Below are 57,186 nucleotides of genomic sequence, written 5' to 3' on the forward strand. Positions count from 1 at the left end.
GATCACCTACACACCGATCGCATACGGCTTTCTCCCGCCCGAGTTCACCCTCGCCGAGCTGCGCGCGGTGCACGAGGCTGTGCTTCGTACGTCTCTCGATCCTGCCAACTTCCGCCGGCAGGTGCTCGCGAGCAACACGCTGGTGCCGACCGGCAACTGCCTCCAAGGCACCAGCCACCGACCCCCGGCGCTGTTCCGGTTCGCCGCCAGCGCACCCTCAACCGAGGAGAGCAGATGACCTCCGTCCACGACATCATCACCGCCGACCCCGCAGCGAGCTGCGACGTCGAGCTGGCCAAGGGCCCGTGGGAGTTCGACACGATCCCGGGCTACGGTCCGGGCAGCTCCGAGGACGACGTCATCCCGGACCCAGTCGTACGACCGGGTCAGCTGCCCGCGGTCTATCAGAAGATGAGCGATGACGAGCTCCATGCACGCATCCGCGCCGCCAAGGAGGCCCTCGGCAGCAAGCTCGTGATCCTCGGGCACTTCTACCAACGCGACGAGGTCATCCAGCACGCCGACTTCGTGGGCGACTCGTTCCAGCTCGCCAACGCCGCGCTGACGATGCCGGACGCCGAGGCCATCGTGTTCTGCGGTGTGCACTTCATGGCAGAGACGGCCGACATCCTGGCTCGTCCCGAGCAGCACGTCATCCTGCCCAATCTCGCGGCCGGTTGCTCGATGGCCGACATGGCCGACGAGGACACCGTCGAGGCGTGCTGGGAGGAGCTGATGGAGCTGTACGGCTCCGAGCCCGACGCCGACGGCAAGCAGCCGGTCATCCCGGTGACCTACATGAACTCCTCGGCGGCGCTCAAGGCGTTCTGCGGACGCAACGGCGGCATCGTCTGCACCTCGTCCAACGCCTCGACCGTCCTGGAGTGGGCGTTCGAACGGGGCCAGCGCGTGCTGTTCTTCCCCGACCAGCACCTCGGCCGCAACACCGCCAAGGCGATGGGCATCACGATGGACCAGATGCCGATGTGGAACCCGCGCAAGCCGCTCGGCGGACACAGCGAGCAGGTGCTGCTGGACGCCAAGGTGCTGCTGTGGCACGGCTTCTGCTCGGTGCACAAGCGCTTCACGGTCGGCCAGATCAACAAGGCCCGCGAGGAGTTCCCCGGCGTCAAGGTCATCGTCCACCCCGAGGCGCCGATGCCGGTCGTCGATGCGGCCGACGCCTCGGGCTCGACCGATGCGATCCGCAAGTTCGTCCAGGCGTCACAGCCCGGAGACACCATCGCGATCGGCACCGAGGTCAACATGGTCAACCGTCTCGCGGCGGAGTTCCCCGACCGTACGATCTTCTGCCTCGACCCCGTCGTGTGCCCGTGCTCGACGATGTATCGCATCCACCCCGGCTATCTCGCCTGGACCCTTGACGGCCTGGTCGAGGGGGACTACCGCAACGAGATCATCGTCGACGGTGACACCGCGACCCACGCCAAGGTGGCGCTCGAGCGGATGCTCGCTGCACTGCCCCAAGCTGCTCCCGTGATCGGAGACTGACATGCCCAGCATCATCGTCGTCGGCAGCGGGGTCGCTGGAATGACGGCTGCGCTCGAGGCCGTCGGCTCGTACGACGTCACGCTGCTGACCAAGGCGACGCTCGCACAGAGCAACACCAGGTTTGCGCAGGGCGGCGTGGCCGTGGTGATCGACAACATGGCGGATCCCGGCGCACCCAAGCTCGGCGACACGGTCGAGTCGCATGTCGACAACACGCTCGTGGCCGGTGCCGGCCTGTCCGACGAGGACACGGTCCGCATCCTGTGCGCCGAGGGGCCCGCCGCGATGGATGAGCTGATCGAGCGTGGCGTGAAGTTCGACCGCCACGACGGCCAGCTCTCGCACGGTCTCGAGGCGGCTCACGACTACCCCCGGATCCTGCACGCGGGCGGTGATGCCACGGGCGCCGGCATCGCGTACGCACTGATCGATCGGGTGCGTGAGAGCGACATCGACGTACAGACCCAGACGACCGTGGTCGACCTGGCCATCGAGGACGGCCGCTGCGTCGGTGTGACCCTGCTCGACGGCAAGGAGCTGCGCGCCGACCACGTGATCCTGGCGACCGGGGGAGCGGGACAGCTGTTCCCCTATACGACCAATCCCGCCGTCGCGACGGCCGACGGCCTGGGCATGGCGCTGCGAGCCGGTGTCGTCGCCGCCGACCTGGAGTTCTACCAGTTCCACCCGACGTCACTCGATGCTCCCGGCAACTTCCTGGTGTCCGAAGCCGTACGTGGCGAGGGCGCGACCCTGATCGACGCCGACGGCAAGCGATTCATGCTCGACGTGCACCCTGACGGTGAGCTCGCACCCCGCGATGTCGTCGCCCGTGGCATCGCGATGCAGATGGCGAAGCAGCCGGGAGTGCCCGTACGACTCGACGCGACGGCGCTTGGCGCGGAGTTCCTCGCCAAGCGCTTCCCCAACATCGATGCGGCCTGCCGTGCGCAGGGCTTCGACTGGGGCGAGGTGCCGATCCCGGTGACCCCGGCGGCGCACTACTACATGGGCGGCATCCGCACCGACGAGTGGGGACGTACCTCGCTCCCCGGGCTGTACGCCGTCGGCGAGGCCGCCTGCAACGGGCTGCACGGCGCAAACCGGCTGGCCTCCAACTCGTTGCTCGAGGGCGCGGTCTACGGCACACGGGTGATCGAGGGGATCGAGGGGATCGCCGACCCGCAGCCTGTCGCGGCCGCAGGTGACGACTGGCCCGCGCCGATCGCGGTCGACCTGCTCGACGACCCGTCGGCCGACGACGTCAACCGCACCGACCTGCAGCGCCTCATGTGGGACGCGGCAGGCCTCGCCCGCAACGGTGCTGACCTCACGGCGGCGATCACCAAGCTCAAGGGCTTCAAGGCCCCGACGGTCAACGACGCGAAGTCGGCCGAGGACGCCAACCTGCTGGTCGTCGCCCGTGCCGTGATGACGAGCGCGCTGGCCCGCGAGGAGTCGCGCGGCGGCCACTACCGCACCGACTTCCCGGAGACCGATCCCGCACAGGCACACCACTCGTCGGTGGTCGCAGATGCTTGAACGTCGCCACATCCAACGCATTGTCGACATGGCTCTCGACGAGGACGCGCCGTTCGGCGACCTGACGGGCCAGACCCTCGTACCCGCCACCGCGACGGCGACCGCCGACCTCGTGGCACGGGAGCCGGGCGTCTTCGCCGGCGCAGAGGTGTTCGAGGTCGCCATGACGACGCTCGATCCCGCCGTCACGGTGACGATGAAGGCCGCGGACGGCGACCGGTTCGGCCGGGGCACGGTGCTGGCCACGGTCAGCGGCCCCGCCCGGGCGGTGCTCCAGGCCGAACGGGTCGCCCTCAACCTCGTGCAACGCATGACCGGCATCGCGACGCTCACGGCGACGTACGTCGAGGCGGTTGCGGGTACGAACGCCCGCGTCGTCGACACCCGCAAGACCACGCCGGGCCTGCGCGCGCTGGAGCGTCACGCCGTACGTTGCGGCGGCGGGCACAACCACCGCTACTCGCTGTCGGATGCCGTGATGGCCAAGGACAACCACCTCGCCGTCATCGACGACCTGACGACGGCGCTCAAACAGGCGAAGGCCGACCTGCCGCACACGACGCACATCGAGGTCGAGGTCGACCGGCTCGACCAGATCGACGCCGTGCTCGCCTCCGGGGCGGCCGACACGATCATGCTCGACAACTTCTCGCTCGAGGACCTGCGTGCGGGCGTCGCCCAGATCGGCGACCAGGCGCTGGTCGAGGCCAGCGGCGGCATCACCCTCGACACGATCGCGGACGTCGCCGCGACCGGAGTCGACATCATCTCGGTTGGCGCGTTGACCCACAGCGTGCGCGCCCTCGACCTCGGGCTGGACATCACGGTGTCCTGAATGATCTATCTGGACGAGGCCGCCACGACTCCCTTGTCACGGGAAGTTCTTGAAGCGATGTGGCCCTACCTGAGCACCGAGTACGGCAATCCGTCGAGCCACCACGAGGTCGGCGACGCCGCCCGCCAGGCGCTTGAGCGGGCTCGCGCCGATGTCGCGGAAGTGCTGGGTGCCAAGGCCTCCGAGATCACGTTCACGTCCGGCGGCACCGAGTCCGACAACGCCGCGATCAAGGGCATCGCGCTCGCGGCTCCCCGGGGCAAGCACGTCATCGTGTCCGCCGTCGAGCATCCCGCGGTCCTCGAGTCGGCCGAGTGGCTGGGCCGGCTGGGCTACGAGATCACGGTGCTCGACGTCGACCACGAGGGGATCGTGGCGCCCGAGGCGCTGGAGACCGCGATCCGCGCGGACACGACGCTGGTGAGCATCCAGTACGCCAACAACGAGGTCGGCACGATCCAGCCGATCGCCGAGCTCGCCGCGATCGCCGGCGACACCCCGTTCCACACCGACGCCGTGCAGGCCGCGGGTTGGCTCGACCTCGACGTCGGCAGGCTCGGCATCCAGGCGATGAGCATCTCCGGGCACAAGCTCGGCGGTCCCAAGGGCATCGGTGTCCTGTACGTCCAGCGCCGCACCCGGTGGGAGCCGTTGATCCACGGCGGTGGCCAGGAGTCCGGGCGGCGATCCGGTACCGAGAACGTCGCATCGGCAGTCGGTATGTCCACCGCTCTGCGTTCTGCCGGTGGCTCACCCACCGCCACGATCGCCAAGCGCGACGACTTCATCCGTGAGGTGCTTGAGACGGTTCCCGGCGCCCGGCTCACCGGCCACCCGACACAACGGCTGCCCGGCAGCGCGTCGTTCGTGTTCCCCGGCACCAGCGGTGAGGCGATCCTCGTCGAGCTGGAGTCCCGAGGCATCGTCGTGTCCAGCGGATCCGCCTGTGCCGCCGGCAGTGACGAGCCGTCGCACGTCCTCACGGCAATGGGCTACGACCCCGAGACCGCGCAGACCGCCGTACGTTTCACGTTCGGCCGGGCCACCCGCCCCGCCGACCTCTCCACCGCCGCGGCAGACCTCGTACGAGCAGTCGCCGCCGTGACCGGTATTGGCGCCTGAGACGGTCAGGGGTCGGTTCGCCACGCCCCCGGGAGTCACCTAAACTCTGAAACGCGAGTCGCCTTCGGGTGCTCGCGAAACAACCAGCCCCGCAAAGGCTGTTCATGGATTCGTTCTGGGGGCTCATCGCATGACTGAGGAATCAACGCGCAACTCTGCGACCACGGTGCAGGACCGTCAGCGCCAGCGCGCGTCACGCGGCATCGGCACGAAGGCCGGCGCCAACGGGGTGGGCCCGTCGTTGCCCTCGCCGCCGCGTCGCCGTCGCCCGGCCCTGGGTGCGCTGGCCGTGTTGCTCATCGTCGGCGGGGCTGCACTCGCCGGCCTCCTCGCGCTGCGCCTCGACTCGCGCGAGCCCGTGATCGTGCTGAAGCAGGACGTCGCGGTCGGCACCCAGATCACCGCTGACATGCTCTCGACAGCCGAGGTCGCCAGCGAGGGGCTGATGCTGATTCCCGAGGACCAGGCCAACACCGTGATCGGCACCTACGCGCGTACGAGCCTCAGCTCGGGCCAGCTGCTCGACACCTCGATGCTGGTCAAGGGCGCACCCTTCAACACCACCGCAGTGCGTGTCGGCGTACCCCTGACGGAGGGTCAGGTCCCCGGCGACCTGCGATCCGGCGACCAGGTGCGCATCATCCGCATCAGCGACGGCTCCGCCGTCGCACAGCCCTTGGCGGTGGGCCTGTTCCTCACGTCGTCCAGCAAGGACGGCGACCGGTTCGGCGGGAGCGGCTCGAGCGCCAGCGCGACGCTCCTCGTACCCGCCACCGCCGCCGATGCCGTCGTCGACGCAGCCGGCAACGACAAGCTCGGTCTCGCACTCATCAAGCGCGGTGTGTCCGTCGAGGACGCCGGGCTCCTGACCCTGGGCAACTCCTGATGGCGCTCTTCTCATTCGTCTCGGCCAAGGGATCGCCAGGTGTGAGCCTGGCCGTCACCACGCTCGCCTCGATGTGGGCCGAGCCGGCGGTGGCGGCTGACCTCGATCCCATCGGTGGCGACATCGCGCTGCGCCATCGGGCGCCGGGTGGCATGCCGCTCGACGACGACCGCGGCCTCGTCTCGCTCGGAGCCGCCCTGCGTGGGGGCCACGCGGGTGAGCTCGACCAGCACCTACAGCCCACCGACGACGGTCTCCAGGTCCTGACCGGCGTCGCCTCGCCCGGACAGGTGCAGGGGCTCGGCACGTCCTGGCCGCACATCGCGACAGCCCTGCGTACCCATGACGCCGATGTGCTCGCCGACTGCGGCCGTTTCACGCCCGGCACACCGGTGATGCCGGTGATCGAGGCGTCGTCCGCCGTCGTGTTCGTCGCGAGGGGCGACCTCGAAGGCATCTCCCACCTGCGTCACCGCCTCGGCGCGCTGCAGGAGTCGGCCCGCATGGGCACGATCCCCGACCTGCGCGTGGGCTACGCACTCGTCGGCGACCCCGGCGACACCCGGGGAGCCCAGGACACCGAACGGCTGCTGGCGTCGTCGGGTCTCACGGCAGCTCCCTTGGGAGTCATCGCCTATGACCCGCGTACCGTCGCCGGGCTCCACACCGAGTCGCCGCGCAAGCTCCTGCGTTCGCTCTACATCCGGTCGCTGTTCGACGTGGCCGAGCGCGTACGAGCCCTCGCCGCAACCCGCAGCACCACGGGGGTGAGCTAGGACATGCCTCCCTGCTCCGATCCGGGCCGCGCGACCCCGCATCCCGCCCGGCGGCGTTATCGTCGGTCGACGGACAACCTCGGTCCGCCTTCCTCCTCTGCCTTGCCGGATCGGGCGCGGATGCCACGCGACCTGACCGAATCGGAACAAGGAGGCACGCCCTAGTGGACCAGCAGCTGCTGAGGCGACTGCGCGAGCAGGTCGCCGACACGCTTTCCCGCCAGCGTCGCGAGGACGCCGAGGCAGGCATCCCGCTGATGAGCTCCGACGACGAGCGGCAGTTCGCCCGTGCCGTCGTGTCGCGGGTGCTCGAGGCCCACGCGCGCAGCGAGATCGCCGCGGGCCGCACCCCGCCCGACCGCGCAGAGGAGGAAGAGCTCGCCTACGGCATCCACGCCGCGCTCTACGGCGTCGGCCGGCTGCAGCCGCTGCTCGACGACCCCGAGGTCGAGAACATCGACATCAACGGCTGCGACAACGTGTTCGTCGGCTACGCCAACGGCGAGGAACGCCGCCTCCCGCCGGTTGCCGAGTCCGACGACGAGCTGGTCGAGCTCGTCCAGGTGCTGGGTGCCTATTCCGGGCTCACCAGCCGCCCGTTCGACACGTCCAACCCCCAGCTCGACCTCCGACTGCCTGATGGCAGCCGGCTGTCCGCCGTGATGGGCGTGACCCAGCGGCCGTCGCTGTCGATCCGTCGTGCGCGACTGAGCCGGGTGTCGCTCGACATGCTCGTCGAGAGCCGCACCATGACGCCCGAGCTGGCGTCGTTCCTGTCGGCGGCCGTCGGTGCGCGCAAGAACATCATGATCGCCGGGGCCACCAACGCCGGCAAGACGACGCTGCTTCGTGCCCTGGCCAACGAGATCCCGCCGGGGGAGCGGCTCATCACGATCGAGCGTGCCCTCGAGCTGGGCCTCGGCGAGTTCACCGACCTGCACCCCAACGTCGTCGCGTTCGAGGAGCGCCTGCCCAACTCCGAGGGCCAGGGCGCCATCCAGATGGCTGAGCTCGTACGTCGCTCGCTGCGCATGAACCCCAACCGCGTCATCGTCGGCGAGGTGCTCGGTGACGAGATCGTCACGATGCTCAATGCGATGAGCCAGGGCAACGACGGCTCGCTGTCGACGATCCACGCCAACTCCTCGCTCGAGGTGTTCAACCGCATCTGCACCTACGCCATCCAGTCGGCGGAGCGGCTGCCGGCCGACGCGACGATGATGCTGATCGGCGGCGCGATCGACTTCGTGGTGTTCCTGGAGCGCCGCAACGAGTTCGACGAGGGCGGCTCGCTGCGTCGCGTGATCACCTCCGTACGCGAGGTCAACGGTGTCGACGGACGCGTGCTGTCGAGCGAGGTGTTCCGCGAAGGTCCCGGCGGTGAGATCGAGCCGGCCGCTGCCGTGAGCTGCCTCGACGAGCTGATCGCCGCGGGCTACCGGCCCGGGCTGTTCCAGGGCCAGGAGGTCTGAGCGTGTCTCCGACTCTCCTGACGATCGTCCTGCTGGGTGCACTGGTCGGCGCTGCCGGCGTGCTGCTCCTGTGGTCGCTGCGTCCTCGGGAGGCCAAGCGCGTCGTACGCCCGCCGTCGACCCTGCTGCCCGCGTTGAGGGCCTCAGGCTCCCAGGTCCCGCTCGCGGTCGGCGCAGGTCTGCTGATCCTGCTGCTGACCCGGTGGCCCGTGCTCGCCATCGCCACGGGCGTGCTGGTGGTCTTCGGTCCGACCCTGTTCGGCGGCGCCGGCATCGAGAAGCGCGCGATCGCGCGCCTGGAGGGTCTTGCCGCATGGACTGAGTCCCTGCGCGACACGATCGCCGGTGCGGTCGGCCTCGAGCAGGCGATTCCCGCGACCGCGTACGCCGCGTCGCCGGCGATCGCCGGTCACCTGACGACGCTCGCCGACCGCCTCCGCGTACGCACGCCGCTGCCCGTCGCGCTGCAAGGGCTGGCCGACGACCTCGACGACTCGAGCGCCGACCTGATCCTGGCCGCACTGATCCTCAACTCGCGCCTGCGTGGTCCCGGACTGCGGGAGGTCCTCACCTCGTTGGCCGACTCCGCGCGTGAGGAGCTCGAGATGCGCCGCCGCGTCAGCGCCGGCCGATCCAGCACCCGGCGCAGCGTACAGATCGTCGTCGCCATCACGGTGATCTTCGTGCTCGGCCTGGCGATCTTCAACCGTGACTACGTCGAGCCCTACTCTTCGCCGCTCGGCCAGGTCGTGCTCGTGATCGTGCTGGCGTTCTTCGCCGCAGGCTTCGCGTGGATGCGCCGCCTCTCGGTGTTCGAGCTTCCCGCGCGCTTCCTGTTCAATGCCGGCCAGGCGCAGGAGGCCCGCTCGTGACGCTTGTCCTGCTCGCGGGTGCACTCGCCGGTGTCGGCGTCTACGTCGTCGTGCTGATGTTCGACCACGGCACGGGCACCCCGGCCGCCGAGCTGGCCCGTCTCGACTCGGCCCGCATGCGCAACCAGCGGACCGCCACGCTCACCGCCGATCGCCGTCACCAGACCGAGTCGATGCGCGTACGCAAGGTGGGAGCGACGCTTGCGACGTTCCTGGAGGCGCGGGGGCTGCCGGTGCCGGCGGGTATCCGCTCCGATCTCGCCGTGATGGGCCGATCCGTCGAGACCCACCTCGGCATGAGCGTGCTGGCGTCACTCGCAGGTCTGGTGGCGCCGTTCGTGATGCTTGCTCCGGTGGTGGCGTTCTGGGGCACGAGCTTCGTCGTTCCCCTCTGGCTCGCGGTCGTGGGGGCGCTGGGAGGTGGCGCCCTGGCCACGCTGCAGCTGGCGTCCGAGGCGAAGGACCGCCGGCGCGACTTCCGCCACGTCGTGAGCGCCTTCCTCGACCTGGTCTCGATGAACCTCGCCGGCGGCCGCGGTGTGCCCGAGGCACTTGCGTCGGCATCCGAGCTGAGCGACGGATGGGCCATGGTCCGCATCCGCGACACGATGGAGTCTGCGCGGCTCCAGGGCGTGACACCGTGGGCGGCGCTGGGCGACCTGGGCCGCGAGATGGCCGTCGACGAGCTGCGAGACATGGCAGCCGCGCTCGCCCTCGTCGCCGAGGACGGAGCCAAGGTGCGTGCGTCCCTGTCCGCGCGTGCCGCATCCATGCGCCAGCGCGAGCTGGCCGACGCCGAGAGCCGCGCCGGTCAACGCTCGCAGTCCATGCTGATCGCCCAGCTCCTGCTGTGCGTCGGCTTCCTGCTCTTCCTCATCTATCCGGCCATCTCCGAGATCGCCGGATTCTGAAACCAGACCACCACCACGGAGGACACACATGAACAACATCAACCCGGGATCGCCCATCGGCTTCCTGATGGCGCTGCTTCACAGCCGTGTCGACCGTACCCGCGACGAGCGCGGAGCATCCGCGGTCGAATGGGTCATCATCGCCGCGATCGTCGTCGGCATCTGTCTGGCGGTCGCCGTGATCCTGCGGGCGGCGCTGGTCGGCGAGGCCGGCGACATCGGCAACAAGATCCAGAGCCAGTAGGACCCATGTTCACCCGATCGCGACGACGAGGGGAGCGGGGCACCAGCGCGGTCGAGCTGGTGCTCTACATGCCGCTCCTCATGATCGCGATCATCATCACGGTGCAGTTCGCGCTGATCTATCTCGGCAACCAGGCCGCCTCGGCGGCTGCGCGAGAGGCGGCGAGAGTCGCGCGGGTCACCGGCGACGCCGGTCAGGGCGAGGCCAAGGGCCGGAGCTACGCCGGCTACCTCGGCGGCGGTGTGCTCGAGAACGTCTCGGTCGAGGTGCAGCAGGTCGGCGAGGACCAGATGCGCGTCACGGTCTCGGGCTCCGCACCACAGCTCCTGCCGTTCCTCAGGTCGCCGCGGGTGACCGAGGAGGTCCAGGGACCGATCGAGGAGTTCCGCGAGGACGACGGATGACCCGGACGCGCAAGGACGAGCGGGGCTCGATGGCGGTGGAGGTCGTCATCATGATCCCGATCCTGTTCATGTTCACCCTGCTCGTGGTCGCAGGAGGCCGGTACGTCTCGGTGCGTGCCGACATCGAGGCCGCTGCCCGCGACGCAGCGCGCGCCGCGTCGTACGAGCGGAGCTACGACTCCGCAGCCAACGCCGCATCCGACGTCGCGACCTCGGCGCTCGACGGCTATGCCACCTGTCGGGTCGGCGACCTGGGCGGCGACTTCGAGTCCGGTGGCGACGTCGAGGTCACCCTGACCTGCGACGTACCCAACGAAGGACTCGGCCTGATCGGGCTGACCGGCAGCCTCGAGGTTCGTGCCTCGGCCAGCGCCCCGCTCGACACCTACCGGAGGACCGAATGAGGCGAGTCAGGCTGGACGAGCGCGGATCGGCATCGATCTTCGTCCTCGGCATGTCGATCGTCCTGATGGTGTGCGCCGGCCTCGTCGTCGATGGGGGACTCGCGATCAACGCCAGGATGCGTGTCGCCGATGACGCCGAGCAGGCGTCGCGAGTCGGCGCAGACTCGATCAACCTCGACATCCTCCGAGCCGGCGGGGGGATCGTCATTGACCCCGACCTCGCTGCGCGGCGCTCGGCCGACTACCTCAACGGCCGCGGCTACACGCCAGGCCAGTACTCCCTCGACATCGAGGGCGAGACGGTCAGCGTCACGGTCCGCGACACGACCGACACCATGATTCTCGGATTGGTCGGCATCGACACGTACGACGTCGAGGCCGCTGCGAGTGCGACTCCCGAGACCGAACCAGATCCAGCAGGCCCATGATGAGCGCGAACGACCCTGAAGGGACGATCATGAATGACATCGGCACCGAACCCAGGTCTACCGATCCGGCGCGATTTGCCGCCGGGCGGTTCTCCGAGCAGAGCGTGCAGCGAAGCACCGGCGAGACGATCGGTGCCGCGCTGGCGCTGATGGCGCTCGTGATCGGCATCCCGGCCATCCTGTTGGTCCTGTCCGGTCCACCGCCGCTGCCGACCGGCGCTCCATCGATGCGCGACTTCGCCAAGGAGCTGAGCTTCGATGACCTGTTGGCCGTGCTGGTCGGCGTCGTCTGGCTCGCATGGGCCTACTTCGTGATCTGTGTCGTGGTGGAGGCCGCGGCAGCCCGGCGCGGTGGTGTGGCGCGCTCGTTGCCGCTCGCCGGCCCGGTGCAGACCGCAGCCCGGCTGCTCGTCGGAGCCGTGCTCCTGACCGGACTGATCGCCGGTCCCGCGCAGGCCGCCTCCGGTCCGAGCACGTCATCTTCTCCCGTGGCGGCAGCGGCAACCGAGGTGACGCCCGCGCCGGTGACACCCGACGTGTCCGAACCGGTCGCCGTCTCCGACTCGGCGACCAAGGCTGCCGACCAGATGGTTGGCAGCAAGGTCTACGTCGTGAAGGCGCCCAAGGACGGCTACCACGACAACCTGTGGGACATCGCCGAGAACCATCTCGGCGACGGACGTCGCTACACCGAGATCTTCGAGCTCAACAAGGACCGCATCCAGCACGATGGCCAGACGGTCGACCTGGCACGCCTGATCCAGCCCGGCTGGGAGTTCGTGATGCCTGACGACGCCACCGGCGTACCGGTCATCCAGGCCACGCCCGTCGCGCCGGTGACCCCGGCCGCCCCGGTCGACACGCCGACGAGCTCGGCCGACGCGGTCGATCATGCCACCGACGTCGCCGGGGTCGAGTCGACGCCATGGTGGGCTGGCGCAGGCCTGCTCGCCGCCGGGATCGTGGGCTCGCTCGCGCTGCGTCGACGCCGCCGGCTGGGTCGAGACCCCGAGGACGACGCGCTGGACGTCGAGTCCGACCTCCGCATCGCCGCGACGCACGCCCGCTCGGGATGGGTCGATCAGGTCCTCCGTCGCCTGGCCCGCGAGTGCCGCGAGCAGGGCATCGAGCCACCGCCGGCATACGGTGCCACGGTCGACGACGACTCGATCGAGCTGCTGCTGTCGCCCGCCGTGCCGCAGGCCGCCGAGGGCTGGACCGCGATCGACGGCGGCCGCCGTTGGCGTTGTGAGCGTACGGACCACGAGAGCGTCGAGCACGGGACGGTGCCCTATCCGGCCCTGGTCAGCCTTGGGGTCGACACCGAGGGGCGTGACGTCATGCTCGACCTCGAGGCCGCCGGGGGAGTCATCTCCATCTCGGGCGACCCCGCCATGGCGTCGCAGGTCGCCACGTCGATCGCAGTCCAGGCGGCCACGTCGCCGTGGACCGACCAGCTGCGGGTCATCTCCAGCGGCATCCCCGCATCGATCGGTGAGATAGGTGACGCGCGCATCACGGTCGTCGATGACCTGAACGACGACCTCGATCGCATCGAGGAGCAGATCGTCGGGCTCCGCCAGGATGTCCTCACCGGCCGCATGAGCCGGCGCGGATTCGTGCCCTCCACGGTGCTCGTTCTCGGCGAGTCCCCAGAGGCCGAGCTGGCCGTCAGGCTCGGCGCGCTGGCCGGTGCGGCCCGGCAGGCGTTCTCGATCGTCGTCGCCGGCGAGCACCGGGCATCACGGTGGCGCCTGACCGTCGACGAGCACGGCATCCTGTCGGCTCCCAGCCTCGAGCTCACCCTGCACGCCTCCCGCATCGGCCCGGCGCAGCTCGAGGCCGTCGCGGAGCTGTTCACCGCGACGCTCGAGGTCGGTGAGCCCGACACCGGACAGCGGGTCACGATCGCGGCCCCGCAGCGTACGCACGACGACGCGGACTGGAGCACGGCACCCCGCCGGGTCGGCGTGCTCGGGCCGATCGGTGTCGACGGCGCGGGCGACCTGACCCCGGATCGGACCGATGTCGCCACCGAGATGGTCGTCTACCTCGCGATGCACCCCGAAGGGGTGCACCCCAACGTCCTGGGCGGGATCGTCTGGCCCCGCGGCGTCACCCCGGACGTACGCGATGCCGGGATCTCCCGGGCACGAGCCTGGCTCGGCACTGACGCCGAGGGCAACCACAACCTCCGCAGCGACGCCGACGGCCGACTGTCGCTCGCACCGTCGGTCGTGTGCGACTGGGATGTCGCACGCAACCTCCTGCTCGAGTCGAGGCGAGCGAGCTCGGCGGGAGACGAAGCCGACCTGTTGAGGCGTGGGCTCGGCATGGTTCGCGGCGAACCGTTCGCCAAGCTCCCGGAGGGGCGTTTCGGCTGGATCGTCCGCGACGGCCTGCCGCGCGCGATGGTCAACGTCATCGCCGATGCCGCGCTGCGTCTGTGCGCCCTGCTCGGCGACGATCCCGGTGGTGTCGCCTCGGCGGCCGAGGCGGGCCTGCGCATCAACCCCGGCAACCAGGAGCTGTGGCGTGAGCTGATCCGCGCTCGTTCGGCGTCGAGCGGTGTCGCGGGCGTACGGCTGACCCTCGACGAGATGGGCGTGGCGTTGTACGGGATCGCCCTGGACGCCGAGACCGAGGCTCTCGTCGACGAGCTCATGCCCGACACGGGCACGCTCGCGACGAGCGGTTAGCTCTTCGCCGCTGCGTCCGCGCGAGTGACGGCTTGGGCGAGGAGCGCCGTGAGGTCGAGGCTCGTGTCGGCGCCGGCGGTGAACGTCGTGCTGACGGTGACATAGGCCTGCTTGGCGTACGCGAAGCCGACGCGACCCTCCAGCGAGCCGTCCTTGGCGTAGGACTCATAGCCGAACCGTCCCTCGCCGACGGGGATCTCCTTGAGTCGCTCGCCGTCCGGGCCGGGTTCGGTCGACGCTCGGCACCGCTCGAACTCAGCGCGGATGTCGCCGATGCGAGCCTCCGTGAGATTGGTGCCGGGAAGCCGGCTGACCGTGCTGACGATCGTCGCTCCGTCGACATCGCTGTATTCGACGCCGTCGATGTCGAATCCCGGACCGAAGATGCCGGCGTAGTCGAATCCGCAGTACTGAGACAGCTGCGGCGTCACCTTGGCCGATGCGCTCGACTCCGGCGTGGCCGGCAGGTCGCCCGCCTCGAGCACTCCAGTGGTGGTGGGGGTGGGCTTGTCGCTGCCCTCGCACGCGGCCACCGACAACCCCAGGGTCGCCACGAGCACGGCTGTCACGGCACGGGTGCGCATGGTTGTCGCTCTCACGGCAGGCTCCAGGTCACTTGAAGTAGTCGAAGAACTCGGCATTGTAGGCCTGCTGGTAGTCGTCGATGCTGAAGTGATCGCCGACACCGTCCTTGCCCGACATCAGGTTGGACAGCACGGTGGCCTGATCCCCGTCGTTCATGGCCTGGTATTCGTCCCAGCTGGGAACGTCGATGTTGGGGTCGCCGGCCAGGTTGCGCTCGGCCAGCAGGGTCGCGACGAGGTAGCTCTGCTGCTGCAGCGTCGACTCGGCCGCCTCGGTGGAGCTGGCGCGGGCGTCGTCCTCGGCGTGCACGAGCCAGTCGGTGATGGCATCCTTGCCGTCGCCCTTGCCCCGATCGACCGCCGCGCTGATGATGTCCTTGGTCGTGCCCTCGGCCATCTTGTCGAGTCCGGGAACCGGGAGCAGGTCGAAGACGTCGGAGCCGAAGTCGATCCAGCCCTGGGTGCGCTTGTCGGCCTCCTCGCCGTCGTGGATCTTGTCCTCACCGATGGTGTGGACGAAGAAGCCCTCGAGCCTCGCATCGGCCTGCAGACCCGTCGTGAGCCGCGACTGGAAGTCGTCGTCGGGGCTTCCCGCGACCTGGTCGGCCAGCGCGCTCAGCTTGTCGGCGCGGTAGTCGTTGAGACCGTTGCGCAGCTCGGCGAAGCCGTCGTCGCTCGCCATGGCGAACAGCGAAAGCTTCTCGAGCGAGCCGCGGTCGAACAGCGGCACGTTGGGCATGTCGGCGTTGTGGGCGTCGGACGACAGCGTGAAGATGCCGGGATCGACGTCGCCGTTGGCATTGGGCAACAGGGCGTTGTCGACGCCCGCCATGTAGGTCGACAGGATGTGCGCGATGCTCTCGGGTGCGCCGTTGTCGACGAACTCGAACCGCTCGAGGATCGAGTCGAAGTTGTCGCGCTCGGACAGGTAGTCGACCGTGCGTGAAGCCAGCAGGGCCGCCTGTCGCGCGCTGGTCGACTGCGGGTCGGAGATCAGGTCGGGATCGGTCGTGGCGGCATCGAGTACGCCGGTGATGCTCTCGTAGGCGTCCTGGTCCCAGTTGCGGTCGTGGATGTAGTAGTAGGACCTGGTGTGGATGCCCTCGGGGTGGCTGTCATCGCTGAAGAACTCCAGCGCGTACTCCGGGTCGTTCTCCATCGCCGACATCAGTCCCGACATCGGGTCGAGGTTGTCGTAGGTCATGGCGGTGCCGTAGGGCATGAACTGCCCGAAGTCGGCGCCGTTGGTGGGCCGGGTGCCCCAGAGCCCGCGGGCACCGTCCTTCTCGATGCGTTCGTACTGGTCGAGGTCGGTGGCGACGGTCTGCAGGAACGGCCGATCGAACGTGCCGTCGCGAAGCAGGAACGCCAGCGCGCCCGACGGGTTGTAACCGGGTTCGCGGGCGATGTCCTCGACGTCGATCGTGGCCTGCTCGACCAGTCCGTGCCCGAACGAGACGTCGTCGAAGTCATCAGAGGTCGTGGCGGTCTCGAGTCCGTCGCGAAGGTCGTCGAGGAGCTGCTGCTGCACCTCGGGCTTGAGTCCGTAGCCCTGCGGATCCTGGGCTGCGTTGCTCATGAACCGGAGCGTGCCTTCAGGCCCGAGCGTCGTGTAGAACGACGACATCACGGTGGGGTCCTCGGTCCACTTGGCGAACAGGTCGGCGTACTGCTCGTAGCCCTCCTTGTCCCACGTCCGGACCTCGCTGCTCTTGTTGGCCAGCGTCTCTCCGAGCATCGCCCGGATGTCGTCGACGTTGTTGTTGACGTCGAACGTCGCGTGCCCGTTGCCCTCGGTGTCGAGCAGCAGGCCGATCGCGGCGAGACCCTGGAGCTTGGGGAGCTCGTCGCGCATCCACCGGACCTTGGGGCCGAGCGGCGAGGCGCCCAGCGTCGGCAGGCCGATCGGCGTGCCGGACGTCGCGCGGCTCTTTTGACCGTCTATGCGATTGGCGAGCTCTTCGAGCTTGGTTGCTGCGCTGGTGAGCTTGGCGTGGTCGATCGTGACGTGCATCGTGTCTCCTGTCCGATCAACGCATCCGTTGTTCCATGGACCAGGTCCGTGGCCAGTTGTTGCCACGCCAGTCATGGGCCGGGACTCGCTCGGGCTGTGCGCTCGCCTCGCTGCGCACAGCGTCGATCGCGTCGTCGAACGCGTCGAGGATGCCGTTGCAGTGCTCGGTGAGCTCCGTCAGCCACTCGGTGGCCTCGCGGCACTCCCAGCCACCCTCGCCGATCGGGCCGGCGATGGCCTGCGCCGGCGAGCCGGTTCCTTCGTGGACCGTGTCGCGGCAGTCGGGGATCAACGTGTCGCGGCAGCGTTCGAGCGTGCCCTTGTAGAGATTGGGCTCGTCCGGCTTGTCTTCCTCGCCTGTCATCTGACCCCCCGTGGTCTGCCAACAACTAGTCAGTTGGAACTATATGCGTTCACGGCGGCGCCGTTCGCGTCTGGTCCTGCTCAACGTCGCCAGGAACCGCCGATGATGATCCTGCCCGACCCTGCGATCGGCGCGAGACCCGCCTGGGCACCGATCGCCAGGCCGTCCAGCGTGACCTCGTCCGAACCCACGTCGACGCGCTCGGTCTGGTCGTCGGGTGCCGACGCGATCTCGGCCGCCAGCTTGTCTGCGGCGTCGGTGGACACCTTGAGCTGCACGAGGATGTCGCGGTAGTCCGTGACGAGTGCATCGGGCTCGAGCTGGGCCGTACGGATCGCGAAGGTGAAGTGCGCCGCATCGCCTTCACCGAAGCGTTCGAAGGTCACCAGCGTGGCCTCGACCGTGAGCTCTGCGCCCTCGGGGAGGATGAAACGCACCGTGCGGGGCTTCTGGGTTTCGTAGACGCCGGCCGCCTTGTCCTCGGGGATGCCGAACGACGTGGCTGTGGGGGTGCCGGTGAGGTCCCAGACCTCGACCCCGTCGACACTCGTACGAGCCGTCGGGTTGGGCGAGTCCTTGTCGTTCATGTCTTCTCCATTGCAGGCGGCCAGCATGAGCAGTGCGACGAGTGGGATCAGCAGGCGGCGCATCACCACAGCCTCACATCGGTGTCGACCAGGCTGTCGAGTATGTCCGGCCAGCGTTCGGAGAGCCGCATCTCGTCGATCCGCTCCCGCACGTCTTGGTTGAGGATGTCCTCGACCTGGTCGGGGTCGTTCTTGAGCAGGTCGAGGTAGGCCGGCAGGGTGTCGTCCTCGATCAGCCCCCACCGGGTGTCGAAGTCGGCGATGTTGGAGCGCGGGATGTTGACGCTGACCTCGCCGCCCTGCACGCCAGGTACGAGCGGCATGGTGTCGACCTGGAACTTGATGGGGTCGTCGACCTCGCCGAGCGTGTGGGAGCCCGGGATCGACGGCTGACCCACCAGGCCCATCATGTAGGTCATCACCTCGCCGGTCGGGTCGTGGTTCTTCATGTCTTGGTACTGGTCGGCGATCGTGTAGTACTGCTCGCGGTAGAGCAGCTGTTCGTTGCCGTGGTTGAGCAGCTCGGTGTCGCCCGTCCGGCTGGCGGTGTTGATGTCGACCCACGCGTTGTATGCCTGGTCGGCCTGACGTGGGTCGGTGCCCAGGAGGCCGGCCCGACGCAGCTCCTCGATGTTGCCCAACCCGCCCTCGAGGTAGGCCTCGTGCATCATCGACGCGTCGTAGAAGATGTCTTTTTGCATCTGCAGGAATGTCGTCTGGTAGAACTGCAGCTCGTCGGCGCCCAGGTCGGAGAGCTCGTCGAGCTGGTTGACCGGGAACGGCAGCAACCAGTCGGGCACCGGTCCGAGCTTGTCGGCGAGGTCGCGCGCGATCGTCTGGAAGAACTCGATGTCCTCGAAGCCGGCGGCGAACGACGGCCCGATCATGGCGGCCATGCCGGCCCAGCGGAAGTTGGGGTTGTCGAGCATGAGCTGTGCGTAATAGGCGTACGTCAGCTCGTAGTGCTCGCTCACGGCCTCCGCGCCCAGGCTGACGTCCCACGTCGTGAGGTCGATCCCGGCCTTCTCGGCCGCCTTGGTGACGTAGTAGAGCTGGAGCACGTCGGCGTATGCGGTCGGGTCGAGGCCCGCGCGGCGGGCGATCTCGAGCAGCTCGTTGAGCTCCTCCGACGAGGTGCCGAGCACGGGCGGTGTCGCCAGCTGCTTGGCCAGCTCGGCGGCGAGCTTGGCGTTGATGCTGTCGATGTCGCTGCTGCCGACGAAGGAGACCGAGCCGGTATGGGTGTCGTCGAGCAGGATGGCCAGGTCGAGCAGCGGTTGGAGGACCTCGGTCTTCTGGTCGGTGAGCCAGGCTGCCTTTCGCGCGAGCGCGGAGCTGTCGGTCAGGCTCGGCAGAGATGTCGGTGTGCCGAGCAGGGCGCGGTTGCGGGCCGATCCGATGACGGACACCAGCGCGTCCAGCTTGGTGATCGCGCTGCGGAGTCCGGCGATCTCGAGCGTCACGGTCATGTCGACACCACCGTGCCGCCTGCTTCGATCTGCATCCCGTGACCCCCGTCAGCCCGTTGCTCGATGGGCGAGTCGAAGTATATGCGTACGCGGACGGGTCTTTGGGCGTCGTGAAGGGACCTGGTCTACTATCTGAGAAAAGACCGATGTGGGTCCTTCGGCGGGGTGTCGGGGGACGGACCTAACGGAGGAGAGCGGCCGCATGGCTAGAGCAAGAATCGAAGACCTCGAGGCGCTGTACAAGACGCTGGAGAAGTCGATGCAGGACACCGACCTCATGGTCAGCAACGTTGATGGTTCGCTGAACACGGCGAACGAGGAGTGGACCTCCAAGGGTGCCTCCGAGTTCAACGAGGCGTGGGCAACGTTCAAGACGTCGCTGACCAAGCTGTGCCAGGCGTTCTCGACTGCCGGTACGGATGTCGCCTACCAGCACAACAAGTTCGCCGAGGGCGCCAAGGAAGCGGACCTGCACCCTGTGCTGGCGCCGCTGACGTCGCCGCGCTGACACACGGCATCTTCGCGAAGGGGAGTGGCTTCGGCCGCTCCCCTTCTGCGTGGCTCACCTAGACCTTGGGCACCTGCACCCAGCGCCACCCTGCCGCGTGCGTCAGCACGCCACGCCCGACCGGCAGCGACGCACCCACCGAACGGGGCAGTCGCGCGTTGAGGACGTCGCCGTCGCTGCTTGACCGAGGGGCGAGCACGAGGCCCGTACGACCGCGCTTGAGCTCGACCGGCAGCCCGCGGTAGAGCGACAGGATCTCGTCGATGTTGGCTGCGACGACCATGACGCTGGTGGTGTCGCGCATCGTCGCGAAGTGCTCGGCGAGTGCCTGCCCCAATGGCGAGTCGGCCCCGATGACGTCGAAGTCGTCGACCACGACGGTGTGCTCTTTGGACAGTGACGCGAGAGCGTCCTTGATGTCATTGATGGGTTCGTCGCCGGTGAAGATCCTGAGGTGGCGACCCACCCGCTGGTCGCGCAACGGCGAGATGCGCGGCGTGAACACGACGACCTGTCGCCGCTGGTCGAGCTGCTGGCGCACGATCACCTGCAGGGCGTTGCTCTTGCCCGAGCGCGGCGGTCCCGCGACCAGGAATCCCGGTCCGTCGGTCAAGGGATCGAATCCCTGCAGGGAGAGTGTGTCTCCGCCGACGCCGACCGGCACGAACGAGGGACTCGGCGACAGCGGGTCGAGCTGCATCGCCTCGGCAAGTCCGAGGGACGCAGGGAGCTCGTCGATCCGCTGAGGACGCACGGAGCGGGGCAGGTCGGCGAAGCGTTCGCTCGAGGAGCGGCCGATCTCGTGGAGCGCCCGCACCTGGTCCGTGCCGACCCCGGTCTCGTCGAGCAGCGCCCACTGCATCTCGCGGGGACGCTCGCCGCCGCGGAAGGCGCGACCAGGAGACATCACGGATGGGACTTCCTTGTTGCTCAGCCCGATCGCGGAGAAGTCGCTCGGATCGCTCATCGAGAGCATGATGCGGTCCTCGACGAGCGTCGAGATCCTGCCGAGCACGCCGGAGCGGTCAGCGGCGATGACGAAGCGGATGCCGACGCCGGCTCCTTCCTGGAGGAGTCCGGTGATGCGATCGACCAGCACGCCGCCGTCGACGGACTCGAACGCGGCGGTGTAGCCCTCGAGCCGGTCGAGGAGCACGACCAGGTAGGGCATCCGATCGCCGGGTCCGGCGGCCCTCCGCTGCTCGCCGATGTCGGCGAATCCGTGCTCGGCGAGCGACTGCTGGCGCCGGGCGAGCTCTTTCTGCAGGAAGTCGAGGAGACGGTAGACCCGGTCGACCTGCGTACGGGTGACAACCGCACCGACGTGTGGCAGCGAGACGAGCGGGAGCAGCGCGTTGTTGCCGGCGTCGAGGCCGTACAGGTGCACGTCGGCGGGTGAGCACTGGCGTGCGATGGCCCCGGCCAGGACCCGCAACGATGACGAACGGCCCGAGCGTGACTGCCCGGCGATCATGAGGTGACCACCACCCTCGAGGTCCCAGACCTCGTCGACCTGCTGCTGGAGGTGCGGGATGTCAGACCGTCCGAGAGGTATCGGCGGGATGACACCGTCCTCGGGTGCCGCGACGGAAAGGCTGTCGAGAGACAGCTGCTCGGGGAGAGGGGGCAGCCAGGGCTTGCGCATCGGGGCGAGCCCGATCAGGTCGTTGGCCGACTGGATCGCCGCGACGAGATTGGCCAGGTCGGTCGGCGTGCTCACGTCGTCCTCGACCTCCTCGACGACGGCGCGCTGGCCTGCTTGCGGGAGGTCGCGCCAGCCGAACGCCTGGGAGGCGAGGTCGTCGGCCTCGCTGCCGCGAGGTCGGCCACCGACGCGGGAGCTCTGGAACGGCGTGAGGGACGAGTGTCCCAGGCGTGCGTAGGCGCGACCCGGGAAGCTCTTGGAGATGCGCGCCGCGACGGGTGACTCGATGACGTCGTCGGAGTCGTTGCCGTCGGTGACCCGCAGGGCGATGCGCAGGTTGGTGTTGGACTTGATCTCGGCGTTGACGACGCCGGCAGGACGCTGGGTCGCGAGGATGAGGTGGACACCGAGCGAGCGGCCACGCCGGGCGACGTCGACGAGACCGGTGACGAAGTCGGGGAGCTCGGCCACCAGGGCTGCGAACTCGTCGATGACGATCAGCAGTCGCGGCATGGGCTCGTCGCCGGCCTTGCGGCCGGCGATGTAGTCCTCGATGTCCTTGGCGTCGGCGTCGGCGAGCTGGTGCTCGCGCCGGCGCAGCTCGGCGCCGAGCGAGTCGAGGGCGCGGGTCGTGAGGTGCCCGTCGAGGTCGGTGACCATGCCGACCGTGTGGGGGAGGTGCTGGCAGTCCTTGAACGCCGCACCGCCCTTGTAGTCGATCAGGACGAAGTTGAACTCGTCGGGACGGTTGCCGACCGCGAGCGAGGCGATGATGGTCTGCAGCAGCTCGGACTTGCCCGAGCCGGTGGTGCCGGCGATGAGTCCGTGGGGGCCGTCGGCGCGTACGTCGATCGTGAACGGGCCGTCGATGCCCTCGCCGATGACCGCCCGGGTGGTGCGTCCGCGCGCCAGCCATCCCTCGGTCAACGCCTCGCCGGAGGGGTGCTCGAGGTGCAGGACGTCGAGCAGCCGGCTCGAGGCGGGGAGGCTGGAGCTGAGGTCCTCGGTGCTGACGTCACGGATCGGTGCCAGTGCCCGGGCCAGCCGGTCGAGCCAGTCCTGTCCCACCCCGTCGGGGCGGATCGCGTCGAGGTGGTGCTCCTCGGTGGTCTCGAGGTTGAGCGTGCCGTCGCGGTGCTCGAGCACGGCGCGGCACTCCTCAGGCAGCTGACGTGAGGTGCGGTCGAGGCAGATGAAGTACATGTGGACGGAGGGACCGTCCTTGAGCAGCGAGATCATGCCGGTCGACATGCGCAGCTCACGAGCTCCGTCCAGCACGACGAGGATCCGCGAGAGCCCCTCGCGAGACTTCTCGTCGACCTGCTTGCGCGCCTCGAGCTCGCCGCTGAGCTCCGAGATCATCCCGGCCGCGTTCTGCTCATCCAGGGCCAGCTTGACCGGGCGCGGGTGGTCGTCGTCGTTGCGGGTGTGAGGCAGCCACTTGGTCCAGTCCCACTGGTCGGCGCCATCGGGGTCGGTGAACACCCACACCGAGGCGTCGGTGGGGCTGTGCAGGGCGGCGGTCTGGGCCAGGAGCCAGGAGGCGGTCGTACGGCACTCATCGGCCTGGCCGGCGACACCCAGCACGCCCGTGCGACCCATCGAGATCGTCACGGGTACGTCGGGTGCCGTCCAGCGCAGCGGTCCCTCGTGTGCCTCTCGGGTGCCGTCCTGGACGACGACGTCCGACGGCAGGTCGCTCGTACCCACGCGAAGGGTCAGGAAGTCCGGGTCCCAGCGGCGGCGCTCCCACAGCCGTGCCCGGGGACCCGTCGCGAACAGCAGGACGGAGGCAGGATCGGGGTAGGTGCTCCGTCGCATCGAGCGCTCGGCGAGCAGGGAGTCGACGGCGGCCTCCTCCACCTGGACCCGGCGCTTGCGGAACTCCTCGAGCTGCTCCTGGTAGCGACGTTTCTGCGTACGACGTGAGCCGCTCGCGTTGAGCAGCATCATCATCGGCATCATCACCATGAAGATGAGCGAGTACATCGACCGGGTGATGAAGAACATCGAGCCGCTCATGAGCATCGGCGAGATCACCATCAGGAACGGGATCGGCATCTTCTCCGGCCGTCGTGGCTCCGTCGGCAGGCTGAACTCCTGGACGCGGGGAGCGGGGTGCAGGCGTGGAGGTCGGTTGTAGTCGAGCTCGGGGAGCGACGGCGAACGCGACAACGATGCGTCGGGCTCGGTGATCTCGACCTGCTCCAGGAGCACGTGGCCGATCCCCAGCACGTCACCCGGCTGCCAGGTCGTGTCGTCCTCGGTGACCGGGCGTCGGTCCAGGTGGATCATCGGCACCGGGGCCAGCGGATCGACCCGGTCACCGATCCGCATCTCGGTCACGGTCTTCCTGCGTCGACGCCTGACCTTGTGGGTGTCGAGGGAGCTGGCCTGCAGCACGATCGGCTCGGTCGCGGGCTCGCGGCGCAGGGGCGCCGGAATCGTGAGGTCGGCCGTGCCGGGTGCGGGGGACACGTGCACGGCACCCTGCAGGTCAACCGTGAGCGTCGCGGCCTCGTCGGGGACGTCGGGATCGTCGATCCGGATCTGGCAGTGCTGCCCGGAGCCGACCACGGTGGTGCCGATGCCGAGTCGGTGGACGCGGCCGGCACCCCGTCCCGAGCTGACGCGAACCTCGACCAGGCCCTCGGGCTCGATCTCCTGGTGGGTGGACGGTGCACGCAGCCCGAGCACCGCGCCATGGCGTACGTCGCTCGCGTCGATCGTGACGCCGGGATCGAGCTTCGTCATGCCGAGGTAGACGTCGGGGGCGCGGTTGACCTCGCTCGCGGTGCGTCGACGTGCAGGATCGATGGCGACGACGTTGGAACCCGCAGCCTCCGGCCGGTCACGAAGACCCGCGAGGTGGCTGGCAAGATCGCCGACCGTGGACTCGGGCGAATAGCTGACGATGGCGTCGCGTCGTTCCCCCGAGCTGGCCGACTCCACCGTGGTGAAGAGTCGCATGGGCCACAGCGTATCGAAGGGTCTCGGGAGGAATGAGGGCACAGAACTTGTTACGGTGTCCCTGTGAACTTCTCGCTCGGGGGCGTGAAGCGGGTACTGCTCGCCTCATTGGCCACACTCACCCTCTCCGTCAGCCTTGCGGCGTGCACGGATGACAAGCCCGACCCCAAGGTCAGCGCATCACCGACGACCGCCAAGTCAGAAGCAGACGAGGCATCTGCCGCCTACCAGCGCTACTGGGATGTCTACGTCCAGCTCGCCAACTCCGGCGACGTCAGTCCCGCGGCCTTCTCCAGCGTTGCCGACGGAACGTTCGTCGAGCGCGACCTGAAGAAGCTCGGCGACCAGGCCGACGAAGGCCTGCTTCGCGTCGGCAAGCCGAAGTTCAGTGACTTCCAGACCACGGTTGACGGCGACACCGCCACCTCGCTGGTCTGCCGCGACGACTCCCCGTGGGGCGCCAAGACCGCCGACGGCAAGGACCTGCCACCGCTGCCGGCAGGCGACCCGTTTCCCTACCAGGCGAAGCTCGAGAAGCGCGACGGCGCGTGGATCGTGGTCGACGTCGCAGAGAAGGCTGATGCGACATGCCCATGAGACGACTGATCAGCGCTGTCTCGTCGATCGCCCTGACAGCAGGTCTCATCCTGATGGTCACGGCGGCGCCTGCCTCGGCCGCCGACTGCGCCGAGTGGGGCTTCGTACAGATCAGCAAGGATCCCAAGAAGTTCGAGTACAAATGCGTGAGGTACGAGGACGGCGGGACCACACCCGGCGACGGCGGCGGTGGATCATCCAAGCCGCCGTGTGAGCTCGAGGCGCCCTACGACGACTTGTGCATCGGCGATGATGCGTGCTGGATGAACGATCCCGCGGCGGTGCAGGATCCCAAGGAGCTCGAGGGAACCCCCAAGCCCAACGAGGACTCCTACGTCGTCTACATCATGTGCCAACGACCCGATGGCTCGACCTACGACAGGTGGTACTGGAACGACGACGTCCCTGCCATCACGATCGAGGATCGCATCATGTCAGCGATTGGCGCGCTGGACATGCCGACCATCCAGGCGACCTTCAACCCGCCCGGCCGCACACTGGTCAACCTCGACACCTGGTGGTGGGCCGACGGTGCCCCGGCCGGAGAGATCCGCGGCTCTGAGGCCCTTGGCATGGTCGCGATCGCGACACCGCGTGGGCTCCGCATCACCCCCGGCGACGGGTCAGCGCCGTTCACGTGCCCGATGTCGGTGACGCGATCCGACACCTGCGCCTACGACTACCGGCGGGCAGGCGACTACACCGCGACGGTGTCGGTCGTCTACGACCTGCGGATCGAGGCCGGCGGAACCGCGCTCGACGCCTCGTTGATCCCGGCCGAGTTCAGGACTCTCCAGGTCGACGACGATGTTCCTGTTGTCGTCCGCGAGGTCCAGACCCGGGTGACCAAGGTCCGCTGAGCCCGGACTCTCGGCTGGTTGAGCGTGGCATCGCCCGGGCGTTGCGCCGCGCTAGGCTAGTTGAGCAATGAACGACTCTGGACGTACGACCTATCTCGACCACGCGGCCACCACGCCGATGGTTCCTGAGGCGATCGCCGTGATGGCCCGCGAGCTCGCCGTCACCGGCAACGCGTCGTCGCTGCACGCCTCCGGCCGTGCCGCCCGTCGTACCGTCGAGGAGGCACGCGAGCTGATCGCCGAGCGCTTCGGTGCGCGTCCCAGTGAGATCGTGTTCTGCTCCGGCGGTACCGAGGCCAACAACCTCGCCATCAAGGGCCTCTACTGGTCGCGGCTGGCGCAGGATCCTGCCCGCAACCGCATCGTCTTCAGCTCGATCGAGCACCACGCGCTGCTCGACCCGGTGACCTGGCTGGCCAAGCACGAAGGTGCCGAGATCGACATGACACCCGTCGACGGAGCCGGTCGCATCCTGGTCGACGACCTGCGTGCCAGCGTCGCGGCCGCGCCCGAGCGCGTCGCGGCGATCACCACGATGTGGGCCAACAACGAGATGGGCACGGTGCAGCCGATCGCCGAGGTCGTCGACATCGCCCGTACGTACGACATCCCCGTGCACAGTGATGCCGTGCAGGCGGCCGGCTACCTCCCGCTCGACTTCACCGCCAGCGGGCTCGACGCCATGACGATCACGGCGCACAAGCTGGGCGGTCCCGTGGGTGTGGGTGCGCTGCTGATCCGCCGGGAGATCGAGGCGACGCCCTTGCTGCACGGCGGCGGCCAGGAACGCGACCTGCGCTCCGGCACGATCGGCGTCGCACTGATCGCCGCGTTCGCCAAGGCCGTCGACATCACGCTCGCCCAGCAGGCCGAGACTGGCGAGCGCATCGAGCGGCTGCGTCAGCGCATGATCGACGGGATCCGCCACGTCGTGCCGGACGCGATCATCAACGGCGACCCGCTGCCGGGTGCCGGTCACCGGCTGCCCAACATCGCGCACGTCACGTTCCCTGGCTGCGAGGGCGACGCCATGCTGATGCTCCTCGACGCCCAAGGCATCGAGTGCTCGACGGGTTCGGCCTGCGATGCCGGTGTGCCGCAGCCGAGTCATGTGCTCCTCGCGATGGGCTACGACGACGTCGCCGCACGTGGGTCGCTGCGGTTCAGCCTCGGCCACACCTCGACCGAGGCCGACGTGGATGCGCTGATCGCCGCACTGCCCGCCGTGCACGAGCGAGCGAAGCGGGCCCACCTCGTACGGAGTGGCTCATGAGGATCATCGCCGCGATGTCGGGCGGCGTCGACTCGGCTGTCGCCGCTGCACGTGCTGTCGACGCAGGTCACGACGTCACCGGCGTACATCTCGCGCTGAGCCGCAACCCGCGCTCTTACCGGACAGGTGCGCGCGGATGCTGCTCGATCGAGGATGCCGGCGATGCCCGCCGTGCCGCGGACGAGCTCGGCATCCCGTTCTACGTGTGGGACATGAGCGAGGAGTTCGCCGACGAGGTGGTCGACGACTTCATCGCCGAATACACGGCTGGGCGGACCCCCAACCCGTGCCTGCGCTGCAACGAGAAGATCAAGTTCGCCGCGGTGCTCGACAGGGCGCTCGCGCTCGGCTTCGATGCCGTCGCAACGGGTCACTACGCGCAGCTGCGTACCGCCGATGACGGCACGATCGAGATGCATCGTGCGATCGACATGGGCAAGGACCAGTCCTACGTCCTCGGCGTGCTGACGCAGGAGCAGCTGGCGCACTCGCTGTTCCCGCTCGGCGACACGACCAAGGACGTCATACGGGCCGAGGCGGCCGCCCGCGGCATCCAGGTCGCGCAGAAGCCCGACAGCCACGACATCTGCTTCATCCCCGACGGTGACAATGCCGGTTGGCTCGGCGACAAGCTGGGTGCCAAGCCGGGCGCGATCGTCGACGAGGACGGTGCGGTCGTCGGTGAGCATGACGGTGCGTACGCGTTCACGATCGGTCAGCGTCGTGGCCTGCGGCTCGGCATCCCTGCAGATGACGGCAAGCCACGCTTCGTGCTCGACATCGAACCGGTCAGCGGCACCGTCACGGTGGGTCCTCGCGAGTCGTTGGTGGTCGACCACCTCGACGCGATCAGGCCGCTGTGGTGTGGCACCGCGCCGACCGAGTCGCTCGACTGCACCGTGCAGCTGCGTGCCCATGGTGAGGAGCACCGCGCCACCGTCGTGGTCGATGGCGATGACGTACGCGTTGAGCTCCACGACCCGGCCAGCGGCATCGCTCCGGGCCAGGCCTGCGTGATCTATGACGGCACCCGGGTCGTCGGCTCAGCAACGATCAGTCATACCGACCGCCGTGTCTCCGCGTGAGTCTCGCCACCGGTATCGGCTCGATGCCCGGCACCGACTTCGCCGAGTCGTTCCGCGTCGTCACGGGTGAGGTGGGCGGGCTGCCGTACGTCCCCGAGCTACCCGCTCGAGGCGTCCACGCAGGCATGATCGGTCGCGGGCTCTCGGTGCTCGCAGGCATCCAGGCAGACCTGCAACCTGATGGGTGGCGGCTCGGCGCCGGCGAAGGCGCTGACCTGCGTCGCGCCCGGTCGCTCCTGGCCCAGGACCTCGACACCGTCGAGGAGCTCGCCGGGGACCACGTCGGTCCGCTCAAGCTGCAGGTCGCCGGCCCGTTGACCCTGGCCGCGATGGTCGAGCGGCCGCGTGGCGACAAGATGCTCGCCGATCACGGGGCTCGCCGCGAGATCGCCGAGTCACTCGCCGAAGGGCTGCTCACGCACATCAGCGATGCGCGCCGCCGCTTTGCCAAGGCCGACGTCATCGTGCAGATCGATGAGCCGTCGATCGTCGCGGTGATGACGGGCGGCATACCGACAGCCAGCGGTTTTGGCCGCCATCGCAGCGTGCACCCGCCAGAGGCCGACGCCCTGCTCACGATGATCACCCGCGCGATCGTCGACGCGGGAGCCCGACCGGTCGTGCACTCGTGCGCTCCCGACGTGCCGGTGGCGTTGCTGGCGGGTGCGGGATTCACGGCGATCTCGTTCGACCTTGCCCTCGCCAAGCCCGAAGACGCCTGGGCAGAGGCGTACGAGGGCGGCGTCGACCTGTGGCCCGGTGCGGTGCCGTCATTGGATGCCGAGGTGACAGACGCTGCTGTCGCCGGGCGGATCGAGACGTTCTTCGGTCGCCTCGGGTTCGACCACGAGGCGTACGCCGACCGTCTGGTGGTGACCCCGAGCTGCGGCATGGCCGGCGCGTCACCCGCGTGGGCGCGCAGGGCACTGTCGGTCGCGCAGGGTGTCGCCGACGGCAGCTGAGGTCAGCGGGTCGGTTGATCCACTGCGACGTCCTTGGTCGCTGGGTCGACGCGAACCCTGATGGTCCTTCCGACGGCGAAGTCGGCCAGCTTGACCGGGCTGATCGGGACAACGATGTCGGTCTCGAAGGCTGGGACGCCGGAGGACTCCTCGATCCGCAGGCTCAGCTTGGTCATCAGGAAGATCGAGCTGACGCGGTTGCCGGTGTCGTACGTGTCGAGCACCACTGCGTCGGCAGGGAGTCCATCGGCGAGCACGCGCTCGACGGTGCTCGCGTGGGTTGCATGCCGCACCACGAGCCGCTGAAGGACGAAGACCGCCACGGTCAGGAGCGGGATCAGGATCACGAGCTTTGCCACCCGACGAGCGTAGGCCGAGTCGCCTCCGCGCGGAGTGTCGCCCCGCGGCGATAAAGTCGGCACATGGCGAGCGATGACGAACTCCGGCAACGGCACAAGGAGCTGGCCGAGGTCATCGAGGAGCACCGACAGCGCTACCACCGCGACGACGCGCCCACGATCTCCGACGGTGAGTACGACGCGCTGATCCGCGAGCTCCAGGACCTCGAGGAGCAGCTGCCCGAGCTCCGTACGCCCGACTCGCCGACACAGCAGGTCGGCGGCATGATCTCGTCGACGTTCGAGGCCTACGAGCACCGCGAGCGCCTGATGAGCCTCGACAACGCGTTCAGCATCCCCGAGCTCGAGGCGTGGCACGCCCGCATCGTCCGCGAGGGCATCGACGACGCCGAGTTCCTGTGCGAGCTCAAGGTCGACGGCCTCGCGATCTCACTGACCTACGAGGACGGCAAGCTCACCCGGGGTGTCACCCGTGGCGACGGCCGGGTCGGCGAGGACGTCACCAACAACGTCCGCACGATCGGCGTCATCCCGCACCGGCTCAAGGCCTCCACGAAGCACCCGATCCCGGCCTACGTCGAGGTCCGCGGTGAGGTGTTCTTCCCGACCGAGGCGTTCGAGGAGTTCAACAAGGCATGGGGAGAGGCCGGCAACACCCCGTTCTCCAACCCCCGCAATGCCGCCGCCGGCACGCTGCGCATGAAGGACGCGTCGGTCACGGCGAGCCGACCGCTGTCGATGGTGTGCCACGGCATCGGCTACCGCGAAGGGTTCACTCCCAAGCGTCAGAGCGAGGCGTACGAAGCGCTCAAGGCCTGGGGTCTTCCGACCAGTGACCGCATCAAGGTGGTGCCAGATCTGGCGGCCGTCGAGGAGTTCATCGACTACTACGGCGAGCACCGCCACGACGTGATCCACGAGATCGACGGTGTCGTGGTCAAGGTCGACCAGGTCGCCCTGCAGGGCCGCCTCGGCTCGACCTCGCGGGCCCCGCGCTGGGCCATCGCGTGGAAATACCCTCCCGAGGAGGTCAACACCCGCCTTCTCGACATCACGGTCAACGTCGGACGTACGGGGCGGGTGACGCCGTTCGGCGTGATGGAGCCGGTCCGGGTCTCTGGCTCGACCGTCCAGATGGCAACGCTGCACAACCAGCACGAGGTCAAACGCAAAGGCGTGCTGATCGGCGACATGGTGGTGCTCCGCAAGGCCGGTGACGTGATCCCCGAGATCGTCGGCCCCGTGGTCGCGCTGCGTGACGGCACCGAGCGCGAGTTCGTCATGCCGACCCATTGCCCCGCCTGCGGCACCAAGCTGGCACCCTCCCGCGAGGGCGACAAGGACATTCGCTGCCCCAACACCCGCACGTGCCCGTCTCAGCTGCGCGAGCGGTTGACGCACGTCGGTGGCAGGGGCGCGTTCGACATCGAGGTGTTCGGCTGGGAGGGCGCGATCGCGCTGCTCGAGGCGGGCGTCCTGGTCGACGAGGGCGGACTGTTCGGTCTCACCGAGGAGCAGCTGCTCCAGGTTCCGCTCTACACCCGCGCGGCCAAGAAGGGCGAGGACGGGGACCGGGTGCTCAGCGCCAACGGCCTCGCGTTGCTCGACAACCTCGAGAAGGCCAAGACCCAGCCGCTGTGGCGCGTGCTCGTGGCATTGTCGATCCGTCACGTCGGCCCGACGGCTGCTCGGGCACTGGCGACGCACTTCACGTCGATGGACGCGATCCGCCACGCCTCTGCCGCGGAGCTGGCAGCCGTCGACGGCGTCGGCCCCACCATCGCCGAGGCGGCCGCCGAGTGGTTCACGGTCGACTGGCACCAGGGCATCGTCGACCAGTGGAAGGCTGCCGGCGTACGCATGGAGGACGAGCGCGATGAGTCGATCCCGCGAACGCTCGAGGGACTCACGATCGTCGTGACAGGTTCGCTCGAGCGGTTCACCCGCGACTCCGTCAAGGAGGCGATCATCGCCCGCGGTGGCAAGGCGTCCGGATCGGTGTCCAAGAAGACCGACTACGTCGTGGTCGGTGAGAACGCCGGCTCCAAGGCCGACAAGGCCGAGGAGCTGGGGCGTCCGATCCTGGACGAGGCCGGCTTCGAGAAGCTCCTTGCTGAGGGCCCTCCCGATGCTTGAGATCCGGCCCAGCTGTGAGCGGTGCGACAAGGACCTCGACCCGCTGTCCGACGGCGCGATGATCTGCACGTACGAGTGCACCTGGTGCCGCGATTGCGCCGAGGTTCTCGGCTCGTGCCCCAACTGTGGCGGCGAGATGGTCCAGCGCCCCATACCGTCTGCCGCGCGCCTGGCGCAGGACCCGCCGTCAACCGTGCGGGTGTTCAATCCCGACCTGATGGCCCCCACGAGCGACTGAGTGCCTCCCCGTTCACCGCTGCCGCCGCGCCACGGGCTGGGAGCTGCGTGGCTGCGCACGCCCGACCGATCGCCTGACGCCCCGTGGTCGACGATGGGTGAGTGGCTGCACCACCGACTGCCCGAGCGGGTGGACGTCGCCGGGATGCTTGCCGGGGAGCGATTCGTGTACGACGACCTCCGGCCCGTCGCCGACGGTGACTCCTACACGCCGCACACCTTCGTGTGGTTTCACCGTGATCTGGTCGACGAGGCCGAGGTGCCCGGCGAGATCCACGTCGTGCACCGCGACAAGCGATTGATCGTGGTCGACAAACCGGCGTTCCTGTCGTCGATCCCGCGGGGCCGGCATGTGCGCCAGAGCGTCGTCGTACGACTGCGCGACGAGCTCGGCCTGCCGGAGCTCTCGCCGCTGCACCGGCTCGATCGGGTGACGTCGGGCCTGCTGTTGCTGGCGACGCAGCGGCGTTGGCGCGGCCCCTACCAAACCCTCTTCCAGGACAACCTCGTGACCAAGACCTATCGAGCGCTGGCGCCGGTGCGCCCAGACCTCGAGCTGCCGGTGACAGTGAGCAACCACATCGTCAAGCGGCGAGGCTCGTGGCAGGTCGAGGTGGTGCCGGGTGAGTCGCCCAACGCCGAGACGTCGATCGAGCTGGAGTCGTTCTCTGACGGTTGTGGCGTCTATCGACTCTCACCTCGCACCGGTCGCACGCATCAGCTGCGTCGGCACATGAACGATCTCGGCATCCCGATCGTCAACGACCCGCTCTATCCGGTGGTGCAGGACATCGAGGTCGACAACTTCGGCCACCCGCTGCAACTGTTGGCAGCCGAGCTCTCATTCACCGACCCCGTCGACGGTTCGCCTCGAGAGTTTCGTGCGGTGCGCGACATCCCCATACCGGGAGCGGTGGATATTCAACCCAAAGAGCAGTCATGAGGTTGAGTTCTCACCGATCGCGCGATGCGTCGCCCTTTCGGTTGCAAATCCACCGCTGCTCAGGCGAAGTTGAGCTTTTTGCCGATGTCGGTGAGCTTCTTCGGCACCTTCGCAAGCGGATGGTCCAGATCGAACAGGTGGGCCGCTTGGGTGGCCATCTCCTCAAGACGCTCCTTCATGAGCACCTGCTCAGAACGTCCTTCGGGATGGCGCTGGATGTCGCCCGGAAGGGAGAACGTCATGCCGGCGTTGACGCCAGGGTGATCCGGGCTGGCCGGCAGGCTCGCGAGGTGGCAGGCAATGCCCTCGAGCACGAACATCAGCTCGATCGCGAGGGTCATCAGGGGTGCCTTGTCGTCGCGGTATCCCACGTCGCGGCCCCACGACTGGACGAGGGCGCGCACCATCAGGCTGTAGAGCGAGTTGGCCAGGTCGAGCACCAGCTCCGCCTCCGGCTCGTTGACGAGGACCAGGGGCTCGGTGCTCCACGACTGCCGTGACACCGGATTGCGTGCGACGGGGAACGCGGGCTCGAACGTGGGGTCGTCGGCAAGGAAGGCCTCGTACTCGTCCTTGATGCGTACGAAGCGTTGGTAGTGACTGTCCTCCGAGTGGCTCGGAGCGCCTTCGCCCTGCTCGATGATCGTGTTGATCGCCGCCTTGGCGCTGGCAAGATCCGTGACCGGGATCAGGCCCGGGAGAGATGCCTCGGCCGGTCCGATCTGGGCTTCCGGGTCACCGCAGAAGACGTCGTCGGCGCCGTGCATGTGTACGAGTCCCTCGAAGCCGTGCAGGATGCCGCGATAGAGGTGGCCGATCGTCTCGTAGTCCTGAGCGCCGGGCATCAGGCGGCCCTTCTTCACCGTGCGGTCGTACGCAACCGGGTGATCAAAACCGGTCGCATCCTCGAGCTCGACGCCCTCGGGTCGCTCGAGGTAGATGAAATGGTCGAGGAGGGGCGGCGAGAATCCCGAGAGCTCGAGGATGAGGCCCGAGGGCAGGACTCCCGGAGGTATCGGGAACTCAGGGCGGGAAAAATGTGGCCCGGCGCCGATGGTGGAGGCGAGGTTCGCAGCGAGCGCGAGGTGCCCCATCTCCTCGACCGCGACCGACAGGATGACCGTGCGCCACTGCTGGACCGACTCGACCTGCTCGAGAGTCAGCCCGTCCTCTTCGGTGCGCTTGAGACTCCATGCCGCGTACAGGTAGCAGCACAGGATGCTGTGCTCGACTGCCGTCGCCTCCGCCAGCAGGTAGATCAGCTCTTCGCGCGTCTCGACCCTGATCGTCGGCTCAGCCATGGTGCCGACGCTATCGCGGCTTCAGGCGGTCGGGGCGAGGTTCTAGGGATCCGTACGGAGGCGCGAACCGAAGGCGGCGATCGCGACGACGGCGAAGACGATGCCCCAGATCGTCAGTCCGCCGGCCGCGGCATACAGCGCCGTGGTGATGAACAGGCACACCTGGACGAAGAACCGTTGCGGATTGGCCAGGCGTCGTGCCGAGGTGGGTGCCATCCATTGCGACCAGATGCCGACGACGACGAACGCCAGGAATGCCCCCAGTGCCCAGCCGCGCCAGCCCGACACCATGCCGTGCCCGGCGCCGACCAGCAGCACCAACATCGCGAGCTCGCACAGGAAGGCGACCAGGTCGCGGCCGCCGATGGTCGGTTGGGTCGTCATGTGCCCAGCCTAGGGTCCGGTAGTTTTTCGCCATGACCGAGACTCCACGCCCGAGCCCGGTGATCCTGCTCGTCGTGACCGAGGCCAACCGTGAGCTGCTGGACGACGAGTTCTCAAGTCGGTATGCGCGCGACTACGACGTGCGGATCGTGACCGACGTCCTGACCGTCACCGACTACGCGGCCTCCGTCATCGCCGACGGCCAGCCGATCGCGCTCATCGGCGTCGACTTCGAGCTCGAGATCAACGCCGTCGACGTCCTCGACGTGCTGCGCAACGTGTCACCGAGCAGCCGGCGCATCGTGCTCACCCCGTTCGGCTCGTTCCAACGATCCCTCGACGAGCTGCGCCCTGCGCTCGCGGTCGGGCGGCTCGACACGTACCTGCTGATCCCGCAGGGGCCCCGCGACGAGGAGTTCCACACCGCGATCGCCGAGTATCTCTCCGAATGGGCCACGACGACCTCGACGCCGGAGATCGCCGGCGTACGCATCGTCGACGACGGCAACCAGCCCGCCGTGGCCGGCATCCGCGACTTCCTCGACCGCATGGCGGTGCCGTGGACCCGTTACCGCCCCGACAGCCCGGTCGGTGAAGAGCTGATCGCCGAGGCCGGCGAGGGTGCCGAGCTGCCGATCGTCAAGGCGTTCGCGTGGCCTGCGCTCGCGGCAGCCAACGAGCACCTGGTCGCGAGCTCGTTCTATGGATCGCCGTCCGAGCTCGGTGACGACTACGTGGCTGACCTCGTCGTGATCGGCTCCGGACCGGCAGGGCTCGCCGCTGCCGTCTACGGAGCCTCCGAAGGCCTGCAGACCGTCGTGTTCGAGTCCGAGGCGGTGGGCGGACAGGCCGGCACGAGCTCGATGATCCGCAACTACCTGGGCTTCCCGCGGGGCATCTCGGGCATGCGTCTGGCATTTCGTGCCAGGCTGCAAGCCACCCGTTTCGGTGCCCGCATTTTCACGGGTCGGCCGGTCCAGGGGCTCACGGTCGGCGACCTCCACGACGTGACCCATGAGGACGGCGTGATCCAGGCACGCGCGGTGCTGATCGCGTGCGGTGTCAGTTACCGCCGCCTCGGCGTCTCAGCCCTCGAAGAACTCGTGGGGCTCGGCGTCCACTACGGCGCCGCGACCAGCGTGGCACGCGAGATGGAGGGTCGCGAGGTCTTCGTCGTCGGCGGAGGAAACTCGGCGGGCCAGGCCGCGATCCACCTTGCTCGGTTTGCGCGAAGGGTCACGATCGTCGTACGCCGTCAGTCTCTCGAAGAGACCATGTCGGCGTATCTCGTCAACGAGATCGCCACGCACCGCAGCATCCGCGTACGGACCGGATCGCGCATCGTCGACGGTGGTGGTGAAGGGCGACTCGAGTGGATCGACCTCGAGGCCGACTCCGTGGAGCGGGTACCGGTCGACGGGTTGTTCCTGCTGCTCGGTGCGGAGCCCGGCTGTGACTGGTTGCCGGACGAGGTGGCGCGCGACGAGAACGGGTTCATCCTCACCGGGCGTGACGTCCCGAGGGAGATGTGGGTCGACGGACTGCCACCGGCTCCGTTGGAGACCACCGTGCCAGGCATCTTCGCGGCCGGAGACATCCGCTCGGGCTCGATGAAGCGCGTGGCATCCGCCAGCGGCGAAGGCGCTGGTGCCGTGTCGCTCGTGCACGCGCATCTGGCACCAGCGCCGGACTAACCCTTCACGCGCTTGATGATGCTGGCAGCCAGCTCGGCCGGTCGCTCGTCAGGGATCCAGTGTGTGGCGCCCTCGAAGATCTCGAACTCGTACGGTCCGGTGACCCAGCGCTGGTTCATCTCGGCACCCTTGCGCCCCAGCGCGATGTCGTTGTCGCTCCAGACGTACGTCGTCGGGACGCCGACCTTCTTGCCGAACTGGCTCGGCGCAACGCGGAACATCGAGCGGTAGTAGCCGAGCCCGCCAGGCAGCGCGCCGTAGTCGACGATCTCGGTGTGGAACTGCTTGACCATCTCCTTGGTCATGCCACCACCGCGCAGGAGCTTGTCGCCACGGCCGCTGCTCAAGATCCACTCCGGCAGGAACGGGAACTGGAACAGGCCCATGTAGTAAGACTTGAACGCCTGCGTGCTGCTGAGCATTGATCGCAGGAACGCGCCGGGGTGTGGCACCGAGACGGCAGTGAGCGTCGAGACCTTGTCGGCGTGGTTGCCGGCAACCGACCAGGCGATCGCGCCGCCCCAGTCGTGGGCGACGAGGTGTACGGGACCCGTGCCGATGGTGTCGATCAACGCCGTGATGTCAGAGGTCAGCGCCTTGGCGCCGTACGCGAACCGGCTGCGAGGTCGGGCGCCGGGGGAGTAGCCGCGCTGGTCGGGCGCATACGTACGCATGCCCGCCGCGTGCAGATGTGCTGACACCGCATTCCAGCACGAAGCGCGCTGGGGGAAGCCGTGCAGGAGCACGACGGGAGTGCCGTCAATGGGACCGCTGTCGATCACGTCGAACGTGAAGCGTCCGTTGCTGAACTGGGAGATTCGCTCGGAGGTCATGCTGCATCTTTGCAGGGATGGCCCGGTCACTAGGATGAATCGGTACCCCCAACCACCTTTGCAAGGATCTGTATGTCTGAGCCCTTGGGCATCTCGCGCGCCGACGTCGCCCATCTCGCCGGCCTCGCGCGCATCGACCTGAGTGACGCCGAGCTCGACCATCTCGCCACCGAGCTGCCGTCGATCCTCGAGTACGTCGCAGCCGTTCAGCAGGCTGCCGGAGACGACGTCGAGGCGATGAGCCACCCGGTGCCCGTCAACAACGTGTTCCGCGAGGACGTCGTACGCCCGAGCCTGACGCAGGACGAAGCGCTCGCCATGGCACCGGCGTCGGACCAGGGACGCTTCGGCGTGCCCAAGATCCTGGGAGAAGAATGAGTACGCGTGATCTGACCACGGCGACAGCCGACGAGCTGTCACAGACGCTTGCAAAGGGCGACGCCAGCTCCGTCGAGGTGACCCAGGCGCACATCGATCGCATCGCCGCCGTTGATGGCACGATCCACGCGTTCCTGCACGTCGACGCCGAGGGTGCTCTCGCCACGGCCGCCGACATCGACGCCCGCCGCTCCAAGGGCGAGAAGCTGCACGCCCTTGCCGGTGTGCCGATCGCGGTCAAGGACATCGTCGCGACGATCGGCCTGCCCACCACGTGTGGCTCCAAGATCCTCGACGGCTGGATCCCTCCGTACGACGCCACGATCACCCGGCACATCAAGGCCGCCGGTCTGCCGATCCTGGGCAAGACCAACATGGACGAGTTCGCGATGGGCTCGTCGACCGAGCACTCCGCGTACGGCCCGACCTACAACCCGTGGGACATCACCCGTAGTCCCGGCGGCTCCGGTGGTGGCTCCGCTGCCGCGGTCGCCGCGTTCGAGGCGCCGCTCGCGATCGGCACCGACACCGGCGGCTCGATCCGCCAGCCCGGTGCCCTCACCGGCACGGTCGGCGTGAAGCCGACGTACGGCGGAGTGAGCCGCTACGGACTCGTCGCCCTCGCCAGCAGCCTCGACCAGGCCGGCCCCGTCACCCGTTCGGTGCTCGACGCGGCGCTGCTGCACGAGCTCATCGGCGGCCACGACCCGTGTGACTCGACCAGCATCGACGGACCCGTGCCGGCCGTGGTCGCCGCGGCGCGCAAGGCCGACGTCAAGGGCCTCAAGGTCGGCATCATCACCGAGCTCGGCGGCGACGGCTTCCAGCCCGGTGTACGCGCTCGCTTCGACGAGGCCGTCGCGCTCCTCACCGGCGCCGGGGCCGAGGTCGTCGAGGTCTCGCTGCCGAGCCTCGAGCACGCCCTCGCCGCCTACTACCTCGTGATGCCGAGCGAGGCGAGCAGCAACCTCGCCCGCTTCGACGCGATGCGCTACGGCGTACGCGTGCCGCCCACCGGCAACGACGACCCCAGTGCCGAGCAGGTCATGGCCTCCAGCCGTGACGCCGGCTTCGGCGACGAGGTCAAGCGCCGCATCATCCTGGGCACCTACGCGCTCTCGAGCGGCTACTACGACGCCTACTACGGCTCGGCCCAGAAGGTTCGCACGCTCATCGCCAGCGACTTCGCCGCAGCGTTCGCCAAGGTCGACGTGCTCGTCTCGCCGACCTCGCCGACCACGGCATTCGAGCTGGGCGCCAAGCTGGACGACCCGCTGTCGATGTACCTGCAAGACGTTGCCACGATCCCGGCCAACCTGGTCGGCATCCCCGGACTGTCGCTGCCGATCGGCCTCGCCGACGAGGACCGGCTCCCCGTGGGTCTGCAGTTCCTCGCGCCGCAGAAGGCCGACGACCGTCTCTACAACGCCGGCGCAGCCCTGGAGCGTCTGCTCGAGGAGAAGTGGGGCGGCTCTTTGCTGGCGCAGGCTCCCGAGCTGGAGGTGGCCCGATGACCGAGACCTTGGTTCCGTTCGACGAGGCCATCACCCGCTACGACCCCGTGATGGGACTCGAGATCCACATCGAGCTCAACACCGCGACCAAGATGTTCTGCGGCTGCCCGACCGAGTTCGGCGCCGAGCCCAACACCCAGACGTGCCCTGTGTGCCTCGCACTGCCGGGCGCCTTGCCGGTCGTCAACGCCAAGGCCGTCGAGTCGGCGATACGCATAGGCCTCGCGCTCAACTGCGAGATCGCACAGTGGTGCCGCTTCGCGCGCAAGAACTACTTCTATCCCGACATGCCCAAGAACTTCCAGACCTCGCAGTACGACGAGCCGATCGCGTTCGACGGCTTCGTCGATGTCGAGGTGGACGGTGAGACCTACCGCATCGAGATCGAGCGCGCCCACATGGAGGAAGACACCGGCAAGGCGCTGCACGTCGGCGGCTCGACCGGCCGTATCCACGGCGCCGACTACTCGCTGGTCGACTACAACCGTGCCGGCATCCCGCTGATCGAGATCGTCACCCGCACGATCGAGGTCCCGGCGGACAAGGCTCCGGCTGTCGCCCGCGCGTACGTCTCCCACGTGCGTGACCTGATCGGCGGCCTCGGCGTCTCCGACGTGCGCATGGACCAAGGTTCGCTGCGCGCCGACGTCAACCTCTCGCTCAAGCCCAAGGGGTCCGACACGCTTGGCACCCGCTCGGAGACCAAGAACGTCAACTCGTTCCGGTCGGTGGAGCGCGCCGTACGCTACGAGGTCTCTCGTCACGCGGGCATCCTCGACGCGGGCGACAAGGTCCTGCAGGAGACGCGGCACTTCCAGGAGGACAGCGGCACGACGTCGTCGGGCCGCGAGAAGTCCGACGCCGACGACTACCGCTACTTCCCCGAGCCCGACCTCGCTCCGGTGTCGCCGTCGCGCGAATGGGTCGAGGAGCTGCGGGCGACGCTGCCCGAGCCTCCCGCCGTACGCCGTGCGCGCCTGCAGGCCGACTGGGGCTTCTCCGACCTCGACATGCGCGACACGATCGGCGCCGGTGCGCTCGACCTGATCGTCGCAACGGTCGAAGCCGGTACGACTCCGCAGGCTGCCAAGAAGTGGTGGCTCGGCGAGATGGCCCGACGCGCCAACGAGACCGGCACGGACCTCGACGCCCTCGGCATCACGCCGGAACAGGTCGCCGAGATCCAGGCGCTCATCGACGCTGGTCGCATCAACGACAAGCTCGCCCGTTCGGTGTTCGACGGCGTGATTGCCGGTGAGGGCACGGCCAAGGAGGTCGTGGTCGGCCGCAAGCTCGAGGTCGTCTCCGATGACGGCGCACTCGGCGCCGCCGTCGACCGGGCGATCGAGGCCGACCCCGATGCGGCCGAGAAGATCCGCGCCGGCAACCTCGGTGTCGCCGGTGCATTGATCGGTGCCGTGATGAAGGAGATGCGTGGTCAGGCCGACGCCGGCCGCGTACGCGAGCTCATCCTCGAAAAGCTCAGGTGACCCGTGCCTGGTCGTCGCGACAGCCGGTGGCAGGTCGCGCGCTATGAAACCGGCATCGAGCGCTGGACCAATTCGTGGTTTGGGCGGCTCTTGTGCACGGCATTGGGATTGTTCGGGGTCGTGGCTGGTGTGGCGACACCCGTCCTGAACGTCTTTCTTCTTGCGGTGCCCGGAGCGCTTCTGCTCCTCAGTGTGTGGACGGCCAAGCTGGAAATTGCCGACGGCGTCTTGTTTGCCAGAGACTTCGGCCGTGTCAGATCAATACCGCTCGACCAGATCGCCGAGGCGGAGCCCGCGTTGTTCGGGATCCGCTTCAGGGCAGATGACGGGCGCTGGGTTCGAAGCTTGGTCTCGGGCGAGCAGGGCAACGAGCTCTGGGTGACCCGAGCCCAGCGCATCTGTGACGAGGTCATGCGTCGGGCAGACGGGGTGCGTCCCGCGTAGCCTCCTGGCATGGACACTGGCGAACTGCTGGCACGGGTGCGCGAGATCGCACTGCAGCAGCCGCTCGTGACCGAGCGGCTGAGCCATGGCGGTCCCGGTTGGTTCATCGAGAAGTCGCCGCAGTTCGCAATGTTTCTCGACCATCACCACGGCGTCGACTGGGTCGCGATCTGGATCGCGTGCCCGGAGGGTGCGCGGGAGCCGTTGATCGATGACGACCCCGACACGTACTTCATTCCGCCGTACGTCGGCACCCGCGGCTGGGTCGGCGTGCGACTCGACGAGACGACGGATTGGGACACAGTCGCCGACCTGATCGACGACGCCTGGCACGCCGTCGCCAAACCGAGACAACGCGCCGCGGCGGACTAGACCCGTCACACTCGGTCGAGCAGCAGCTTGAGCTCGTCGAGCACGATCTCGGGGAACTCGATCGGGATGAAGTGCGTCGATGCGAGCTCGCGATAACGCGAACCCTCGATCCGCTTGGATGCCGAGAGCATGTCGCGCGCGCCGGTCAGCATGTCCCACTTGCCGGCGATGAACGTGGTCGGCACGGAGATCGACGACAGTGACACCCGCTGGTGCTCCGAGACGCCGAGGGCGAGCTTGGCATACCAGGACGGGTGCGTCGTGCAGAACTCCTGGAGCAGCGTACGCAGCTCGCCCACATCGGCGGCAGGATTGATCAGCCGTGACCAGCGCAGCATGTTGGCAGTCGCATTGGTCCACGGGATGCGCCGGCTGATGGGGGCGATCACCGGCCCATAGAATCCCCCGGACCGGGCGAGGCCGACCATCAGGCGCTTGGCGATGAACGGCGGCACCCTGATCGGTGCCAGCATCGTGGCGAACGTGTTGCCGGGTACGCCGGCGACGGCGAGGATCCCGTTGACCCGTTCGGGAAAGCGGCCGGCGAGCTCGAAGGCGACCGTGACACCGGCCGACCAGCTCGCAACCGTCGCGGTGGTGACACCTGCGTCGTCCATCACGGCGACCGCATCCTCGACGAACGCGTCGAGGTCGACCCGGTCGTCGGCCGGGCGCGCCGACCCGCCCGTGCCCCGGTGGTTCCACGAGATGACGCGCACGCCGCAGTCGGGCCTGAGCAGCGACGGCCAGGCGTGCGGGTTGGTGCCCAGGCCGTTGGACAGCAGCACGGTGGGGCCTTCAGCGTCGTTGGTCCACGCGCGCAGCCGGGTGCCGTCGGCGCTGATGACGTCGTAGTAGCGGACGAACGCCGTGGGTGTGGTCACGCCGTGAATTGTCGCATTGCCGCGTCCGTAGAGTGGCGTCATGGCCACACTCCCTCCCGAGGCCGCGGGCGACGCCACGGCCAAGAGGGCCGACCTCGTTCTCGAGGGTGGGGGAGTGAAGGGCATCGCACTGGTCGGCGCTGCCGTGGCGCTGGCCGAGGACGGCTACCGTTTCGAGCGCGTGGCGGGCTCGTCCGCCGGCGCCCTGGTCGGCGCGATCATGGTCGCGATGCAGCAGCGGGGCGAGCCGATGAGCCGGGTCGACGACATCATGCGCACGCTCGACTACACCAGGATGCTCGACCGGCGCGGGGCCGGCAGGGCGTTCCGCTGGTGGCCCGCGATCGCCAACGGTCTGGGCATCGTGTTCAACCAGGGGATGTATCACGGCAAGTACCTCGAGGACTGGACACGGGGCGTGCTGCGCGATCTGGGCGTCGAGACGTTCGGCGACCTCGCGTTCCCCGATCCGGGCTCGGCACTGGATCCTGAGCAGTCCTACCGGCTCGTGGTGACGGCGAGCGACCTGTCGCGCCAACGGTTGATGTACCTCCCGTGGGACCTGCAGGAGTACGACGTCGACCCCGACACGTTCCCGGTCTCGCGGGCCGTGCGAGCGTCGGCCGCCATCCCGTTCATGTTCGAGCCGGTGACGCTCAAGGGCAGGTACGGCGTCTCGACGCTGGCGGACGGCTCGCTCCTCCGCAGCTATCCCATCGAGATCTTCGATCGCGACGACGGCTTGCCGAGCCGCTGGCCCACGGTCGGCATCCGACTGAGCTCACCGTCGAACGAGCAGGAGCTCGCCAAGCCGATCACCGGCCCGATCTCGATGATCCTGAGCCTGGTCTACACGACGGTCGACTCGACCCAGGTGCGTCACGTCAACGATCCCGCCAACGTCGAGCGCAGCATCTTCGCCAAGCCGAGGGGCATCAAGTGGACCGACTTCGACCTCTCAGCCGACCAGCAGCAGCTCTTGTACGACTCGGGCTACGCCGCCGCCCGCAAGTGGATCGACGAGCACCCCGACGGGATGCACCCCGGCGTCAAGCCCGAGCGACGATCGCATCCATGAGCCGCTCGGCACCGCCGTCGGACCAGGGCAGGAACAGGCTGGGCTCCGTCAGCTCGAGCTCGATGACCAGTGGTGATCCGTCGGCCGCGGTGACCAGGTCGACACGGGCATACAGCAGCCCCGCATCGCGACCGAGGATCTGATCGGTCGCTGCCAGCGCCTGCCTTGCGACGGCGTGCTGGGCGTCGGTGGGGTTGCGCGTCAAGGGGTTCTCACCACGACCGTCGCGATCCTGGCGGACCCCTTCGCCCTTCGCGAGGATCGCGCCCTTGCGGATCGCGTGCGAGAACGTACCGCCGAAGAACAGCATCGCGGTCTCGCCCTCGTCGTCGACCGAGGCGATGTAGGGCTGTGTCATCGACGTACGGCCTGCGGCGACGAGCGCGGCGGAGTGCGCGTAGACGTCATCACGGGAGGTCCACCGCGCGGTGTCACGTGACCCTGCCGAGACTGTCGGCTTCACGACCCACTCGTCGTGCTGGCCGATGTCGTCGCCCTCGGAGATGTCCCAGCGGGTCTCGATGATGGGTACGCCAGCCTCTTGGAGCTGCTGGAGGTAGACCTTGTCGGTGTTCCACCTGATCACGTCGTGGCTGTTGTGGAGCGTCGGCACGGATGCTGCCCATGCGAGGAACTCGTCTCGCCGGTTGGTGTAGTCCCAGCACGAGCGGACGATCACGGCGTCGTAGGACGACCAGTCGACGGCGGGGTCGTCCCAGATCGCGATCTCGGCCTGTATGCCGCGCGTCGCGGCTGCGTCGAGGAGCAGGGGGAGGTCATGGTCCAGGTCACGGAAGTCGGCAGCGGAGGCCAGTGCGATGCTCACGGTTGCATTCTATCGATGAAGCCATGTGCTTGAACCTTGCCAAATGAAGCAAATGGCTTCACTATGAAGGAATGAAGCAAAACACTTCACTCAAGGATGCGGTCCAGTACGCCGTGATCGGCGACCTGGTCGGCTCTCGCGCGCAGGCGTCACGGGGCAAGGCGCAGCAGCACCTGATCGCCGCCCTCGACCTGGTCAACCAGCGGATCCCAGCCCTCCAGGCGCTCGAACCCACGATCGGCGACGAGCTCCAGGGCGTCTACGCCGATCTCCACGGAGCGCTCTACGCCACGGCGCTCGTACGGCTCGCCCTTCCCGAGGACATGGACTGTCGCTTCGGCATCGGCGAGGGAGAGGTGGAGATCGTCGGCAGCTCCGCGTACGGTCTGACTCAGGACGGTCAGGCATGGTGGTCGGCACGCGAGGCCATCGATGACGCCAAGGCGAAGGGGCGCCAGTTCCCGGGACTGCGGACCAGGATCGTGCGTGAAGGATCAGACAAGGGGGACCTGGTGAACGCCTATCTGCTGTGTCGCGACACGATCGTCAGCGAATTCGACGGGCGCCAACGGCGCATCGCGCTCGGCGTGCTCGACGGCAAGAAGCTTGCCCAGATCGCCGCTGACGAAGGCATCTCGACCTCAGCGGTGTCCCAGCGTCACCGCTCCGGAGTCAACGTCCTCGTCGAGTCGATCGCGGAGGTTCCCCGATGACCGTCCTTGCCGTCCTTCTCGCCTCCATCGGAGCGGCTGACATCATCGGTCGTCGCGTCCTGCCCGGATTCGTCGTCGTGATCGCAGGCCTGCTCCTCGTCGGCGCAGGCTGGAACATCCTGTGGCTCGCGCCGCTGCTCGGGATCGCGGTCTTCGTCTGGATCGTCGCGGCGCGCAGCGACTCGTTCGCCGGCATCACCCTGCTCGCGGTCTACGCCATCGTCCTCATCGCGTTGTCCGGCACGCTGACATTCGACGACGTGCCGATCCAGGGCTGGTTCGACGACCTCGCCGTGCCGAGCCTCGCCACGGTCCCGTTCGACCGTTTCGCGCTCGGCATCGGCGTCGTCCTGTTCCTCACCAGCGCCGCCAACGTCGTCGTACGCGAGGTGCTCAGCCTCACGGGCCCGCGTGTCCTCGAGCAGGAGGACGATCTGCAGGGCGGTCGCGTGCTCGGTCCGCTCGAGCGCTGGTTCGTGTTCGCGTGCGCCGTGACCGGCAACCTTCCCGCGATCGCGATCGTCGTGGCAGCCAAGGGCATCCTGCGATTCCCCGAGATCTCCCGCGACAAGCCCGAAGGTCTGAGAGCCGAGTACGTCCTCATCGGCAGCTTCGTGAGCTGGGGCCTCGCACTGGCCTTCGTCCCACTGTTCTGATCCTCACACAGAGGCGTCGACACGCGGTCGTACGCTTGGCGCATGGCATCTGACAACCCCATCGACATCAAACCGCGCAGCCGCACCGTCACCGACGGCCTCGAGGCGACAGCTTCGCGAGGAATGCTCCGTGCGGTAGGCATGGGCGACGACGACTGGGAGAAGCCGCAGATCGGTGTGGCATCGAGCTGGAACGAGATCACGCCGTGCAACCTGTCACTCGACCGGTTGGCCAAGGCGGTCAAGACCGGCGTGCACGGCGGTGGCGGCTACCCGCTCGAGTTCGGCACGATCTCGGTGTCTGACGGCATCTCGATGGGCCACGAGGGCATGCACTTCTCGCTGGTGAGCCGCGAGATCATCGCCGACTCGGTCGAGACCGTGATGATGGCTGAGCGCCTCGACGGGTCCGTCCTGCTCGCGGGCTGCGACAAGAGCCTCCCCGGCATGCTGATGGCTGCTGCACGCCTCGATCTGGCCAGCGTGTTCCTGTACGCCGGCTCGATCATGCCGGGCAACGTCGACGGCAAGGACGTCACGATCATCGACGCGTTCGAGGCCGTGGGCGCGTGCATCAAGGGACTCATCACCCGCGAACAGGTCGACAAGATCGAGCGGGCCATCTGTCCCGGCGAAGGTGCCTGTGGTGGCATGTTCACCGCCAACACGATGGCCACCGCCGCCGAGGCGCTCGGCATGAGCCTTCCCGGCTCCGCCGCGCCTCCGGCGGTCGACAGTCGACGCGACGAGTTCGCCATCGCATCGGGTGAGGCCGTCGTCGGCCTGCTCCGCAAGGGCATCACCGCCCGCCAGATCATGACGAAGGAGGCGTTCGAGAACGCCATCACCGTCACGATGGCACTCGGTGGCTCGACCAACGCCGTCCTCCACCTGCTGGCGATCGCCCGCGAGGCCGAGGTGCCGCTGACGCTCGAGGACTTCAACCGCATCGGCGACAAGGTGCCGCACCTGGGCGACCTCAAGCCGTTCGGCCGCTACGTCATGAACGACGTCGACAAGGCCGGCGGTACCGCCGTGATCATGAAGGCGCTGCTCGATGCCGGCCTGCTGCACGGTGACTGCATGACGGTCACCGGCAAGACGATGGCGGAGAACCTCGCCCACATCACCGAGAAGCTCGACGGCGACGTGATCCGTACGCTCGACAAGCCGATTCACAAGACCGGCGGGCTCACGATCCTCCGCGGCTCGCTCGCCCCCGACGGTGCCGTGGTCAAGAGCGCCGGATTCGATTCCGACGTCTTCCGCGGTACGGCACGGGTGTTCGACGGCGAGCGCGCGGCCATGGACGCCCTCGAGGACGGCACGATCGTCGCAGGCGATGTCGTGGTGATCCGCAACGAAGGTCCCAAGGGCGGTCCCGGCATGCGCGAGATGCTGGCCATCACCGGCGCGATCAAGGGCGCCGGCCTCGGCAAGGATGTCCTGCTCCTCACCGACGGCCGTTTCTCCGGCGGTACGACGGGACTCTGCGTCGGCCACGTGGCACCCGAGGCCGTAGACGGCGGACCCATCGCGTTCGTCAAGGACGGCGACCCGATCGTGCTCGACATGGCCAACCGCACGCTCGAGGTCGAGGTCGATGCCGACGAGCTCGACGCGCGCAAGGTCGGCTGGGAGCCCATGCCGCCGAAGTACACGACCGGTGTGCTCGCGAAGTACCGCAAGCTCGTCAGCTCAGCCGCTGACGGCGCTGTCTGCGGCTAGGAACCCGTGTCCGACATTGATCCCGACGAGCTGGCCGTCGCGCTGAAGGTGCTCAAGGCTGCCGAGCAGCTCATCGAGGACGACCCGGACTACGTGGCACTGCGTCGCGCGTGCGGGAAGTTCTACAAGAACGTCAAGAAGAACCGCCGCCTCGACAAGCGAGCCCAGGTCGCGGCCGCCGATCGGGCGGTCGTGGCCGTGACGGCCACGGGATCACCGACCCGCATCGACGACGAGACCGAGGGCATCCCGCTGGTCTCCAACGCCAAGGGTGCGACGGCGGGCACGCTGCTGGTGCCGAGGGCGTGCTACATCTGCAAGCAGAAGTACACCCTCGTCGACGCGTTCTACCACCAGCTCTGCCCCGACTGCGCCGCGCTCAACCACTCCAAGCGCGATGCCCGCACCGACCTGTCCGGCAAGCGCGCCCTGCTCACTGGAGGTCGCGCCAAGATCGGCATGTACATCGCGCTGCGCCTCCTGCGCGACGGCGCCCACACGACGATCACGACGCGGTTCCCGCACGATGCCGTACGCCGGTTCACCGCGATGCCCGACAGCGCCGACTGGCTGCACCGGCTGCGCATCGTCGGCATCGACCTGCGTGACCCGGCGCAGGTCGTCGGACTCGCCGACTCGGTCGCTTCGCTGGGCCCGCTCGACATCCTCATCAACAACGCGGCACAGACCGTGCGCCGTACGCCCGGCGCGTACGCCCCGCTCGCCGAGGCCGAGAACGCGCCGCTGCCCGAAGGACCCCTCCCGGAGCTGTTGACGTTCGGTCACACCAGCGACGCACACCCCGCGGCCCTCGTCGGCAGTGTCGACTCGCACCCCGTGCTCGCCGGTGACGCCCACACGGCCGAGGAGCTCACCGCGATGGCGCTGACCGCGGGATCGGCCGACCTCGACCGGATCGATGCCGGGGGACTGGTGCCCGACACGGTCGACATCAACAGCTGGACGCAACGTGTGCACGAGGTCGATGCGCTCGAGCTCCTCGAGGTGCAGCTCTGCAACACCACGGCGCCGTTCATCCTCGTCAGCAGGCTTCGACCGTCGATGGCGGCAGCGGAAGCGCGGCGTACGTACGTCGTCAACGTCTCGGCGATGGAGGGCCAGTTCAGCCGCCGCTACAAGGGGCCCGGCCATCCCCACACCAACATGGCCAAGGCAGCCCTCAACATGCTGACTCGCACGAGCGCGGGAGAGATGCTCGAGCAGGACGGCATCCTGATGACCGCCGTCGACACCGGGTGGATCACCGACGAGCGTCCGCACCCGACCAAGGTGCGGCTCGCCGAGGAGGGATTCAAGGCTCCGCTCGACCTCGTCGACGGCGCGGCTCGCGTCTACGACCCGATCGTGCAGGGCGAGGCGGGCACCGACCTGTATGGCGTGTTCCTCAAGGACTACGTGCCGTCCCCATGGTGACGAATGCCGAGCTGCTCCGTGGCCAGTGGCGGTCCCTGCGGGACTGGATCGAGACATCCGGGCTGCTCGACCACTCCGGCCGGCAGAGCGTGCTCGAGGCGTGGAACATCCACGAGCTGGTGACCCACATCGGCCGCTCGTTCCTCGAGCTGTCCGTGCTGGGGCCTGCCAAGGGGGAGTCGCCGATGACCCTGCGGGCCTATCTCTCCCAGTACGGGAGCCTGTCGCGGGAGATCGCCGACGGCACGGCGCAGCTCGCGATGTCGTTCGCCGGTGACGTCCTCGGCGGCATCGACAACTGCGCCCGAATCGGGTTCCGGGCCCTCGACGCGCTGCGTGCTGACGTCGTGCGGACCCCACGGGGGGGCGCGATATCGCGCGACGACTACGTGCTCACCCGCCTCATCGAGCTCGTGGTGCACGGTGACGATCTTGCCCGCTCAGCTCCCCAGGTGGAGCCGCCGCCGCTGCTCGACGCGGCCCTGGAGGCGGTGTCGGCCGGCCTCGCGGACGCCTACCTGGAGGCGGGCGGTGAGGCTCCACATGTCGACGAGCACCTGCCCTGGATCAGGATCGCCACGGGCCGGGTGCCCAGCGACGACGCGTTGCTCCCGCTGCTGTGACCCGCAACGTCCACATGCTGGTACGTAGCGTCTCAACACTTGACCATTACGGCGGACGCGACGAGACTGATCTGCGTGTACGTGGAAATTCTCGTAGTAGACGACTGACGCGATGGCCTGTTCGGCCCCGCGTCTCCCTCGAATGCCTCACGGCCGAGGGATTTTTTTATGCGAACTCACCGACAAGCCACGGGCATACTGAAATGGACAGAAGGATGAACTCATGACCGAGCAGCTCACCGGGGCCCAGAGCCTCGTGCGGGCACTGGAGCAGGCCGGGGTCGACACGATCTTCGGCATTCCGGGCGGCGCGATCCTGCCTGCGTACGACCCGCTCTTCGACTCCAAGCAGATCCGCCACATCCTCGTGCGCCATGAGCAGGGCGCCGGTCACGCGGCGCAGGGCTATGCCCAGGTCACGGGCCGAGTCGGCGTCTGCATGGCGACCTCCGGTCCCGGAGCCACCAACCTGGTCACCGCGATCGCCGACGCCTACATGGACTCGGTCCCGATCGTGGCGATCACCGGCCAGGTGGCGAGCCATCTCATCGGCACCGACGGATTCCAGGAAGCCGACATCCGCGGCATCACGATGCCGATCACCAAGCACAGCTATCTCGTCACCGACGCCGCTGAGATCCCGCGCGTCATCGCCGAGGCCTTCCACATCGCGGGCACGGGTCGTCCAGGACCGGTCCTCGTCGACATCGCCAAGGACGCGCTCCAGGCCGAGACGACGTACGCCTGGCCGTCGGAGCTCGCGCTCCCCGGCTACCGGCCCACGACCCGCCCGCACGGCAAGCAGGTTCGCGAGGCCGCACGCCTGATCGCCGAGTCGCAGCGTCCGGTCCTGTACGTCGGCGGCGGCGTCATCAAGGCCGATGCCTTCGCCGAGCTCAAGGTGCTCGCCGAGATGACCCAGATCCCGGTCGTCACGACGCTGATGGCCCGCGGCGCGTTCCCCGACTCGCACGAGCTGCACCTCGGGATGCCCGGCATGCACGGCACCGTCGCGGCCGTCGCGGCACTCCAGCGCAGCGACCTGCTGATCTCGCTGGGGGCCCGCTTCGACGACCGGGTCACCGGCAAGCTCTCGACCTTCGCGCCCGGCGCCAAGATCATCCACGCCGACATCGACCCGGCCGAGATCTCCAAGAACCGTGCGGCGGACGTCCCGATCGTGGGCGACTGCCGCGAGGTCATCGCCGATCTCGTCGCGATGCTGCAGAAGCAGACCGCCGAGGACGACCTCACGGTCGACTGCAGCGCGTGGAAGGCACAGATGCTCGGCATCAAGGCGAAGTACCCGGTCGGCTACGACAAGCCCGAGGCGGGTCTGGCTCCGCAGACCGTCATCGAGCGCATCAGCGCGATCGCCGGCCCCAACGCGACCTACGCCGCGGGCGTCGGCCAGCACCAGATGTGGGCTGCGCACTACGTCGACTTCGAGCGCCCTCGCCAGTGGCTCAACTCCGGTGGCGCCGGAACCATGGGCTACGCCGTCCCGGCGGCCATGGGTGCCCAGGTGGGCCTGCCCGGTGAGGTCGTCTGGGCGATCGACGGTGACGGTTGCTTCCAGATGACCAACCAGGAGCTGGCGACCTGCGCGATCGAGAACATCCCGATCAAGGTCGCCGTCATCAACAACAGCTCGCTCGGCATGGTCCGCCAGTGGCAGACGCTGCTCTACAACGAGCGCTACTCCAACACCGACCTCAACACGGGCCCGGAGTCGATCGGTGCACGCCGCATCCCCGACTTCCTCAAGCTCGCCGAGGCCTACGGGTGCGTGGGCCTGCGTTGTGAGTCCGAGGCCGACCTGGACGCCACGATCGAGAAGGCGATGTCGATCACCGATCGACCGGTCGTGATCGACTTCGTGGTGGAGCGGGACGCGATGGTGTGGCCGATGATCCACGGCGGCGCCAGCAACGACGAGATCCAGATCGCCCGTGACCTGGCCCCCGACTGGGACGACGAGGAAGTGCTCTGATGCTCTCATCCCTCAGCAGCTCCGTGAGATCTTCCGCGGTCGAGCGGGACGTGCCCCGGCAACCGCCTGTCCAGAATTCCCGACGATCAGAAATCGAGGGCTGACCATGTCACAACACACGTTGTCGGTGTTGGTTGAAAACACCCCCGGTGTTCTGGCTCGGGTGTCGAGCCTGTTCATGCGCCGCGGCTTCAACATCGAGTCACTGGCCGTCGGCCCGACCGAGATACCAGAGATCTCGCGCATGACGATCGTCGTCAACGTCGACGAGCTGCCGCTCGAGCAGGTCACCAAACAGCTCAACAAGCTCGTCAACGTGCTCAAGATCGTCGAGCTCGACTCGGCGACCGCAGTCGAGCGCGAGCTGATGCTGATCAAGGTCCGCACCGACCCGCAGACCAGGGGACAGGTGCTCGAGACCGTGCAGCTGTTCCGCGCCAAGGTCGTCGACGTCGCCACCGACGCCGTGACGATCGAGGCGACCGGTGACTCCGGCAAGCTCACCGCGATGCTCAACGTGCTCGAACCCTTCGGGATCCGTGAGATCGCCCAGTCGGGACGCGTGGCCATCGGCCGCGGAGCCCGTTCCATCACCGACCGCACCCTGCGGGCCGTTCCCGGCTCTCAGGCAGTCTGACCGCAGCGCCCGTTCACGGGCAACACCCAAGGAGAAGAACCCCAGTGGCTGAACTGTTTTACGACGACGACGCAGACCTGAGCATCATCCAGGGCCGCCATGTGGCGGTCATCGGTTACGGAAGCCAGGGTCACGCTCACGCGCTCAACCTGCGCGACTCCGGTGTCGACGTCCGCGTCGGCCTCGCCGAGGGCTCCAAGAGCAAGGCCAAGGCCGAGGCGGAGGGCCTGCGCGTGCTCTCGGTCGCCGAGGCGGTCGAGGAGGCCGATGTCACGGTCGTGCTGGCCCCCGACCAGTTCCAGCGTCACATCTACGCCGAGTCGATCGAGCCCAACCTGGTCGCGGGCGACGCCCTCGTCTTCGGGCACGGCTTCAACATCCGCTTCGGCTACATCCAGCCCCCCGAGGGCGTCGACGTGCTCCTCGTCGCCCCGAAGGCTCCCGGACACACGGTGCGTCGTGAGTTCGTCGCCGGCCGTGGCATCCCCGACATCGTCGCGGTCGAGCAGGATGCCAGTGGCAAGGCGTGGGACCTCGCGCTCTCGTACGCGAAGGCTATCGGCGGCACACGTGCCGGTGTCATCAAGACGACGTTCACCGAGGAGACCGAGACCGACCTCTTCGGCGAGCAGGCCGTGCTGTGCGGCGGTGTCTCCCACCTGGTCCAGGCCGGATTCGAGACGCTGACCGAGGCGGGCTACCAGCCCGAGATCGCCTACTTCGAGGTGCTGCACGAGCTCAAGCTGATCGTCGACCTGATGTGGGAGGGCGGCATCGCCAAGCAGCGGTGGAGCGTCTCCGACACCGCCGAGTACGGCGACTACGTCTCGGGCCCTCGCATCATCGATGCGTCCGTCAAGGAGCGGATGCAGACGGTGCTGTCAGAGATCCAGGACGGCTCGTTCGCCACGCGCTTCATCAGCGACCAGGACAACGGTGGCAAGGAGTTCCTCGAGCTGCGTGAGAAGGAGGCCGGCCACTCGATCGAGGCGACCGGCAAGGTGCTCCGCTCGCACTTCTCGTGGAAGCAGCAGGACGCCGACTACGTCGACGGCCAGGCAGCCCGCTAGCCAGCACGCAACAAGGCCCCGACTCCGCGTAGGGGTCGGGGCCTTCTGCCTGTTCAACTAGAACAGCCGGGGGATCACGATGTACTTCGTCACCGGGGTGATGACCGGCCGCAGACCGGCGAAGCTGATCGTGAAGGTCGTCACCTTGAGCGTCGCGTACGTGATCGGCTTGCTCGACTCGTTGCCTGCCCGGTCGACCGCCTTCGCGGTGAACACCGTGGTCAGCCCCGACGGATGGCTCTCCGTCACGGTGCACGTGTCGATGCCGGACAGGGCATCCGATCCCTGACACGTCGGCTTGGGCAGCGGACCCGCGTACTTCTTGGGATCGGGGGCGTCACCGAGCGAGACGGTCGGCGGGACCTTGTCGATGTCGATGTTGTCGACCGTGACGCTGGCCGTACCTCCGTCTACCGAGGAGATCGTTCCTGTCACGGTCTGGTCGACGGCCGACGCGGTGAGGACGACGGGCGCCGGGCACGAGCCCGCGAGCGGCGATCCCTGCGGTGTGCAGGTGAACGTGACCGTCACGTCGGAGCGGTACCAGCCGCTCGGTGCCTGCGTTCCTGCCACGTCCGCCGTGATCTTCGGGTCGTGCGGCAGCGCGGTGCACACGATGGTGCCCGAGCGCAGCGAGTGACCGTCGGTGTCGCCGTCGTCGGCCCACACGACTTCCTTCTTCCCGTCCACGCAGGTCGATTGCAGCGAGATCGCCAAGCCCTCGTTGTTGATGTTGGGCATGCCGGCAGGGCGGTCGTACGCGGTGTCGATCACAAAGGCGCCGCCGCTGATCTTCAGCTGGGACGTCTTGCCATCGTGTGTGTCGTCGGTGACGGCCCACAGGCGTTGGCGCTCGGGGTCGAAGCTGACGTCGGCGAGGTGCGGGAAGCCGCTGGCCACAGTGGCGAGCCTGGTCGGCGCGCCACCGTCGGACGGGAGGGCGAACAGGTGCAGGTTGCCGCTGTCCTCGACGGCGACGGCGAACACGCCGGTGCCGTGAAGGGGGTAGTCGGCCGGATCGTACGCCTGTCCCGTGTTCTCGTCCTTGAACCCGTTGCCCGTGAGGTACGAGTCCGGGATCCAGGTGACACCCTCGAGGCCGAGGTTGGCGCCGTTGGCCGGGATCAGGCCGGTGACGTCCCACTCGTGCGTGGCCGTGAGGCCCGAACCGTTGGGGTCGTAGCTCAGGATCGAGCTGCGGCTCACACCACTCGCATCGTTGTTGCGCTCCGAGGCGAGGTAGACGGTTCCGTCGGGGCCGATCGTGATGCCCTCGGTGTCGGGCGCGCCCGAACCGTTGGGGTACTTCGGGTCCCTGGGCCAGCCGGCGGCGGGAACCCAGCTTCCGGCCTCGCGCACGAGCTTGAACAGCGTGCCCTTCTTGTTCTGTGCCGCCCACAGCACGCCCGGGTCGGAGGGATCGAAGGCCAGCCCGCTCAGGTCCTGAACGAACGTGCTCTCCAGATCGGATGTGTGGACGACTTGGTCGCCCGGCCACACATCGGTGTTGAGTCCGGGGCATGTGTTGACGGTGCCCTTGGTCGGCGCCACCGTCGTGGTGAAGTCGCCGAGTGCGTCCTTGCAGCGTCCGTACGTGGTGGCCGCGTGCGCGGTCCACGAGTAGGACTCGGCGAGGACGCCGTGTTGGTCGAACAGCCGAGCGGAGTCGGCACCACCGAGGCCGAAGCCGAACCCTGCCTCGTCGAGCACGACATAGCCGTGCGCCGCGATCGACCCGCTGGGGATCGTGTAGCCTGGCTCTCCGCTGTCCTTGAACGTCCAGCCGGTGAGGTCGACCGGAGCATCGCTGACGTTGACGAGCTCGACCCAGTCGCCGGGATCACCACCGCTCGACTCGACCTCGTTGATGCGCACGGGGCTGCAGGCGTTGGCCAGTCCGCGCGTCGACGTCGTCGTCAGCGCGAAGTCACCCGTGCCGTCGGGGCACCGTCCGAACGTGGTCGCGGCGTGCGCCGTCCAGGCATACGTGTCGACCTGCGTGCCGTCCTGCTTGAACAGCGTCACCGAGTCGTTGCCACCCAGGCCGAAGCCGGGGGACTGGGCGATCTCGGTGTAGATCGCGTAGTGACCGCCCACCGGAATCGTGGTGTTGGCAGGCACGACCACGGGCGTCGTGACGTGCGCGGGATCATTGTCGAGGATCTTCCAGCCCGACACGTCGGCGTCAGCCGTGCCCGTGTTGACGAGCTCGACCCAGTCGGCGACCTTGTCACCGTTCGACTCGATCTCGTTGATCTTCACGGTGGGCTCGGCGGGCGGGGCGACAGGGCAGTTGTTGGCCGCGCCGGGCGTCTGCGTCACGTTGAGCTTGAGCTCGCCGGTGCCGTCGGGGCAACGTCCCCACGAGGGGTCGAGGTGGGCGGACCACGAGTACTCGGCGACCAGCGTCGAGCCGGTCTTCAGCTTGACCAGGTCGGCGCTGCCCAGGCCGAACGGGAAGTTGGTCCCGTTCACGAGGGCGAGGTAGCCACCCGGTGCGATGACGGTCGGCGTGGTCGCGATGACAGCAGGTGCAGCGGCCGAGTCCTCGAGAGTCCAGCCGTTGATGTCGATCGGCGCGGAGCCGGTGTTGATCAGCTCGACGTAGTCGGCCGGGACACCCTGCGACGACACCTCGTTGATCTTGATGTCGGTCGGGCTGCCCGGGTTGGGCTCGGAGGGTGCGCCGCCCAGCGTGCTGGTGCCGGGCGAGCCGATGAAGCCGCCGGCCGACACCGCTGACGACTCGGCGTCGCCGGCGGTGGATCGGGTCCAGGTGCTTGCCTTGTTGAGGCCGAGGTTCGCCGCGCTGGCCCAGGCGCTGGCGGTGTCCGTTCGCGGACCCTTCACGTCACCCGTGCCCTGGTCGTTGTAGGTCAGGCGGTCGACGAGCGCGCTGGACGCGTCATAGATGTTGATCTCGTCGGAGCGGCCGAGGTTCTGTGTGTTTCCGCCGACGACCTTGACGGTTGCAGGCAGGTTCCACTCCGTACGGAAGGCAGAAGCCGTCGCCTCGCTGAGGATCACCGACTCGCCGGGCGTGACGTTGCCGAAGGCCGAGAGGCTCACGCTCCCCGGCGTGCGCGCACTGTCTGCGAACGACCATCCGGTGAGGTCGTGGCTCTCGCTGCCGATGTTGGTCAGCTCGACGAACTCCGAGCCGTTGTACTCCCACTCCGTGATGCGTATGTCGGCCGAGCCGGCAGCGTTCGCGCTCTGGGAGAGGGACATCACGGTGATGCCGGACAGGGCCAGCATCACGGCGGGGAAGACTGCAGCAGTTCTGCGTACGCGCATGGGTTCCTCGGGTTCCGTGTAGGGGTGACCCGAAGATGGCAGCGCCGCGAGAACTCTCGGTGAACGTGAGTCAGAGCAGGGGCGAACTCTTGGTCAGGCGATCAGCTCGAGGGTCTTCGACCGGGTCGACCGGTCGGTTGCCCGGCCCGGTCCGCGCACCTCGTCATGGGCCAGCCGCAGGCGCGAGACCGCCTCGGTCAGCGTCGCGGGGGACTGCGTGTAGGGGAGGCGCAGGTGCTTCTCGCCCGCCGAGCCGGCGCCGGTGAAGAACCGGGGACCCGGCGTGAGCAGGAGCTCGTGGCGCGCGGCCGCAGCCGTCAGCTGCGACGAGATCCGGTCGGGCAGGGTGACCCACAGGCTGAGACCGCCGGACGGGCAGTGCGCCTCGAAGTCCGGGAGCTGCCGCGCCAGCTCGCCCAGCAGGTGGTCGCGGCCGGCCCGCAGCGTGGCGCGGCCCGCGGCGGCCGTCTGTCCGCCCTCGATCAGCAGCTCTGCGAGCACCAGCTGCTCGAACGCCGCGCTGCCGAGGTCGAGGGTCATGCGTGACTGGATCAGCGGCATGACGAGGTCACGAGGGGCGCGAACCCACCCGACCCGCAGTCCACCCCAGAAGAGCTTGGAGGCCGAGTCGACCAGCACGGCCCTGGAGTCGTACGTCGCGTATGACGGCGGCAGCTCCACGCCGTCGAGGTTGACCTCGCGCAGCGACTCGTCGACCACCGGCACCACACCATGGCGCTTCAGCTCGCGCGCCCAGGCGCCGCGCTCGCTGTCGCTCATGATCGCGGCGGTCGGGTTGTGGAAGTCGGGGATCAGGTAGGCGAGCCGATGGCGTGAGCTGTTCAACGTCGCCGCGAGGGCGGCGGGATCCCACGGGGTGTCGAGCATCGGCAGCGCCGAGAGCCGGCCGCCGACGGCGGCAAGTGCTTCGTGCGCGTGGGGATAGCTGGCACCCTCGACCACGACCCGGTCACCGGGGGAGAGCGCGGTGTGCGCCATCAGCGAGACCGCACCCTGTGCGCCGTTGGTGATGACGATCTGGTCAGGGTCGGTTGGCAGGCCCCGATCGGTGTAGCGCTGGGCGAGGAGCTCGCGCAGGACCGGCAGCCCGTCGGGAAGGTAGCCCGTCGTGGCGA

Annotated in this window: 53 protein-coding genes (2 of these 53 running past the window's edge); 39 read left to right on the plus strand and 14 right to left on the minus strand. The window is 68.3% G+C overall.

Features of this window, described 5'->3' with window-relative positions; translation table 11 throughout:
• The 15 genes from ABD683_RS13885 to ABD683_RS13955 form a co-directional block, all read left to right on the plus strand.
• Positions 1–238: the end of an NUDIX hydrolase gene (locus ABD683_RS13885; RefSeq protein ID WP_344770547.1), read on the plus strand. Its footprint begins 449 nt before the window's first position; the window shows 238 of its 687 coding nt (coding positions 450–687); its start codon lies off the left edge, out of view; its stop codon occupies positions 236–238.
• Positions 235–1,512 (plus strand): quinolinate synthase NadA, encoded by a 1,278-nt coding sequence (gene nadA / locus ABD683_RS13890; RefSeq protein ID WP_344770548.1) that lies wholly within the window; start codon positions 235–237, stop codon positions 1,510–1,512. Before ABD683_RS13885 ends, nadA begins: the two co-directional genes overlap by 4 nt.
• 1 nt (position 1,513) lies before the next feature.
• A complete protein-coding gene (nadB, locus tag ABD683_RS13895) occupies positions 1,514–3,055 on the plus strand; it encodes an L-aspartate oxidase (RefSeq protein WP_344770549.1) in 1,542 nt (513 codons plus the stop codon).
• Positions 3,048–3,890, plus strand: a complete 843-nt coding sequence (gene nadC, locus ABD683_RS13900) for a carboxylating nicotinate-nucleotide diphosphorylase (protein ID WP_344770550.1) — start codon at positions 3,048–3,050, stop codon at positions 3,888–3,890. The genes nadB and nadC overlap by 8 nt, the downstream gene beginning before the upstream one ends.
• Entirely contained in the window at positions 3,891–5,012 is a 1,122-nt protein-coding gene (locus ABD683_RS13905) for a cysteine desulfurase family protein (RefSeq protein ID WP_344770551.1), read from the plus strand.
• Positions 5,013–5,142: 130 nt separating this feature from the next.
• Positions 5,143–5,898: an SAF domain-containing protein gene (locus ABD683_RS13910; protein ID WP_344770553.1), complete on the plus strand. Its 756-nt coding sequence runs from the start codon at positions 5,143–5,145 to the stop codon at positions 5,896–5,898.
• On the plus strand, positions 5,898–6,674 hold the full coding sequence (locus ABD683_RS13915) for a CpaE/TadZ family protein (protein ID WP_344770554.1): 777 nt from the start codon (positions 5,898–5,900) through the stop codon (positions 6,672–6,674). Before ABD683_RS13910 ends, ABD683_RS13915 begins: the two co-directional genes overlap by 1 nt.
• 164 nt (positions 6,675–6,838) lie before the next feature.
• The gene (locus tag ABD683_RS13920; RefSeq protein ID WP_344770555.1) at positions 6,839–8,146 is read left to right on the plus strand and encodes a TadA family conjugal transfer-associated ATPase; all 1,308 of its coding nucleotides are present in this window, start codon (positions 6,839–6,841) and stop codon (positions 8,144–8,146) included.
• A gap of 2 nt (positions 8,147–8,148) precedes the next feature.
• Entirely contained in the window at positions 8,149–9,018 is an 870-nt protein-coding gene (locus ABD683_RS13925) for a type II secretion system F family protein (RefSeq protein WP_344770556.1), read from the plus strand.
• Positions 9,015–9,929, plus strand: a complete 915-nt coding sequence (locus ABD683_RS13930; RefSeq protein WP_344770557.1) for a type II secretion system F family protein — start codon at positions 9,015–9,017, stop codon at positions 9,927–9,929. The genes ABD683_RS13925 and ABD683_RS13930 overlap by 4 nt, the downstream gene beginning before the upstream one ends.
• A gap of 28 nt (positions 9,930–9,957) precedes the next feature.
• The gene (locus ABD683_RS13935; protein ID WP_344770558.1) at positions 9,958–10,173 is read left to right on the plus strand and encodes a Flp family type IVb pilin; all 216 of its coding nucleotides are present in this window, start codon (positions 9,958–9,960) and stop codon (positions 10,171–10,173) included.
• Positions 10,174–10,178: 5 nt separating this feature from the next.
• Positions 10,179–10,577 (plus strand): TadE/TadG family type IV pilus assembly protein, encoded by a 399-nt coding sequence (locus ABD683_RS13940; RefSeq protein ID WP_344770559.1) that lies wholly within the window; start codon positions 10,179–10,181, stop codon positions 10,575–10,577.
• Positions 10,574–10,981 (plus strand): TadE/TadG family type IV pilus assembly protein, encoded by a 408-nt coding sequence (locus ABD683_RS13945; RefSeq protein ID WP_344770560.1) that lies wholly within the window; start codon positions 10,574–10,576, stop codon positions 10,979–10,981. Before ABD683_RS13940 ends, ABD683_RS13945 begins: the two co-directional genes overlap by 4 nt.
• Complete coding sequence (locus ABD683_RS13950) at positions 10,978–11,409, plus strand: TadE/TadG family type IV pilus assembly protein (protein ID WP_344770561.1); 432 nt, start codon at positions 10,978–10,980, stop codon at positions 11,407–11,409. Before ABD683_RS13945 ends, ABD683_RS13950 begins: the two co-directional genes overlap by 4 nt.
• Positions 11,410–11,438: 29 nt before the next feature.
• Positions 11,439–14,108: a hypothetical protein gene (locus ABD683_RS13955; protein ID WP_344770562.1), complete on the plus strand. Its 2,670-nt coding sequence runs from the start codon at positions 11,439–11,441 to the stop codon at positions 14,106–14,108.
• On the opposite strand, the gene ABD683_RS13960 is transcribed toward ABD683_RS13955, so the two are convergent.
• The 5 genes from ABD683_RS13960 to ABD683_RS13980 all read right to left on the minus strand — a co-directional run bounded on the left by ABD683_RS13960 (position 14,105) and on the right by ABD683_RS13980 (position 19,126).
• Complete coding sequence (locus tag ABD683_RS13960; protein ID WP_344770563.1) at positions 14,105–14,707, minus strand: hypothetical protein; 603 nt, start codon at positions 14,705–14,707, stop codon at positions 14,105–14,107. The genes ABD683_RS13955 and ABD683_RS13960 overlap by 4 nt on opposite strands.
• A 13-nt stretch (positions 14,708–14,720) precedes the next feature.
• Positions 14,721–16,706: a DUF6571 family protein gene (locus tag ABD683_RS13965; RefSeq protein ID WP_344770564.1), complete on the minus strand. Its 1,986-nt coding sequence runs from the start codon at positions 16,704–16,706 to the stop codon at positions 14,721–14,723.
• A 16-nt stretch (positions 16,707–16,722) separates the two neighbouring features.
• Entirely contained in the window at positions 16,723–17,070 is a 348-nt protein-coding gene (locus tag ABD683_RS13970) for a hypothetical protein (protein WP_344770566.1), read from the minus strand.
• Between the two features lie 80 nt (positions 17,071–17,150).
• The gene (locus ABD683_RS13975) at positions 17,151–17,720 is read right to left on the minus strand and encodes a hypothetical protein (protein WP_344770567.1); all 570 of its coding nucleotides are present in this window, start codon (positions 17,718–17,720) and stop codon (positions 17,151–17,153) included.
• Positions 17,720–19,126 (minus strand): hypothetical protein, encoded by a 1,407-nt coding sequence (locus ABD683_RS13980; RefSeq protein ID WP_344770568.1) that lies wholly within the window; start codon positions 19,124–19,126, stop codon positions 17,720–17,722. The genes ABD683_RS13975 and ABD683_RS13980 overlap by 1 nt, the downstream gene beginning before the upstream one ends.
• 202 nt (positions 19,127–19,328) lie before the next feature.
• Between ABD683_RS13980 and ABD683_RS13985 the strand changes: the two genes are divergently transcribed.
• Positions 19,329–19,634, plus strand: a complete 306-nt coding sequence (locus ABD683_RS13985; RefSeq protein ID WP_344770569.1) for a WXG100 family type VII secretion target — start codon at positions 19,329–19,331, stop codon at positions 19,632–19,634.
• Between the two features lie 58 nt (positions 19,635–19,692).
• Here ABD683_RS13985 and ABD683_RS13990 read toward each other — a convergent pair whose 3' ends face one another.
• Positions 19,693–24,249 (minus strand): FtsK/SpoIIIE domain-containing protein, encoded by a 4,557-nt coding sequence (locus tag ABD683_RS13990; RefSeq protein WP_344770571.1) that lies wholly within the window; start codon positions 24,247–24,249, stop codon positions 19,693–19,695.
• 63 nt (positions 24,250–24,312) lie between these two features.
• Between ABD683_RS13990 and ABD683_RS13995 the strand changes: the two genes are divergently transcribed.
• The 5 genes from ABD683_RS13995 (at position 24,313) to ABD683_RS14015 (ending at position 29,026) form a co-directional block, all read left to right on the plus strand.
• Complete coding sequence (locus ABD683_RS13995) at positions 24,313–24,846, plus strand: hypothetical protein (RefSeq protein WP_344770572.1); 534 nt, start codon at positions 24,313–24,315, stop codon at positions 24,844–24,846.
• On the plus strand, positions 24,837–25,706 hold the full coding sequence (locus ABD683_RS14000; RefSeq protein ID WP_344770574.1) for a hypothetical protein: 870 nt from the start codon (positions 24,837–24,839) through the stop codon (positions 25,704–25,706). The genes ABD683_RS13995 and ABD683_RS14000 overlap by 10 nt, the downstream gene beginning before the upstream one ends.
• Before the next feature lie 67 nt (positions 25,707–25,773).
• Positions 25,774–26,979: a cysteine desulfurase family protein gene (locus ABD683_RS14005; RefSeq protein ID WP_344770575.1), complete on the plus strand. Its 1,206-nt coding sequence runs from the start codon at positions 25,774–25,776 to the stop codon at positions 26,977–26,979.
• Complete coding sequence (mnmA, locus tag ABD683_RS14010; RefSeq protein WP_344770576.1) at positions 26,976–28,064, plus strand: tRNA 2-thiouridine(34) synthase MnmA; 1,089 nt, start codon at positions 26,976–26,978, stop codon at positions 28,062–28,064. The genes ABD683_RS14005 and mnmA overlap by 4 nt, the downstream gene beginning before the upstream one ends.
• Positions 28,061–29,026, plus strand: a complete 966-nt coding sequence (locus tag ABD683_RS14015) for a uroporphyrinogen decarboxylase/cobalamine-independent methonine synthase family protein (protein WP_344770577.1) — start codon at positions 28,061–28,063, stop codon at positions 29,024–29,026. Before mnmA ends, ABD683_RS14015 begins: the two co-directional genes overlap by 4 nt.
• Positions 29,027–29,028: 2 nt before the next feature.
• On the opposite strand, the gene ABD683_RS14020 is transcribed toward ABD683_RS14015, so the two are convergent.
• On the minus strand, positions 29,029–29,385 hold the full coding sequence (locus tag ABD683_RS14020; protein ID WP_344770578.1) for a hypothetical protein: 357 nt from the start codon (positions 29,383–29,385) through the stop codon (positions 29,029–29,031).
• A 63-nt stretch (positions 29,386–29,448) separates the two neighbouring features.
• On the opposite strand from ABD683_RS14020, the gene ligA reads away from it, so the two are divergent.
• From ligA to ABD683_RS14035, 3 genes are all read left to right on the plus strand, one after another.
• On the plus strand, positions 29,449–31,521 hold the full coding sequence (gene ligA, locus ABD683_RS14025; protein ID WP_344770579.1) for an NAD-dependent DNA ligase LigA: 2,073 nt from the start codon (positions 29,449–29,451) through the stop codon (positions 31,519–31,521).
• Complete coding sequence (locus tag ABD683_RS14030) at positions 31,514–31,759, plus strand: DUF1272 domain-containing protein (RefSeq protein ID WP_344770580.1); 246 nt, start codon at positions 31,514–31,516, stop codon at positions 31,757–31,759. Before ligA ends, ABD683_RS14030 begins: the two co-directional genes overlap by 8 nt.
• A 93-nt stretch (positions 31,760–31,852) precedes the next feature.
• Positions 31,853–32,701 carry a pseudouridine synthase gene (locus ABD683_RS14035; RefSeq protein ID WP_344771606.1) on the plus strand — a complete coding sequence of 283 codons (849 nt, stop codon included), beginning with the start codon at positions 31,853–31,855 and terminating at the stop codon, positions 32,699–32,701.
• Positions 32,702–32,760: 59 nt separating this feature from the next.
• Here the strand turns inward: ABD683_RS14035 and ABD683_RS14040 are convergent, their stop codons facing one another.
• On the minus strand, positions 32,761–34,002 hold the full coding sequence (locus ABD683_RS14040) for a ferritin-like domain-containing protein (RefSeq protein ID WP_344770581.1): 1,242 nt from the start codon (positions 34,000–34,002) through the stop codon (positions 32,761–32,763).
• A gap of 42 nt (positions 34,003–34,044) precedes the next feature.
• Positions 34,045–34,386, minus strand: coding sequence for a YrdB family protein (locus ABD683_RS14045; RefSeq protein ID WP_344770582.1), 342 nt, complete (start codon positions 34,384–34,386; stop codon positions 34,045–34,047).
• Between the two features lie 32 nt (positions 34,387–34,418).
• Between ABD683_RS14045 and ABD683_RS14050 the strand changes: the two genes are divergently transcribed.
• On the plus strand, positions 34,419–36,080 hold the full coding sequence (locus ABD683_RS14050) for an NAD(P)/FAD-dependent oxidoreductase (protein WP_344770583.1): 1,662 nt from the start codon (positions 34,419–34,421) through the stop codon (positions 36,078–36,080).
• On the opposite strand, the gene ABD683_RS14055 is transcribed toward ABD683_RS14050, so the two are convergent.
• The gene (locus tag ABD683_RS14055; protein ID WP_344770584.1) at positions 36,077–36,913 is read right to left on the minus strand and encodes an alpha/beta fold hydrolase; all 837 of its coding nucleotides are present in this window, start codon (positions 36,911–36,913) and stop codon (positions 36,077–36,079) included. The two genes, ABD683_RS14050 and ABD683_RS14055, sit on opposite strands and share 4 nt — an antisense overlap.
• A gap of 84 nt (positions 36,914–36,997) precedes the next feature.
• Between ABD683_RS14055 and gatC the strand changes: the two genes are divergently transcribed.
• Genes gatC through ABD683_RS14080 form a run of 5 tightly spaced genes read left to right on the plus strand, consistent with a single transcriptional unit; the run spans position 36,998 to position 41,111 of the window.
• Positions 36,998–37,291 carry an Asp-tRNA(Asn)/Glu-tRNA(Gln) amidotransferase subunit GatC gene (gatC, locus tag ABD683_RS14060; protein ID WP_425548534.1) on the plus strand — a complete coding sequence of 98 codons (294 nt, stop codon included), beginning with the start codon at positions 36,998–37,000 and terminating at the stop codon, positions 37,289–37,291.
• Positions 37,288–38,805 (plus strand): Asp-tRNA(Asn)/Glu-tRNA(Gln) amidotransferase subunit GatA, encoded by a 1,518-nt coding sequence (gatA, locus tag ABD683_RS14065; RefSeq protein ID WP_344770585.1) that lies wholly within the window; start codon positions 37,288–37,290, stop codon positions 38,803–38,805. The genes gatC and gatA overlap by 4 nt, the downstream gene beginning before the upstream one ends.
• On the plus strand, positions 38,802–40,295 hold the full coding sequence (gatB, locus tag ABD683_RS14070; protein ID WP_344770586.1) for an Asp-tRNA(Asn)/Glu-tRNA(Gln) amidotransferase subunit GatB: 1,494 nt from the start codon (positions 38,802–38,804) through the stop codon (positions 40,293–40,295). Before gatA ends, gatB begins: the two co-directional genes overlap by 4 nt.
• A 3-nt stretch (positions 40,296–40,298) precedes the next feature.
• A complete protein-coding gene (locus ABD683_RS14075) occupies positions 40,299–40,739 on the plus strand; it encodes a hypothetical protein (protein ID WP_344770588.1) in 441 nt (146 codons plus the stop codon).
• 9 nt (positions 40,740–40,748) lie between these two features.
• Positions 40,749–41,111: an MmcQ/YjbR family DNA-binding protein gene (locus ABD683_RS14080; RefSeq protein ID WP_344770589.1), complete on the plus strand. Its 363-nt coding sequence runs from the start codon at positions 40,749–40,751 to the stop codon at positions 41,109–41,111.
• Positions 41,112–41,116: 5 nt separating this feature from the next.
• Here ABD683_RS14080 and ABD683_RS14085 read toward each other — a convergent pair whose 3' ends face one another.
• A complete protein-coding gene (locus tag ABD683_RS14085; RefSeq protein ID WP_344770590.1) occupies positions 41,117–41,995 on the minus strand; it encodes an alpha/beta fold hydrolase in 879 nt (292 codons plus the stop codon).
• A 40-nt stretch (positions 41,996–42,035) separates the two neighbouring features.
• Between ABD683_RS14085 and ABD683_RS14090 the strand changes: the two genes are divergently transcribed.
• Positions 42,036–43,073, plus strand: a complete 1,038-nt coding sequence (locus tag ABD683_RS14090; RefSeq protein ID WP_344770591.1) for a patatin-like phospholipase family protein — start codon at positions 42,036–42,038, stop codon at positions 43,071–43,073.
• On the opposite strand, the gene ABD683_RS14095 is transcribed toward ABD683_RS14090, so the two are convergent.
• Positions 43,045–43,899, minus strand: a complete 855-nt coding sequence (locus ABD683_RS14095; protein ID WP_344770592.1) for an ATP-grasp domain-containing protein — start codon at positions 43,897–43,899, stop codon at positions 43,045–43,047. The two genes, ABD683_RS14090 and ABD683_RS14095, sit on opposite strands and share 29 nt — an antisense overlap.
• A gap of 71 nt (positions 43,900–43,970) precedes the next feature.
• Here ABD683_RS14095 and ABD683_RS14100 point away from each other — a divergent pair, with 71 nt between their 5' ends.
• The 8 genes from ABD683_RS14100 to ilvC all read left to right on the plus strand — a co-directional run bounded on the left by ABD683_RS14100 (position 43,971) and on the right by ilvC (position 52,753).
• Positions 43,971–44,612 carry a SatD family protein gene (locus ABD683_RS14100; protein ID WP_344770594.1) on the plus strand — a complete coding sequence of 214 codons (642 nt, stop codon included), beginning with the start codon at positions 43,971–43,973 and terminating at the stop codon, positions 44,610–44,612.
• Entirely contained in the window at positions 44,609–45,268 is a 660-nt protein-coding gene (locus ABD683_RS14105) for a hypothetical protein (protein ID WP_344770595.1), read from the plus strand. The genes ABD683_RS14100 and ABD683_RS14105 overlap by 4 nt, the downstream gene beginning before the upstream one ends.
• Positions 45,269–45,310: 42 nt before the next feature.
• Complete coding sequence (gene ilvD / locus ABD683_RS14110) at positions 45,311–46,996, plus strand: dihydroxy-acid dehydratase (RefSeq protein WP_344770596.1); 1,686 nt, start codon at positions 45,311–45,313, stop codon at positions 46,994–46,996.
• A gap of 6 nt (positions 46,997–47,002) precedes the next feature.
• Positions 47,003–48,430 carry an SDR family NAD(P)-dependent oxidoreductase gene (locus tag ABD683_RS14115; protein WP_344770597.1) on the plus strand — a complete coding sequence of 476 codons (1,428 nt, stop codon included), beginning with the start codon at positions 47,003–47,005 and terminating at the stop codon, positions 48,428–48,430.
• A complete protein-coding gene (locus tag ABD683_RS14120) occupies positions 48,424–49,053 on the plus strand; it encodes a maleylpyruvate isomerase N-terminal domain-containing protein (protein ID WP_344770598.1) in 630 nt (209 codons plus the stop codon). Before ABD683_RS14115 ends, ABD683_RS14120 begins: the two co-directional genes overlap by 7 nt.
• Before the next feature lie 223 nt (positions 49,054–49,276).
• Positions 49,277–51,046: an acetolactate synthase large subunit gene (locus ABD683_RS14125; RefSeq protein WP_344770599.1), complete on the plus strand. Its 1,770-nt coding sequence runs from the start codon at positions 49,277–49,279 to the stop codon at positions 51,044–51,046.
• A 106-nt stretch (positions 51,047–51,152) separates the two neighbouring features.
• The gene (gene ilvN / locus ABD683_RS14130; protein ID WP_344770600.1) at positions 51,153–51,683 is read left to right on the plus strand and encodes an acetolactate synthase small subunit; all 531 of its coding nucleotides are present in this window, start codon (positions 51,153–51,155) and stop codon (positions 51,681–51,683) included.
• Between the two features lie 44 nt (positions 51,684–51,727).
• Positions 51,728–52,753: a ketol-acid reductoisomerase gene (ilvC, locus tag ABD683_RS14135; RefSeq protein WP_344770601.1), complete on the plus strand. Its 1,026-nt coding sequence runs from the start codon at positions 51,728–51,730 to the stop codon at positions 52,751–52,753.
• A 57-nt stretch (positions 52,754–52,810) separates the two neighbouring features.
• Here the strand turns inward: ilvC and ABD683_RS14140 are convergent, their stop codons facing one another.
• The gene (locus ABD683_RS14140; RefSeq protein WP_344770602.1) at positions 52,811–56,050 is read right to left on the minus strand and encodes a lamin tail domain-containing protein; all 3,240 of its coding nucleotides are present in this window, start codon (positions 56,048–56,050) and stop codon (positions 52,811–52,813) included.
• A 93-nt stretch (positions 56,051–56,143) separates the two neighbouring features.
• On the minus strand, positions 56,144–57,186 hold the 3' portion of the coding sequence (yczR, locus tag ABD683_RS14145) for a MocR-like transcription factor YczR (protein WP_344770603.1). The gene runs 406 nt beyond the window's last position; only the last 1,043 of its 1,449 coding nucleotides appear in the window; its start codon lies beyond the right edge, outside the window; it ends in the stop codon at positions 56,144–56,146.

The organism is Aeromicrobium panaciterrae (genome assembly GCF_039537165.1).
GTDB classification, from domain to species: Bacteria; Actinomycetota; Actinomycetes; order Propionibacteriales; family Nocardioidaceae; genus Aeromicrobium; species Aeromicrobium panaciterrae.

Excerpts from the sequence above, each read along its gene's own strand:
- nadA (WP_344770548.1), top strand. The coding sequence starts at position 235 with ATGACCTCCGTCCACGACATCATCACCGCCGACCCCGCAGCGAGCTGC.
- nadB (WP_344770549.1), top strand. The coding sequence starts at position 1,514 with ATGCCCAGCATCATCGTCGTCGGCAGCGGGGTCGCTGGAATGACGGCT.
- nadC (WP_344770550.1), top strand. The coding sequence starts at position 3,048 with ATGCTTGAACGTCGCCACATCCAACGCATTGTCGACATGGCTCTCGAC.
- ABD683_RS13905 (WP_344770551.1), top strand. The coding sequence starts at position 3,891 with ATGATCTATCTGGACGAGGCCGCCACGACTCCCTTGTCACGGGAAGTT.
- ABD683_RS13910 (WP_344770553.1), top strand. The coding sequence starts at position 5,143 with ATGACTGAGGAATCAACGCGCAACTCTGCGACCACGGTGCAGGACCGT.
- ABD683_RS13915 (WP_344770554.1), top strand. The coding sequence starts at position 5,898 with ATGGCGCTCTTCTCATTCGTCTCGGCCAAGGGATCGCCAGGTGTGAGC.
- ABD683_RS13935 (WP_344770558.1), top strand. The coding sequence starts at position 9,958 with ATGAACAACATCAACCCGGGATCGCCCATCGGCTTCCTGATGGCGCTG.
- ABD683_RS13940 (WP_344770559.1), top strand. The coding sequence starts at position 10,179 with ATGTTCACCCGATCGCGACGACGAGGGGAGCGGGGCACCAGCGCGGTC.
- ABD683_RS13945 (WP_344770560.1), top strand. The coding sequence starts at position 10,574 with ATGACCCGGACGCGCAAGGACGAGCGGGGCTCGATGGCGGTGGAGGTC.
- ABD683_RS13950 (WP_344770561.1), top strand. The coding sequence starts at position 10,978 with ATGAGGCGAGTCAGGCTGGACGAGCGCGGATCGGCATCGATCTTCGTC.
- ABD683_RS13955 (WP_344770562.1), top strand. The coding sequence starts at position 11,439 with ATGAATGACATCGGCACCGAACCCAGGTCTACCGATCCGGCGCGATTT.
- ABD683_RS13965 (WP_344770564.1), bottom strand. The coding sequence starts at position 16,706 with ATGCACGTCACGATCGACCACGCCAAGCTCACCAGCGCAGCAACCAAG.
- ABD683_RS13970 (WP_344770566.1), bottom strand. The coding sequence starts at position 17,070 with ATGACAGGCGAGGAAGACAAGCCGGACGAGCCCAATCTCTACAAGGGC.
- ABD683_RS13975 (WP_344770567.1), bottom strand. The coding sequence starts at position 17,720 with ATGCGCCGCCTGCTGATCCCACTCGTCGCACTGCTCATGCTGGCCGCC.
- ABD683_RS13980 (WP_344770568.1), bottom strand. The coding sequence starts at position 19,126 with ATGACCGTGACGCTCGAGATCGCCGGACTCCGCAGCGCGATCACCAAG.
- ABD683_RS13985 (WP_344770569.1), top strand. The coding sequence starts at position 19,329 with ATGGCTAGAGCAAGAATCGAAGACCTCGAGGCGCTGTACAAGACGCTG.
- ABD683_RS13990 (WP_344770571.1), bottom strand. The coding sequence starts at position 24,249 with ATGCGACTCTTCACCACGGTGGAGTCGGCCAGCTCGGGGGAACGACGC.
- ABD683_RS14000 (WP_344770574.1), top strand. The coding sequence starts at position 24,837 with ATGCCCATGAGACGACTGATCAGCGCTGTCTCGTCGATCGCCCTGACA.
- ABD683_RS14005 (WP_344770575.1), top strand. The coding sequence starts at position 25,774 with ATGAACGACTCTGGACGTACGACCTATCTCGACCACGCGGCCACCACG.
- mnmA (WP_344770576.1), top strand. The coding sequence starts at position 26,976 with ATGAGGATCATCGCCGCGATGTCGGGCGGCGTCGACTCGGCTGTCGCC.
- ligA (WP_344770579.1), top strand. The coding sequence starts at position 29,449 with ATGGCGAGCGATGACGAACTCCGGCAACGGCACAAGGAGCTGGCCGAG.
- ABD683_RS14030 (WP_344770580.1), top strand. The coding sequence starts at position 31,514 with ATGCTTGAGATCCGGCCCAGCTGTGAGCGGTGCGACAAGGACCTCGAC.
- ABD683_RS14035 (WP_344771606.1), top strand. The coding sequence starts at position 31,853 with ATGGGTGAGTGGCTGCACCACCGACTGCCCGAGCGGGTGGACGTCGCC.
- ABD683_RS14040 (WP_344770581.1), bottom strand. The coding sequence starts at position 34,002 with ATGGCTGAGCCGACGATCAGGGTCGAGACGCGCGAAGAGCTGATCTAC.
- ABD683_RS14045 (WP_344770582.1), bottom strand. The coding sequence starts at position 34,386 with ATGACGACCCAACCGACCATCGGCGGCCGCGACCTGGTCGCCTTCCTG.
- ABD683_RS14050 (WP_344770583.1), top strand. The coding sequence starts at position 34,419 with ATGACCGAGACTCCACGCCCGAGCCCGGTGATCCTGCTCGTCGTGACC.
- ABD683_RS14055 (WP_344770584.1), bottom strand. The coding sequence starts at position 36,913 with ATGACCTCCGAGCGAATCTCCCAGTTCAGCAACGGACGCTTCACGTTC.
- gatA (WP_344770585.1), top strand. The coding sequence starts at position 37,288 with ATGAGTACGCGTGATCTGACCACGGCGACAGCCGACGAGCTGTCACAG.
- gatB (WP_344770586.1), top strand. The coding sequence starts at position 38,802 with ATGACCGAGACCTTGGTTCCGTTCGACGAGGCCATCACCCGCTACGAC.
- ABD683_RS14080 (WP_344770589.1), top strand. The coding sequence starts at position 40,749 with ATGGACACTGGCGAACTGCTGGCACGGGTGCGCGAGATCGCACTGCAG.
- ABD683_RS14090 (WP_344770591.1), top strand. The coding sequence starts at position 42,036 with ATGGCCACACTCCCTCCCGAGGCCGCGGGCGACGCCACGGCCAAGAGG.
- ABD683_RS14100 (WP_344770594.1), top strand. The coding sequence starts at position 43,971 with ATGAAGCAAAACACTTCACTCAAGGATGCGGTCCAGTACGCCGTGATC.
- ABD683_RS14105 (WP_344770595.1), top strand. The coding sequence starts at position 44,609 with ATGACCGTCCTTGCCGTCCTTCTCGCCTCCATCGGAGCGGCTGACATC.
- ilvD (WP_344770596.1), top strand. The coding sequence starts at position 45,311 with ATGGCATCTGACAACCCCATCGACATCAAACCGCGCAGCCGCACCGTC.
- ABD683_RS14120 (WP_344770598.1), top strand. The coding sequence starts at position 48,424 with ATGGTGACGAATGCCGAGCTGCTCCGTGGCCAGTGGCGGTCCCTGCGG.
- ABD683_RS14125 (WP_344770599.1), top strand. The coding sequence starts at position 49,277 with ATGACCGAGCAGCTCACCGGGGCCCAGAGCCTCGTGCGGGCACTGGAG.
- ilvN (WP_344770600.1), top strand. The coding sequence starts at position 51,153 with ATGTCACAACACACGTTGTCGGTGTTGGTTGAAAACACCCCCGGTGTT.
- ABD683_RS14140 (WP_344770602.1), bottom strand. The coding sequence starts at position 56,050 with ATGCGCGTACGCAGAACTGCTGCAGTCTTCCCCGCCGTGATGCTGGCC.